Here is a 55515-nt window from a genome sequence, read left to right as displayed (position 1 = left end):
CGAGTTCTCCGATGAGGAGTGCCCGATCCGCACCGCCCTGGTCACCGCGCGTTCGGCTCCGGCCCACGAACGGGTGATCCGCACCTTGCGCGAATGGGACATTCGTCTGGACGAATCGCTGTTCCTCGGAGGCCTGACCAAATCGGCGTTCCTCGAAGCCTTCGCCGCCGACGTGTTTTTCGACGATCAGGCCGGCCACTGCGAGCTGGCCCGGGAAGTCGTGGCGACCGGTCACGTGCCTCACGGCATCAGCAACGAGCCGGCGGTCTGAAGCCCACGTGGTTCAAGACGTTGCGTCGCACGTCGTACTCGCCAAGGCACTGCTAAGCTGAATCAAATCTCCGCCATGTTGGAGCGCAAGGAGGTCATATGATTCGTTCGATGCTGTATGCCACTGACCTCGGTCTGTACGCACCGTTAGTGATGCAGCATGCCCTGGCGATGGCGCGAACGTTCAATGCCGATCTGTACGTGGTGCACGCGGTGGAACCCATGGGGCTGTTTGCCGAATCGGTGTTGCAGAGCTATCTCGACGAACAGGCGTTGAACGAATTTCACAGTCAGGGTCTGAAAACCGTCATCGCCAATATCGAGCAACGGGTGCTCGACAGTTTTCGTGAAGAACTGGGGGACGAGGGCGAGCAGGACCTGCAGCGGATACGCGCGGTGCGGGTGCTGCAGGGTGATCCGTCCCAGGTGATTCTCGATCAGGTACAGAAACTCTCTGTCGATTTGCTGATCGTAGGAAGTCACAGCCACGGGGTCGGGGCGGAAACACCTCTGGGGCGAACGGCGGCCCGGCTGCTGCAATTGTCCAAGGTGCCGGTTTATCTGGTGCCGCTGGTGGAGCGCCGGCGTCGGGAGGATCGCTGAAGCAGGAATAATGGCACTTTGATAAAAAAGTTCTAGATTTATTCTTCAAACCATTAATATAGTTATATACCGTCGCTGATGCCCGTGGCGTCTACCTGCTTTGAGGGATTCATATGAAGCTTCAACAATTGCGCTACATCTGGGAAGTGGCGCACCACGACCTCAACGTTTCCGCTACAGCCCAAAGCCTCTACACCTCGCAACCGGGCATCAGTAAACAAATCCGTCTGCTGGAAGACGAACTGGGCGTCGAAGTGTTCGCCCGTAGCGGCAAGCACCTGACCCGCGTCACTCCGGCCGGCGAGCGCATCATCACCACCGCCGGTGAGATTCTGCGCAAGGTCGAAAGCATCAAGCAGATCGCCCAGGAATTCTCCAACGAGAAGAAGGGCACCCTGTCGATCGCCACCACCCACACCCAGGCGCGTTATGCACTGCCGCCGGTGATCAGCAACTTCATCAAGCAATACCCGGACGTGGCGCTGCACATGCACCAGGGTTCGCCGATGCAGATCGCCGAGATGGCCGCTGACGGCACCGTCGATTTCGCCATCGCCACCGAAGCACTGGAGCTGTTCGGCGATCTGGTGATGATGCCGTGCTACCGCTGGAACCGTTGTGTGGTCGTACCTCAGGGCCACCCGCTGACCAAACTGCCGAAGCTGACCCTCGAAGCGCTGGCCGAATACCCGATCGTGACCTATGTATTCGGTTTCACCGGTCGTTCGAAACTCGATGAAGCTTTCAGTCATCGCGGCCTGACGCCGAAAGTGGTGTTCACCGCCGCCGACGCCGACGTGATCAAAACTTACGTGCGTCTGGGTCTGGGTGTCGGCATCGTGGCGAAAATGGCGGTCGACACCAAACTGGATAACGATCTGGTGGTGCTGGATGCCAGCGAGCTGTTCGAGTCGAGCATCACCAAAATCGGTTTCCGTCGCGGCACTTTCCTGCGCGGCTTCATGTGCGACTTCATCGAGAAGTTCGCCCCGCACCTGACCCGCGAAGTCATGGCCAAAGCCATCCAGTGCCACAACAAGCAGGAGCTGGAAGAGCTGTTCGACGGCGTCGAACTGCCGGTCCACTAAGACCCTGCCTCAGAGCACCTCGGTGACAGCAAACTGTTGCCGGGTGCCCGCCACCAGAATCTCCACCTCGTCACCCTCGAACTTGCCCAGCAGGCTTTTGCCCAGCGGCGAGCGCGGGGTGATGACGGTAATCGGCTGACCCACCACGTCGACTTTCAGGCCCGCCGCATCCGGCGCCAGAAACAGCCATTGCTCGCGACCCTTTTCGTCTTCCAGACCGAGCAGGGCGCCGATTTCAATCCCTCGCTGATCGTCATACGGGCGCAGCGTCAGGTTCTGGCACAGCGCCATTGACTGACGAATTTCCTCGACCCGTTTTGCTTGCCCGGCTGCCAGATAAGACGCCTCGAGTCCCAGGGTGTCGTACTTGTTTTCGGCGATGTTCTCTTCGTGGGTCGCGGTTTCGTAAGCGGTTTGCGCGGCGCGTTCGGCAATGTCGAGGTCGACGCGCAACTTGTCGAGAATCAGTTGGTGAACCGTCTGTTTATTCATGATCAATCGCAGAATTGCAGGACGTTGGCGCGGCTTTTTTCGCTCGGAGCCGTCTGATCCTGTTGCAGCCAGAACTGGCATTTGGGGTTCGACAGATTACGTGTGCTGCCACGAGCCTGATCCAGGCGCGCCTGCTGTTCGTTCTTGCGCAGGTTTTCTTCGTATTGCTCGAACAGGCGGTTTTGTGGCTCAGGTTCTGGCAGCGGCTGGGCGGCTACCGGAGGCTTGCTCAGTTGTTGCACCGCTTCCGCCACCGGCTGCAACTGACGGCTGAAGAGTAATGAGGCGAGCCAGCAAGTCAGCACGATGGCCAGAAAACCCAGCCACAGACCCAGCGCAATGCTGCCGGTCAATTGCAGCGCGCTAAGCTGAACAGGCAAGGGGCGACGCGGGTTGGGACGATAGGGCATGGCTGCCTCCTGGCGGATGAATGCGGGCGAGTGGCGATTGTCGCACGAAGATTAATTGCCGTCGGCTCTTCTGCAAGGAGACATTTATGCGGACAATCGGCGCTTTTGCCAACGGGAGTCTTGAATGCCGGAACTGAACACCCGCTGGGACATTTTTTGTACGGTCGTCGATAACTACGGCGACATCGGCGTGACATGGCGCCTGGCCCGGCAACTGGTGAGCGAGCATGGCCTGGCTGTGCGGTTGTGGGTCGATGATCTGCGCGCTTTCGAACGCATTTGCCCCGAAATCGACATTGCCCTTGATCAACAATGGCAGCAGGGCGTCGAAGTCCGGCACTGGCCGGCAGAATGGCAGGACGCGGAAGCGGCCGACGTGGTGATCGCCGCGTTCGCCTGCCAATTGCCGAGCACTTACATGGATGCCATGGCCGAGCGGGAAACGCCGCCATTGTGGATGAACCTCGATTATCTCAGCGCCGAAGACTGGGTGGTCGGTTGCCACGGTCTGCCTTCGGTGAAGTACAAGTCCGTGCAGAAGATCTTTTTCTTCCCGGGGTTCCAGGCAGGCACTGGCGGGTTATTGCGTGAAAGCGGATTGCTTGAGCGGCGTCAGCAGTTTCAGCAGAATCCCGAAGCGCAGAGACAATTCCTGCAGGGATTGGCGATCGTTCCTGCGCCCGGTGCGCAACTGATCTCGTTGTTTGCCTACGAAAACGCCGGACTGGCCAGTTGGCTGGATGTGCTCGCTGCTGATTCGACGCCGACGCATCTGCTGGTGCCGGATGGACGAATTCTCGGGGACGTCGCACGCTGGCTAGGCGTCGAGTCGCTGGCGGTCGGGGCATTGCATGTGCGCCGGTCCCTGACCGTGCAGGTGCTGCCGTTCGTCCGTCAGGATCAATACGATCAATTGCTCTGGTGCTGCGATTTCAACGCTGTGCGCGGTGAGGACTCGTTCGTCCGGGCACAGTGGGCAGGCCGGCCGATGCTGTGGCACATCTATCAGCAGGACGAGGACATCCATCTCGACAAGCTCGATGCCTTCCTTGCGCTCTACACAAAAGGCCTTTCGCCCGCCGCTGCCGAGGCGATGAACGGTCTCTGGCGAGCCTGGAGTGCTGGGCAGCCGATCGGCGACCACTGGCTTGAGGCCCGCAAACACTGGCCCGAACTGCAGGAAAATGCCCACGCGTGGTGTCTGGAACAGGCCTTGCAGGCGGATCTTGCGACGGCGCTGGTACAGTTTTACCGAAATTGGATATGATACGCGGCCTAGATTTTTGTAAATCCCATCCAAATTCGGATATTCGCAATGAAAACTGGTAAAGAACTCAAACCCGGTACAGTGATCCGTATCGACAACGATCCTTGGCTGGTTCAGAAAGCTGAATTCACCAAGTCGGGCCGTAACAGCGCGATCATGAAGACCAAGCTGAAGAACCTGCTGACCGGTTACAAGACCGAAACCGTTTACGGTGCGGACGACAAGCTGGACGACGTGATCCTCGACCGCAAAGAAGCGACCCTGTCCTTCATCAGCGGCGACACCTACACGTTCATGGACACCACCGACTACACCATGTACGAGCTGAACGCCGAAGACATCGAAAGCGTTCTGCCTTTCGTTGAAGAAGGCATGACCGACGTTTGCGAAGCCGTGTTCTTCGAAGAGCGTCTGGTTTCCGTAGAGCTGCCGACCACCATCGTGCGTCAGGTTGACTACACCGAAGGTTCCGCTCGCGGCGACACTTCCGGCAAGGTGATGAAGCCTGCCAAACTGAAGAACGGTACCGAGCTGTCGGTTGCTGACTTCATCGAAATCGGCGACATGATCGAGATCGATACCCGCGAAGGCGGTTCCTACAAAGGCCGTGCCAAATAAGCGCTGCTTTTTGCGGAAAGAAAAAGCCCGACCATCGAGTCGGGCTTTTTTGTGCCTGATGAAAATTATTTCTTCAGGTGCTGCTTCAGTTCTTCCGAGGCCTGCAGCATCGCCGAACGCACTGCCGGCACCTGGCTGACCACGTTGAGCAAACCGTAGTCATGGATCATGCCGTTGTAGCGCACCGAGGTCACCGGCACGCCGGCTTCGTCGAGTTTGCGGGCGTAGGCTTCACCTTCGTCACGCAGCACGTCAGCCCCCGCAGTCTGCACCAGCGCGGGTGGCAGACCTTTCAATTGCGCGGTGGTTGCCCGCAGTGGCGAGGCGTAGATCTCGTTCCGCTGGTTGGCGTCGGTGGTGTAGTTGTCCCAGAACCACTTCATCATGTTGCGGGTGAGGAAGTGCCCCTCGGCGTACTGGTTATACGAACCGGTGTCGAAATTGGCATCGGTCACCGGCCACAGCAGCACCTGGAATTTGATCGCCGGGGTGCCTTTGTCTTTGGCCATCAAGGCGACGACTGCCGCCATGTTGCCGCCAACGCTGTTGCCCGCCACCGCCAGACGCTTGCCGTCGACGTTGATCTCTTTGCCGTGTTCGGCCACCCATTTAGTCGCGGCGTAAGCCTGGTTGATCGCCACCGGGTAATGCGCTTCCGGCGAAGGGGTGTAGTTGACGAACACCGCCGCCGCACCCGAACCGACCACCAGATCCCGCACCAGACGTTCATGGGTCGGGAAATCCCCCAGCACCCAGCCGCCGCCGTGGAAGAACATGAACACCGGCAGCTCGCCCTTGACCCCGGCCGGCCGGACGATGGTCAGGCTCAACGGTTGGCCATCGACCTGGATGGTCTTCTCGCTGACGTCCGCTTTTGGCAGCGTCAGTTTGACCCCGGACTGCGCGCCCGTCAGCACGGCGCGGGCATCTTTGGGTGTCATCTGCTCCATCGGTTTACCGGTGCCGGCATTCAGCACATCGAGGAACGCCTGGGTGTTGTGTTCAACCTCCCCGGCGAATGCGCTGTGAACGGACAGGGCGAGAAGGGTACCGGTCAAGACTTTGCTGAAAGTGTTCATGTTCATTTCCTGTACGGGCCTGAGTGTCAGTAATTACACGGTGACGTGCAGACGCACATCGACGTTGCCGCGAGTGGCGTTGGAGTACGGGCAGACCTGGTGGGCTGCGTCGACCAGGCTTTGTGCGTCAGCCTGTTCCAGGCCCGGCAGGCTGATGTGCAGGTCGATGTCCAGACCGAAACCGCCAGGAATCTGACCGATGCCGACGTGAGCAGTGATCGATGCGTCGTCCGGGATTTTGCGTTTGGTCTGGCTGGCAACGAATTTCAGCGCGCCGATGAAGCAGGCCGAGTAGCCGGCGGCAAACAGTTGCTCAGGATTGGTAGCCGCGCCGCCGGCACCGCCGAGTTCTTTCGGGGTGGCCAGTTTGACGTCGAGGATGTTGTCGCTGGAGATCGCACGACCGTCACGGCCGCCGGTGGAAGTTGCGATTGCGGTGTAGAGAGTTTGCATGGTGTGAGCCTCATTAAGTGTGATTTGTTGCGCTAATTGCTTGCGCGCTAACTAGGTGCGAGGTAAATGTACTGCGCCAATATTTAGCGCGCAAGATAAATTTTTGAAAAGATCGGGAATCGGCACTTGGATCAGGGGGGGGTCGTGATCTCAAGTTTTTGATATATAAGATTTTTTTTAAATTAAACGAGAGGAAAAATTTTTTCGGGGGTAAGCCGGGAAGGGGCGATTCGCCTACAGGCGCAAGGCTGCACCCGTAGGGAAGGGAAGGTCTTAAGCGAGGCTGTCCTGCAAATGACCCCGTAAGGCCTGCAACTCGGCTTGCAGGTTTTGCAGACGCTCCAGCGTGAAGCCACTGGCACCAAGGATGCATTGTGGAACGGTCCGGGCCTTGTCTTTCAAGGCGCGTCCCTGGGCAGTCAGTTCAACGATCACTACCCGCTCATCCTCACGGCTTCGCGTACGGCTCAGCAAACCTTCACCCTCAAGACGCTTGAGCAGCGGGGTCAGCGAGCCCGGATCGGTCAGCAGGCGCGTACTGATTTCTCCGACAGTCAAACCATCCTTCTCCCACAAAACCATCATCGCCAGGTATTGCGGATAGGTCAGGCCAAGTGCTTGCAGCAGTGGCTTGTAGACCTTGGTCATCATCAGCGAAGTGGAATGCAGGGCGAAGCAGGCCTGATTATCGAGCAGCAGGTCTTCGCAGTGATCGGAGGTGTCGCGGTCGTTGGTCATGTCGGTGCCTTGAACGGTGATACCGATGAATCTAGCGCTCGAATCTTTAATGCGCCAGACAATTGTGCCCGGTGGCGAATCGGTCAGTGCCGGCCCAACTCTCGTTGCAGGGCCAGATCCCACGGCGGCACTGGGCTGAACCGGGTCTTGAGGTATTCCAGCAACAGGCGGCTGCGGGAGCTGGCCTGCTGTTGCAGCCGCAGCGCGTAAATGCCGGCGCTTTCCGGTGTTGGCAGGCCATTTTCACAGAACAGCGGCAGCAACTCGCCACGCAACAGGTATTCGCTGGCCAGCCAGGTCGGCAGATGCGCAATCCCAAGCCCCGCCAGTGCGCCGCAGACCAAAGCCTCGGCGTTGTTGGCGCTCATGCGCACCCGTGCCGGGCGGTGCAATTGCATCTGCCCGTTTTGCTCGAAGCGCCAGGCGAAAGGTGGGGCGAGGCCGTCCCAATCGAGGCCGTCATGCTCGCTCAATTGCGCGGGCTCGCCCGGCACGCCCCGACGCTTCAGGTAGTCGGGGCTGGCGCAGGCAATGCGCACGATGCTCGCCAATGGCGTGGCCACCAGGCGGGTGTCGGCCATCTGTCCGGCACGCAGCACCAGATCGACCTTGCCCAGGTTCGATCCGTCCATGTCGACGAAGCTGTCTATCAGGTGCAGTTGCACGTCGAGTCCCGGATACAGCACCAGAAAATCGGCAATCACCGGTGCGAGATGCCGCCGCCCGAAGGCTGCCGGCGCATCCACCCGAATCAAGCCTTCGGGTGCGCTGCTCAGGGACACCGCTTCGGCGCGGGCCAGCTGCAGCTCGGCAACGATTCGCCGCGCCCGTTCGGCAAATGCAAGGCCGGCCGGCGTGGCGCGCACCGCATGAGTGCTACGGATAAACAACTGGCTGCCGACAGCGCTTTCCAGACTGTCGATGCGCCGGGCAACGGCCGAGGGCGTCAGCGGATGTCGGCGCGAAGCAGCAGAAAAACTGCCGCTCTCCAGCACATCGAGGAACAGTCCGAGTTGTTCGGTCAATTGATTGGGGTTCATTGATCAGCTCAGCGCCTATGCGAATTTGGCAAAGCCATTGTGCGTTGCTATGCGTTTCCGTGCCAGCACCGACTGCGTACGATGCGCTGACTGACGTATGAGGAATGCCGCTGTGATCGATTTTATGCTGTACCTGGTATTTGGCGCCGCCCTCGGCACTTTGGGCGGGATATTCGGCATCGGTGGCGGCTTGATCGCCATTCCGCTGCTGGGCGTGTGGTTCGGGCTCGATCAGCAGATCGCCCAAGGCACGGCGCTGGTGATGGTGGTGCCGAACGTGATGCTGGCGCTGTGGCGTTATCACCAACGCAATCGCATCGAACTCCGCCATGCGTTGCCTCTGGCGGTGATGGGATTCTGCTTTGCGTGGATCGGCTCGATCTGGGCCGTGGGCATCGATGCGCAAACCATGCGCATCGGCTTTGTCGCATTCCTCGTGGCGTTGTCGGCCTATAACCTGTTGCGCATGTTTGGCGCGCGCCCGGCGGCGACTTCCGAGATGCGTTATTCGTGGCCATGGCTGGGCGTGCTCGGCGCAGCGTCGGGCGCCATGGGCGGTTTGTTCGGTGTCGGCGGGGCGGTGGTGGCGACGCCGGTATTGACCAGCCTGTTCGGCACCACTCAGGTGGTCGCTCAGGGACTGTCGCTGGCATTGGCGTTGCCGAGCACCGGCGTTACGCTGGTGACGTACGCCGTGCACCACGAAGTGGACTGGATGATCGGTCTGCCGCTGGCCATCGGCGGTCTGGCCAGCATCAGCTGGGGCGTGAAAGTAGCCCACGCGATGCCGGAAAAACTCCTGCGTGGGCTGTTCTGCGGGTTCCTGGTGCTGTCAGCGGTGATGCTCGCCTTTAAAGTTTGAAGCCCTCGACGATGTGCTCGGCCAGGCATTCGGTAATCGGCGACGGATTGTTGAGGTTGCGGATCAGCATGATGCTGGCCTCGGGCAACAGCGGCAGATCTTCGGCGGCCCCGAGAATGCGCAGGTCCGGGGTGATCAGGCTTTCCAGTTGCGCGGTAATCGCCAGACCCGCGCTCACCACCGCCATCAACGCCGACAGGCTGGTGCTGTTGTAGGCGATCCGGTATTCGCGGCCCATGGCGTCCAGCGCGTTGCAGGCCCACAGGCGGCAGAAGCAATCACTGTTGAACATCGCCAGCGGCAACGGCGTCTGCTCGTGGGCGCTGAAGTTCTGCGCCTCGGCCCAGACGAAACGCTCCTTGCGCAGCAGTTGGCCAATCTCGTTGCCCGGCTCGCGGGTGACGATCGACAAATCCAGGTCCGTGCGTTGCAGCAACTGTTTGGTCGACTCGCAATGCACTTCGATCTGGATCAGCGGATAGAACTGGGCGAAGCGCGACAGGATCCCCGGCAGAAACCGCATCACATAATCATCCGGCGTACCGATCCGCACCGTGCCGACCATATGCGGCTCGCGCAGGGTGTTGAACACTTCACTGTGCAACTTCAGGATGCGCCGCGCGTAGCCGAGCAACACCTGCCCTTCGGCGGTGAGGCGCACCTGACGCCCGTCGCGTTCGAACAACTGGCGCTGCAACACGTCCTCTTCCAGACGCTTCATCTGCATGCTCACCGCCGACTGGGTGCGGTTGACCATTTCGCCGGCGCGGGTAAAACCGCCCTGATCGGCAATCGCGACGAAGGTGCGCAGGACATCGGTATCGATACTGGGGTAGGCCGACAATTCATCAATCTCCGAGATGGCAATCATCAGAAACATTCGTTGGATTGATCGTAGCCTCAGGCAGAGACTTGAGCCATCCCTAACGGAGGGCAACACGATGAAAGGTCAGAAAGAGTATGTAACCGAAGCCGGGCATTCGATCCACGTGGTATCCGATCTGCTGCACAAGTTTAGCCGCTGGTACGAACTTCACCGCGAACGCGAGTTGCTCGCCAGTCTGAGCGACGAAGCGTTGAAGGACATCGGGGTCAGCCGGGCCGATGTCGAACATGAGTCGGTGCGGCCGTTCTGGGATGATCCGATGCATAAATGATGAGGCTATCGCTACACAAACCACTTTCAGGTGAGGTAGGTTGCGAGCAGACATGGAGGAACACATGCCCGCGACATTGTCCTTTTCCCTTAAACAGGCTCGACGTCTGGCACTGGCTGCCCAAGGGTTTCACGGGCGCCAGCCGCCGGCTGTCAAGGCGATGCACGTCAACCGGCTGATCGAACGCCTCGGCCTGTTGCAGATCGACTCCGTCAACGCCGTGGTGCGCTCGCACTACCTGCCGCTGTTCTCCCGTCTCGGTTCCTATTCTGCTGACTTGCTCGACCAGGCTGCCTGGAGTTCGGGGCGACGTCGTTCGCTGTTCGAATACTGGGGCCATGAAGCGTCGTTATTGCCGCTGTCGATGTACCCGTTGATGGGCTGGCGCATGCAGCGGGCCAAACGCGGTGAAGACATTTATCAGCAACTGGCGCGATTCGGCCGCGAGCAACAGGACACCATTCGCCGAGTGCTGGCGTCGGTCGAGGAGCAGGGCGCATTGGGCGCCGGCAGCCTGTCAACCCGCGAGGAAAAGGCCGGACCGTGGTGGGACTGGAGCGCGGAAAAACATGCGCTGGAATGGTTGTTCGCCGCTGGCGAAGTCACTGTGGCCGGGCGCCGTGGTTTCGAGCGATTGTATGACTTGCCGGAGCGGGTGATTCCGGCTTCCGTGCTGCAACAGCCATTGCCCGATGAAGCCGAGGCGCAACGCGGTTTGCTGCTGCATGCAGCGCAGGCGCTGGGTGTTGGCACGGAAAAAGACCTGCGTGATTACTTCCGACTGAATCCTTCCGATGCCCGCCCGCGTCTGGCCGAACTGGTCGAGGACGGACAACTGCTGACCTGCGAAGTCGCTGGTTGGCGCCAGATCGCTTATTGCCTGCCCGAGCCGAAAATCCCGCGCAAGGTTGAGGCCAGTGCATTGCTGTCACCGTTTGATTCACTGATCTGGGAGCGCAGTCGCACCGAGCGGCTGTTCGACTTCCGCTATCGGCTGGAGATTTACACGCCGCAGGACAAGCGGGTCTACGGCTATTACGTGCTGCCGTTCCTGCACAACGAGCGGATTGCTGCGCGGGTTGATCTGCGCGCCGAACGGGCGGCGGGGCGGTTGGCAGTGCATGCGGTGCACGAGGAAGAAACGGGGCTGGATGACGCGGGGATGCTGGCGCTGGCGCTGAACTTGCGGCGCATGGCGGACTGGTTGGGGCTTGAGCAGGTGCAGCTCAATTGTCAGCGGAAAAGTGCAGGGCGGCTTCGGGTGGCATTGGCCGAAGTTTGCGGCGGCTGAGCGGACGTCATCGCGGGCAAGCCCGGCTCCCACAAGTAACGCGTCGTATACATAAATTGCGTACGACACAAACTCTGTGGGAGCGGGCTTGCCCGCGAATAGGCCAATTCAGACGCTAGAGGTATCGAACCTTAGCGACGAACCTGCTTCAGCGTTTCGGCGATCAAAAACGCCAGTTCCAGCGACTGATCGGCATTCATCCGCGGGTCGCAGTGGGTGTGATAGCGATCCGACAAACCATCTTCAGTGATCGGCCGCGCGCCACCGATGCACTCGGTGACGTTCTGCCCGGTCATCTCGATGTGGATGCCGCCAGCGTAGCTGCCTTCAGCCTCGTGAACCTGGAAGAACTGCTTCACCTCGCCAAGGATCTGCGCGAAGTCGCGAGTCTTGTAGCCGCTGCTGGCCTTGATGGTGTTGCCGTGCATCGGGTCGGAGCTCCACAGCACCTGCTTGCCTTCGCGCTGCACCGCGCGGATCAGCGCCGGCAGGTGATCGCCGACTTTGTTCGCGCCCATCCGTGCGATCAGGTTGAGGCGGCCCGGATCGTTGTCCGGGTTGAGCACGTCGATCAGGCGGATCAGGTCGTCGGGGTTCATGCTCGGGCCGACTTTGACGCCGATCGGATTGTTCACCCCGCGCAGGAATTCGACGTGGGCGCCGTCGAGCTGACGGGTGCGGTCGCCGATCCACAGCATGTGCGCCGAGCAATCGTAGTAATCGTTGGTCAGGCTGTCGCGGCGCACGAAGGCTTCTTCGTAGTTCAGCAGCAGGGCTTCGTGGGCGGTGAAGAAACTGGTTTCGCGCAGTTGCGGCGAGCTGTCCATGCCGCAGGCGCGCATGAACGCCAGGGTTTCATCGATGCGGTCGGCGAGGTGGCTGTACTTCTCGGCTAGCGCCGAGTTGGCGATGAAGTCCAGGTTCCACTTGTGCACCTGATGCAGGTCGGCAAAACCGCCCTGGGCGAAGGCGCGCAGCAGGTTGAGGGTGGCGGTGGATTGGTGATAGGACTGCAGCAGACGCTCCGGGTCCGGTACGCGGCTGGCCGAGTCGAAGCCGATGCCGTTGACGATGTCGCCCCGGTAGGCCGGCAGGGTCACGCCGTCGATGGTCTCGTCATTGGCCGAGCGCGGCTTGGCGAATTGACCAGCCATGCGCCCGACCTTTACCACCGGGCAACCGGCGGCGAAGGTCATGACGATCGCCATTTGCAGCAACACTTTAAAGGTGTCGCGAATCTTGGCGGCGGAGAATTCGGCAAAGCTTTCCGCGCAGTCGCCGCCCTGCAGCAGGAACGCCCGGCCCTGAGTGACTTCGGCAAACTGGCGACGCAGCTCGCGCGCTTCGCCGGCAAACACCAGCGGCGGATAGCTGGCCAGCGTCTGCTCGACCTGGCGCAGATGCGCGGCGTCGGGGTATTGGGGTTGTTGCTGGATCGGCAGGGCGCGCCAGCTGTCAGGGCTCCAGGGTTGGCTCATCACGGTCTCTAAGGTTCTACGCACGGACGGCCATGTTAGCAGCAATTTAGTGCGTGACCTGTTCCCGTCGCTTCGCCGACAATCGCCGCTTTGCCACGGCACAACAGCGGTGCCATCGCGTCACCGCGCCCGGTGACCACCAGGAGACGAAATGACTGAGGAGCGCGTCGAGCTGTTGCTCGCCGAGGTACAGGATGAGTTCGGCGTGATTCGCGTGCTGGAAGTGGCCGACTACCGCTTTCTGGAGTTCGGCGATGCGATCGAGCAAAGCTGCGTGTTTACCGCCGACCCGAGCTGGCTGGAATACGACTACACCCGGGCGATGCTGATTGGCGCGTTGTGCCATGAGCAACCGGAGAGCGCGCTGTTTCTCGGTTTGGGCGCGGGAACGCTGACCCAGGCCTGCCTCAAGTTCCTGCCGCTGGAAGATGTCGAAGCTATCGAACTGCGCCCGGACGTACCGCGTCTGGCTATCGAATACCTCGGGCTGGATGACGATCCTCGGCTGTACATCCGCGTCGGTGATGCCCTTGAACTGCTGCCGACCGCCGAGCCGGCTGACCTGATCTTCGTCGACCTTTACACCGATGTCGGCCCCGGCGCCGGACACCTTGCGTGGAATTTCCTTGGCGATTGTCAGAAACGTCTGAATCCCGGTGGCTGGCTGGTGATCAACCAATGGGCCACCGATGACGGCAAACCCTTGGGCGCGGCGCTGCTGCGCGGGCTCTATCACCGGCATTACTGGGAACTGCCGGTGAAGGAGGGCAACGTGATTCTGATCGTGCCGGCGGATCTTGATCAGGCGCTGGACATGCAGGCGCTTACTGCCCGGGCTGAAGCGCTGGCGCCGAAGCTGGGCTACTCGTTGCAGACGTTGATCAAGGCTATTCGTCCGGCGACTTGAGTTGTCAGTGATGGCCTCTTCGTCGGATCGCCGCCCGGACCAAGCCCGCTCCCACACTGATCGTGTCGTTCACACATTTCTTGTCCGATGCTTGTCCTGTGGGAGCGGGCTTGCCCGCGAAGGCGGCGCTATGACCACTACCCATTTCAGATCCCTTTGAAGACACCGGGTCGCCGCTCCACCAGCGAGCGCACACCTTCCTTGGCGTCTTCAGTGGCCAGCAACTTCTTCACCAGCGGCGGCAAGCTTTTAGCCGCCGCAGTCTCGCCTTCATAGCGCGCCTGACGCGCCGACATCAGCGTCGCCTGCACGCCAAGCGGCGCCTGCCGGGCAATCCGTTCGGCCAGTTCGATGGCGCGCGGCAGCAGATCCTCGCTGGCCATGACTTCCTGCACCAATCCCAGGCGCAAGGCGTCATGGGCATCGAATTCGTCACCGGTCAGCAGCCAGCGCATCGCGTTGCCCCAACCTGCAATCTGATGGAAGCGCAACGTCGCGCCGCCGAACGGAAAGATCCCACGCTGCACTTCCATCTGGGCGAAGCGGGTGTTGCTGGCGCACAGATTGATGTCAGCGGCGAGCATCAGCTCGATACCGATGGTCAGGCAATAACCCTGCGCAGCGACGATCACCGGTTTGCTGACCCGAGGCCCGACGAACACACCCCAGGGATCGCAACCACCGGGCGGCACCTGCCAGCCTTGGGCGAGGGCGGAACTGGCGTTGACCAGATCGAGCCCGGCGGTGAAATGCTCGCCATGCCCGAACACCACCGCCACCCGTGCGTCACTGTCGGCCTCGAATTCGCCGTAGGCCAGGGCCAGGTCGTTGAGCAGGTCTAGGTCGAAGGCATTGCGCTTGGCGGCGCGGTCCAGGCCGATCAAATGCACGTGACCGTGACGCGCACGGCTAACGCGGCCGGGGCAGGGCTGATTCATGGGTGTTTCCTCGCAGGGGAAGAAAGGGTGCAGCGACCAGATGCCGCACGTCGGTGAATCGTTTAAGCGCCATCGCCCGCAGGGCCGGGGTCTTTGAAAAGTAGACCTTTGCCCGATTATCCGCAAAACCCCGTTACACAGCGGTGACAACTGTATTTCACCGATAAAAAAAGCTCCCTTTTCGGGCAAATTCCGGTATAGTGCGCGCCGGCCTTTAACCGGGCCGCGTTTAGGTAGCGCAATTCCCCGAAGTCAGCTTCGGCTGCACGTCCGCACTGCGGGCTCTTCCTTGACGATTCTTTTTCATTCATTCGTTTTCGCAAATCCCCGCCGACAAAGCTGCCAGGGCGACTCTTGAGTCTCAACACGGCATGTGCAGCTTTGGAGCATGGGTCTTTGCGGATGCACTTAGAGGCAGACCCATGACCCAGGAAATCGGCGGCTTCGCCGCTCTTGAACTTCATCCCAATATTGTCGCTGCAGTAGTCGCTACCGGCTATGAAGAGCCTTCGGCCATTCAGCAGCAGTCGATCCCGATCATCCTCGCCGGTCACGATATGATTGGTCAGGCGCAAACCGGTACCGGTAAAACCGCTGCCTTTGCCCTGCCTATCCTGCACCGCATTGATCCGTCCAAGCGCGAGCCGCAAGCTCTGATCCTGGCCCCAACTCGTGAGTTGGCGCTGCAAGTTGCAACCGCTTTCGAAACCTACGCCAAGCAAATGCCGGGCGTGACTGTTGTGGCTGTCTACGGCGGCGCGCCGATGGGCCCACAATTGAAAGCAATCCGTAATGGCGCACAGATCGTTGTCGCCACTCCGGGCCGTCTGTGCGACCACCTGCGTCGCGACGAAAAAGTACTGCAGACCGTGAATCACCTGGTTCTCGACGAAGCAGACGAAATGCTCAAACTGGGCTTCATGGACGACCTCGAAGTCATCTTCAAGGCCATGCCGGAAACCCGTCAGACCGTATTGTTCTCGGCGACCCTGCCGCAATCGATCCGTGCCATCGCCGAGCGTCACCTGCGCGATCCAAAGCACGTGAAGATCCAGAGCAAGACCCAGACCGTTACCGCGATCGAACAGGCTCACCTGTTGGTTCACGCTGACCAGAAGACTTCTGCCGTTCTCAGCTTGCTGGAAGTGGAAGATTTCGACGCTCTGATCATGTTCGTACGCACCAAGCAAGCGACCCTGGATCTGGCCAGCGCCCTCGACGCCAAAGGCTACAAAGCCGCTGCGTTGAACGGCGACATCGCCCAGAACCAGCGTGAGCGCGTGATCGACTCGCTGAAAGATGGCCGTCTGGACATCGTTGTAGCGACCGACGTTGCCGCCCGTGGTCTGGACGTTCCGCGTATCACCCACGTATTCAACGTGGACATGCCGTACGATCCGGAATCCTACGTGCACCGTATCGGCCGTACCGGCCGTGCCGGTCGCGAAGGCCGCGCGCTGCTGTTGGTGACCCCGCGTGAGCGCCGCATGCTGCAGGTAATCGAGCGTGTGACCGGTCAGAAAGTTGCCGAAGTGCGTCTGCCGGACGCTCAGGCCGTTCTCGATGCCCGCATCAAGAAACTGACCAACAGCCTGTCGCCGCTGGTGGCTGACGCCGAATCGACTCACGGTGATCTGCTGGATCGCCTGACCGCCGACATCGGTTGCACCCCGCGTGCCCTGGCTGCCGCTCTGCTGCGCAAGGCCACCAATGGTCAGGCGCTGAACCTGGCAGCGATCGAGAAGGAACGTCCACTGGTGCCAAACAGCGCGCCACGTGGCGACCGTCCTGAGCGTTCCGGTGACCGTCCGGACCGTGGTGATCGCGAGCGTCGTGCTCCGATGCCGCTGGGCGAAGGCCGTGCCCGTTGCCGTACCGCGCTGGGCGCGCGTGACGGTATCGCGGCGAAAAACCTGCTGGGCGCCATCCTCAACGAAGGTGGTCTGGCACGTGAAGCCATCGGTCGCATCCAGGTGCGTGACAGCTTCAGCCTCGTCGAGCTGCCGGAAGATGGTCTGGACAAACTCCTGACCAAGCTGAAGGACACTCGCGTTGCCGGCAAGCAGCTGAAACTGCGTCGCTACCGCGAAGATTGATCCGCCCTTGGGCTGATTGATCGAACATAAAAAATCCCCGACTGGTTCGGGGATTTTTTTTGCCTGCGATTTGGGCATCAGCCGAAGCGGTAGATGTCCATGCCCAGCGCACCCATGGTGAAGCCTTGATGGGCGATGCTGAAATCACCGCCGGCGCCTCGGGCGAAGTACAGTGGTAACAAGTGTTCGTCACTTGGATGGTTGCGCACGGCGTTCGGTGCTTGCTGGCGGTAATCGTGCAAGGCGGCTTCGTCATTGGCAGCCAGCTTGTCGACTATCCAGTCGCGGAAGTCCCGGGCCCACGGCTCGACGCTTTCCGGGCCGGCGTGCCAGTCCAGTTCCCGCAGGTTGTGGGTGATGCTGCCGGAGCCAATCAACAAAATGCCTTGATCGCGCAGACTGGCGAGCGCCTGGCCGACTCGGTTCTGCAGCGCCGGGCCGCCACGGCTGGGCAGGGAAACCTGAACCACCGGGATGTCGGCCTGTGGGTACATCAGCGACAGTGGCACCCAAACGCCGTGATCGAACGGTCGTTGCGGATCGAGGCGTGCCGGCAGGTTGTTGGCGGTCAGCAGGTCGGCGACCTCGCTAGCCAGTTGCGGATTGCCCGGTGCGGGATACTGCACTTCAAACAGCGCGCGGGGGAAACCCCCGAAGTCGTGCCAGGTTTCCGGTTGCGCATGGCCGCTGACCAGCAGTTCATGACTTTCCCAATGAGCGGAAACGATGACAATGGCTTTCGGGCGTGGCAGTTCGGCTGCCAGTCGCGCCAGCGCCGGGCCGCTTGCGCCGGGCTCCAGCGCCAGCATGGGCGAGCCGTGAGAGATAAACAGGCTGGGAAACATGGAAGGGTTCCTGAGCGTTAAGATGGCTCATCTTCAGTCAGTTCATTGATCTAATTCCAATATAAGTTTTAACGCCTTTTGATCGAATTCTTGGGAGGATGCATGCAGCCGGAGTTTTGGCACAAGAAGTGGGAATCCAATCAGATCGGCTTTCACCAGCCTGAGGTGAACCCGTATTTGCAGCGGCACTGGCCCGATCTTGCGATCCCGGCGCAGGCGCGTGTGCTGGTGCCGTTGTGCGGGAAAAGCCTGGATCTGCTGTGGTTGGCCGGGCGTGGGCATCGGGTGCTCGGCGTCGAGCTGTCGGAGAAAGCCGTGGAAGACTTTTTCCTTGAGCAGCAATTGCAGCCGCAGGTGAGCGAGCAGGGCGACTTCAAGGCATATAGCGCCGGAGCGATCGAATTGTGGTGCGGGGATTTCTTCTCGCTGACGGCGGCTGACGTGGCGGGTTGCACCGCGTTGTATGACCGGGCGGCGGTGATTGCCTTGCCGCCAGCGATGCGCGAGCGTTATGCGGCGCACTTGCAGGGTCTTTTGCCGAAATGCCGCGGGCTGTTGGTGACGCTGGATTACGATCAGTCGCAGATGCCCGGGCCGCCATTTTCCGTAGACGATGCCGAAGTGCAGCGATTGTTGGGCAGTGCATGGCGTGTCGAGATGCTGGAAGAACAGGACGTACTCGGTGATAGCTGGAAGTTCGTGCAGGCCGGTGTTACGCGGCTGGAGGAGCGTGTGTACCGGATTGTCGGGGAGTAATCGACAGGCAAAAAAAGGCCCGCATCACTGCGGGCCTTCTCATGGATGCGCCGGTTTGATCAACCGCGACGACGCAGTGCGTCGATACGCTCTTCCAGCGGCGGGTGGCTCATGAACATGCGGGCGAACCCTTGTTTGATGCCACCGTTGATGCCGAAGGCGTTCAGGGTGTCAGGCATGTGTACCGGCAGGCCCTGTTCGGCGCGCAGGCGTTGCAAGGCGTTGATCATCGCGCCCGTACCGGCCAGGCGGGCGCCCGCATCGTCGGCGCGGAACTCGCGTTTGCGCGAGAACCACATCACGATTGCGCTGGCCAGGATGCCCAGCACCAGTTCGGCGAAGATGGTCGCGATGTAATACGCCATGCCTTGGCCTTCTTCGTTCTTGAAGATCACCTTGTCGACGAAGTTGCCGATGATCCGTGCGAAGAACATCACGAAGGTGTTTACCACGCCCTGGATCAGCGCCAGGGTGACCATGTCGCCGTTGGCCACGTGGCCGATCTCGTGGGCCAGCACGGCCCGCACTTCATCTTCCTTGAAGCGCTCGAGCAAGCCCTGGCTGACCGCGACCAGCGCGTCGTTCTTGTTCCAGCCGGTGGCGAAGGCGTTCGCTTCGTAAGCCGGGAAAATCCCGACTTCGGGCATCTTGATCCCGGCTTCCCGGGACAGTTGCTCGACGGTTTGCAGCAGCCATTGTTCGTGGCGGGTGCGCGGCTGGGTAATGATCTGGGTGCTGGTGCTCATCTTCGCCATCCACTTGGAGATGAACAGCGAGACCAGGGAACCGGCAAAACCAAAGACTGCACAGAAAACCAGCAGCTGACTGAGGTTGAGATCAACCCCGTTGGCCGCCATGAACCCGTTGAAGCCGAAAAGGCTCAGGGTGATGCTGGCTATCAGCACGACCGCCAGGTTAGTGGCCAAAAACAGCAGGATGCGCATCATGGTTGTAGAAATCTCCTCAAGCTAAAGATGTAGCGTTCTGCGGGGTATATAAGGTGCGGCACCGGGTGATTCAACCGAGTGACTATTTCAAACTGTGTCCTACGCCGGATTCGCCTGGATATCGGATATTTCCCACCCCTTCAATCGACAGGGATGACAGGCATATGCCACCCACAGCCGTTGCATCAGGCGTGCATGATCCGTATGAATCGCAAGTGTAGAAGGTACTGGAGGAGGGGCTGAGCAGAAGTGTTGCTGAATCAGACAGTGCGCAACGTTCGGGGCCGTTGCGCACTGAGCGCCGGTTACTGGCGGTAGGACTTGAGGAAGTTGCCGATACGACCGATGGCCATGTCCAGGTCATCGACCCGCGGCAGGGTGACCACGCGGAAGTGGTCAGGCCACGGCCAGTTGAACGCCGTGCCTTGCACCACCAGCAGCTTCTCGGAAAGCAGCAGGTCGAGCACGAATTTTTCGTCGTTGTGGATCGGGCAGACCTTCGGATCAATCTTCGGGAAAGCGTAAAGCGCGCCCATCGGCTTGACGCAGCTCACGCCGGGAATATCGTTAAGCAACTCCCAGGTGCGGTTGCGCTGTTCCAGCAGGCGACCTTGCGGCAGCACCAGATCGTTGATGCTCTGATAGCCGCCGAGAGCGGTCTGGATAGCGTGCTGGCTCGGTACGTTGGCGCACAGACGCATATTGGCCAGCATGTCGATGCCTTCGATGTAGCTGTGGGCGTTGTGTTTCGGCCCGGAAATGGCGATCCAGCCGGAACGGAAACCCGCCACGCGATATGACTTGGACAGACCGTTGAAGGTCAGGCACAACAGATCCGGGGCCAGCGAGGCGGTGCAGATGTGCACGGCATCGTCGTAGAGAATCTTGTCGTAGATTTCATCGGAGAACACTACCAGATTGTGCTGGCGAGCCAGTTCGAGCATGCCCAGCAGCACTTCCTTCGAATACACCGCGCCGGTCGGGTTGTTCGGGTTGATGATCACCATCGCCTTGGTGTTCGGGGTGATCTTGGCCTTGATGTCGGCCAGGTCCGGGAACCAGTCGGCGCCCTCGTCGCACAGGTAGTGCACCGCGTTACCGCCGGCCAGGCTCACGGCCGCAGTCCACAGCGGATAGTCCGGCGCCGGTACCAGCACTTCATCGCCGTTGTTGAGCAGTGCCTGCAACGACATCACGATCAGCTCGGACACGCCGTTGCCCAGGTAGATGTCTTCGATACCGACACCTTCGACCTGCTTCTGCTGGTAGTACTGCATCACCGCCTTGCGGGCGCTGAACAGGCCTTTGGAGTCGCTGTAGCCCTGGGCAGTGGGCAGGTTGCGGATCACATCCTGGAGAATTTCGTCCGGCGCTTCGAAACCAAAAGGCGCCGGGTTGCCGATGTTCAGCTTGAGGATGCGATGGCCTTCCTCTTCCAGGCGTTTGGCGTGCTTGAGCACCGGGCCGCGAATGTCGTAGCAGACGTTGGCGAGCTTGTTCGATTTGCTGAACTGCATGGCGATGTGATCCCGAAAATGAACGATCCAGGCGGCGGGTGGACAACCGTGCTGGGAATCCTGCGTCTTCACACAGGCAAGCGTCTTGAGCGGCGGTTTCCAACAATCCGTTTGAATGCGCAGGAACCCGCTGCCAGACTGGCGTGTGACGAGGCGCAATCATACGTGCCGCCCGATCCGTGGAAAAGGTACAGATCGGGCTTTTTCAGCCGCTGAGGTGTGAAGATGGAAAAGATTGAAAAGACCCTGGAAGAATGGCGGGCGATGCTCGACCCCGAGCAATACAACGTGTGCCGTCTCAGTGCTACCGAGCGACCGTTTTCCGGTAAATACAACGGCACCAAAACCGATGGCGTTTACCACTGCGTCTGCTGCAACGAGCCGCTGTTTGATTCCAAGACCAAATTCGACTCCGGCTGCGGCTGGCCAAGCTTCTACGCGCCGATCGGCGAGAGCGCCATGACCGAAATCCGTGACACCAGCCACGGCATGATCCGCACCGAAGTGAAATGCGCCAGGTGCGATGCGCACCTGGGCCACGTATTCCCCGACGGCCCGCCGCCGACCGGCCTGCGTTACTGCATCAACTCGGTGTGCCTGGACCTGGTGCCACGCGAGTAAACGATACGGGCGATCCACGGGTCGCCTTTCGAGCAATTAAATTGCACACAATTCAATTGCTCGCTATTTTTGCCGTCTATCCATTTTCAAGAGTGCGCACCATGAGCGATAACCTGCTGAACATTCCGTGCACCACCATCAAAGGCGAGCAGAAGACCCTCGCCGATTTCGCTGGCAAGGCGGTGCTGGTGGTCAATACCGCCAGCAAATGCGGTTTCACGCCGCAGTACAAAGGCCTTGAGGAGCTGTGGCAGACCTATAAGGATCAGGGGCTGGTGGTGCTGGGCTTCCCGTGCAATCAGTTCGGCAAGCAGGAGCCGGGCAACGAGGGTGCCATCAGCGAGTTCTGCGAGCTGAACTACGGCGTCAGCTTCCCGCTGTTCAAGAAGATCGAAGTCAACGGTACCGGCGCCCATCCGCTGTTCGTGCAGTTGAAGAAACGCGCACCGGGCGTGCTGGGCTCCCAGGGTATCAAGTGGAATTTCACCAAGTTCCTGATCGGCAAGGACGGCCAGTTGGTCAAGCGCTTCGCCCCGGCCACCAAGCCGCAGGATCTGAGCCGCGAGATCGAAGCCCTGCTCAAATGAACAACCTGTCCGCCGATTCGCTGAAGCTCGACAGTCAGCTGTGCTTCAAGTTGTATGCCGCATCGCGGGCGGTGATCCGTGCCTACAAGCCGATGCTCGATCGGCTCGGCCTGACCTACCCGCAATACCTGGCGATGCTGGTGTTGTGGGAATGGCAGCAAACCGTGCCGGAGCAACCGACGGTCAAGGCGCTGGGTGAGCGGTTGGCACTGGATTCCGGCACGCTGACGCCGCTGCTCAAGCGTCTGGAACAATTGCAACTGGTGCAACGCCAGAGATCGGCCCGGGACGAGCGTGAGGTTCATCTGAGCCTCACGCCGCAGGGGCAGGCGCTGCGTGAACAGGTCGGGCCGTTGAAGGCGCGGCTGTTGTGCGACAGCGGGGTGGATCTGGACCGGCTCAATGAACTTCGTGTGGGGCTCGATCACTTGCTGGGGCAGATCAAAGCGCTGTCGTAGTGGGAATCCACTGGTCCAGCAGGGCCGCCAGCTCTTCTCGACGAAACGGTTTGGCCAGATAGTCGCTCATGCCCGCCGCCCTGCAGCGTTCGCGTTCTTCGGACATGGCGTTGGCGGTCAGGGCGACGATCGGCAGGTTCGGCCAGCGACCGCTCTGGCGGATCTGGCGACTGGCCTCGTAACCGTCCATCACGGGCATGTTGCAGTCCATCAGTACCAGATCGAATTCGGCGTGCTCCAGCTGATCCAGTGCTTCGGCTCCATGAGAGGCGACCACCACTTCGCAGCCGAGTTTGGCTAGCATGCCTTTGGCCACCAATTGATTGACCGGATTGTCCTCCACCAGCAGCACCCGTCCGCGGCGTTGAGAAGGCACGCTCTCGAGGCGTGTACTGTCGATGGTGATGACGTCTGGCTGCAGTGTTCTGCGCAGGTTCTGATACAGCGCGTTACGCGCCAGCGGACGTGCCTGTTGTTGCAGCGGGGCGAGGGCCGCCGCTTCTTCCCCCGGCATGAAACTGCCGTAGGCGGTCACCAGCAGGATCGGCGCGGTCATGGCCGGGCGCAGGCCGAACAGGCATTCAGGGCAATCGGTGATGATGACATCCGGAGTCAGGCCGAGCAGTGAATCGTCGAGCGTACGTTGCTGGTACGTCAGCCCCCAGACCGGAACCAGACTTTCCAGCAACTCCGCCAGACCGCTGACCGCAGAGGTGATGGCCAGCACGTTGCCGCGCAGCGGTGGCGGAATCACCGCGCGGGTATGGCAGGGCAGAGGCAGATCGGCGCAGAACTGACTGCCGAAACCCACTTCCGAGCTGATCGTAAGCCGTCCCTGCATGGCTTCGCACAGGTTGTACGTCAATGCCAGGCCCAACCCGGTGCCGCCATATTGCCGGGTGATGCCGGCGCCAGCCTGGGTGAACGGCTGGAAGATCTTTACCTGTGCTTCCCGCGCGATGCCTATTCCGGTGTCGCAGACTTCAATGCGAACCCCGTCCTTCCAGGTGGACAACCGCACATCGACCCGACCGAAGCGGGTGAATTTCAGCGCATTGGATAACAGGTTGCTGACGATCTGCCTGACCCGGGTCGGATCGCCGAGCACCAGCGCCGGGAAGTACGGATCGATCAGGCAGGTCAGTTCGACGCTCGGCGCTGCGTTCTGCGACAGCAGGTTGGCGGTGTCTTCGATCAGCGAGCCGAGATCGAACGGAATGTGTTCGAGTTCCAGTTGCCCGGCATCGAATTTCGACAGGTCGAGAATATCGTTGAGCAACTCCACCAACACCTTGCCCGAGTCGTGGGCGATGGACAGTTGTTGCTGTTGTTCGGCGTTGAGCGGGCCGTCGAGCGACAGGGCGATCATCCCCAGCAGGCCGTTGAGCGGGGTGCGGATCTCGTGGCTCATGTTGGCCAGGAATGCCGAACGTGCCTCGGCCATGTCCAGCGCAGTGCTGCGGGCCACTTCCAGTTCCTGGTTGGACTGACTGAGGCGCGCGTTGATCGCCTTGAGCTCGGCAGTACGTGCGGACACGATGTCTTCAAGTTGCGCGAGGTAGTCGGTGAGGCGGTTTTCCGCATTGCGCCGCTGCTGTATTTCGGTGGCGATGTTTTCGAACTGCTGGTTGGCAACCTTGACCAGCACGCCGATCTCGTCATTGGCGTGCCCGCCCGGACATTCCAGGGTGGTCGGCTCGGCGCTGCGCGGGTCGCGGCCGCTCAGTTCGCGGATCACCCGCACCAGCGGCTTGGTCAGCATTACGTAGAACAGCGCGAGCAGAATCCCGGTGAGAATCAGGCTGCGGGCGAAACCGTTGAGCAGCGTGACCTCGGCCCGGCGCAGGAAGCGGCTGCCGAAGGCGTAGGTGTCGACTTCCAGGCTCAGGGTGCCGAGGGATTCGTTGGGCAAGTGATCGAGATAGAGGCGGTCTTCGAACTGGCGTTTGGCGCCGAACAGGAAATCGCTGATCATCCGGTAACCGCTTTGCAGCTCGGGACGTTTGACGTTGGCCAGCACCGTCTGATTGTTGTCGGTCAGTTGTGCGGAAATGATCGCCGGCGAACGCAACAGCCCCAGGGTCAGTTCCTGCGCCAGTTCGGCATCGATGTTATAGGCGATGCGTGACGCTGGATTGTGGCTGATTTCCAGCAAGGACAGGATTTCACGGTTGATGGACGCGTCTTCACTGGCATAATCGATGCCGATTTGCAGCAGGCTGAGCAGCGTGCCCAGAATGAACCCGACCAGCACGGTAAGCCGGGCCTGTTTGTACGACAGCCGGTGGGTGAATTTGATATCCATGGGGTGTTGAACCACTTCCGTTTCCCTTCGCTGCTCAAGCATAGTCGATCATGCACGGATTCCGGAGTTCCCGAATCGCCTTGTAACAAGGGTCGGGACAGGATTCGAACGCTGTCTGTCGTCGCTGTACCGCCATCATTACTGTGAACGAGCCCGAGGAGAAGACGTGGATTCCCGATTGAATGCTTTTCTTGAACGCGCCGAGTCGGTTCTGGCGCGGATCGAGCCGTTGTTGCCGGCACCGCGCCCGGTCATCGACTGGAATACCTGTCTCGCCGCCCGTTGGCAGCGTGACGGTCGCAGCGGTTATCTGCTGCCGCTGGAAGTCAGCCTCGACATGCGCTTGTCAGACCTGATCGGTGTCGACCGGCAGCTGGAGCAACTGGGCCGCAACACTCAGCAATTTCTCGACGGCATGCCGGCCAACCATGCGTTGCTGTGGGGGTCGCGTGGCACCGGTAAATCGTCGCTGGTGCGCGCGCTGCTGGCAGAGCACGCCAAGGCCGGTTTGCGTCTGATCGAAATCGAGCGCGATCACCTGGCGGATCTGCCACGGGTGGTGGAGCAGATCGCCAAGCTGCCGCAGCGCTTTGTGCTGTTTTGCGACGACCTGTCGTTCGAGTCCGGCGAAGGCGATTATCGCGTGTTGAAAAGCGTGCTGGACGGCTCGCTCGAACAGGCGCCGGACAACGTGTTGTTGTACGCCACCTCCAACCGTCGCCATCTGGTGCCAGAAAAGGAAAGTGACAACGAAAACTGGAAGCGCGTCGATGGCGAACTGCATCCGAGCGAGGCGGTGGAAGACAAAATCGCGCTGTCGGATCGCTTTGGCCTGTGGCTGTCGTTCTATCCGTTTACCCAGGAACATTTCCTCAACGTCGTCGAACACTGGATCGGCCAGTTGGCCGCCAAGGCCGGCCTGAGCTGGCAGCGCGACGAACAGCTGGACATTCTCGCCGTGCGCTGGGCGACCGGCCGTGGCAACCGCAACGGACGTTGCGCGTACCAATTCGCCCGTTACTGGGTGGGACTGAAATTGTTGGAGCACAAGGCATGATTGATTTGCAACAGAGCGGCCAGGGCCTCGAAGGCTATGGCATGTTGGCCGCGCAACTGGAGTCGTTGCTGGCGGACGAACGCGATTTCATCGCCAACGCCGCACAGTTTTCGGCGTTCCTGTTCAACCAGCTCGATGACTTGAACTGGGCCGGTTTCTACCTCAATCGCAACGAAGAGCTGGTGCTCGGCCCGTTTCAGGGCCAGATCGCCTGCGTGCGCATTCCGTTCGGTCGCGGTGTGTGCGGCGCGGCGGCTGCCAGCCTGCAGACGCAACGGGTTGAAGACGTTCACGCGTTTCCGGGCCATATCGCTTGCGACAGCGCGTCGAACAGCGAGCTGGTCGTGCCGTTGGTCAAGGATGGTCGCCTGATCGGCGTGCTCGACCTCGACAGCCCGAAGCTCGCGCGTTTCGGTGCCGACGATCAGGCCGGGATCGAACAACTGGCGGCGATCTTCCTGCGACTGACCGACTGCTGATCACTCTGCCAGACCTGCCTTGAGCAGTACGGCCGCCGGGTCCACGGCATCGATCTGCCGTGGATCGAGAAAACGCGTGGCGTACTGCAGATACACGCCATCGCGGATGAACAGGCCGAACAGCTCGGCGTCAATGTGCGCCTCACGACACATGGTCGACATGATTCCCAAGGCTTCGCTCAGGGTCTTGGCCTTCTTGTACGGGCGGTCGGCGGCGGTCAGCGCTTCGAAAATGTCGGCAATCGCCATCATCCGCGCCGGCAGGCTCATGTCTTCGCGCTTCAGACGCTTGGGATAACCGGTGCCGTCCATTTTTTCATGATGCCCACCGGCAATTTCCGCGATGCTTTTCAGGTGTTCGGGGAAGGGCAGATGACTGAGCATCAGGATCGTCTGCACAATGTGATGGTTGATGATGTAGCGCTCCTCCCGTGTGAGGGTGCCGCGAGGGATGCTGAGGTTGTACAGTTCGCCGCGATTGTATTTGTAGTGCGGAACGTCAAGCTTGAAACCCCATGGATTGTCTTCGGGAATCAGCTCCCCATCGGCGCGTTCGAGCAGATGTTCGGGCTTGTCGGCCAGCAGCGGTTCGCTGACCGGCAAGGTCGGTGCCGGAGTCTTTGCCTGACGCCGGTTCTCTTCCCAAGACAGACCCAGTCGATTATCCAGTGTGCGCACCCAGGTGCGCTGCGCGATGCCTTGCAGACGTTCCAGGTCCGCCTCTGCCATCGCTTCTGAGCCCAGATTGCAGCGAGCGACAAACGCGAAGTCATCGTCCAGGGCTATGAGCGTCGCGTCGCGCAGGTCGGCAAGTTGGACCTCGTCACCGCCCATCGCCACGGCTTGCCAGTAGTTGATCCAGGCGTCGCGTTTGAGCACCTCGAAGCGGGTGCGGATTTCGTGGAGACGATCGTTCAGGGTTTCCAGTTTGGTGGCCTTGTCGACCACATATTCCGGTGTCGTGACCTTGCCGCAATCGTGCAGCCACGCAGCGATGTGCAAGGCCTCCCATTCGTCCTCGTTCGGCTGGTAATCGCGAAAAGCCGGGGCCTGGCTGGCCGCCGCCGCATGGGCGAGCATCAGGGCCAGCTCCGGCACTCGTTGGCAATGCCCGCCGGTGTAGGGGCTTTTGGCGTCGATGGCGCCGGCCAGGAGTTGAATGAATGCATCCATCAGTTGTTTCTGTCGGGCTTGCAGACGCTGGCTTTCGATGCTCACGGCTGCCGCGCCGGACACCGCCTGCAGGAACGCGATGCGATCCGGGCGGAGTTTTTCCAGGTCGGCCACAGTACCGCTGTCATTGATGAGCAATACCAGCAAGCCGACGGTCTCGTTGTGACGGTTATGCAGGCGTATACCGATCAAATGCACCCGTGGCGAGTCCAGTGCCAGCAGCACTTTCTGTAAATCGCCGGCCTGTTCGAAGCCGAGATTGCTCACGACGGTGTCGGCATTTTCCAGTTTCCGGAACCATTCAGGATTCTGTGAGACATCGATACCGCGATCCTGAATTTCAAACGCGGTCAGCGTTTGTGATGTTCCATCGATTACCAGCCCACAGGGCTCCATGCGATTGCCATCGTTCTCGCGCAAATAGATCAGCCCTGCCTGGGCCTGCGCGATCTGCACCGTTTCGAACAGTACCCGATGCAGCAGCGGCGCGAAGCGGGTTTCGGCGGTCAGGCTATCAGTGATGCGGAAAAAACTGGCGAGGGTATCTTTCATACGGGCCATCGAAAGACTCAGTTGGTCCACCTCGAGCACCAGGGATCGACGGGTCACCGGGAAGTTGAAGTCGAAACTGCGGATCGCATCGGCTTCCTTGACCAGAGCATGCAGTGGTTTGACCAGAACTCGCGAGATCAGCCAGCCCAACGGCAGGCAAAGCAGCAGGGTGGCCAGCGTAATCAGCGCACCTTGCCAGCGTATGCGATAGGCGTCGGCCAGCAACTCGTCCTCCGGCACCAGCAACGCCATCTGCAAACCCTTTGGTCCGCCTTCCTGCAAGTGGCTGCGGGCGACGATCCATTGTCGACCTTCGGCTTTGAGGCGGTTGCCCTGATGGCCGGACAACAATGCGTGCAGACCGGGGCTCAGGTCGGCGGCCTTGGCCAGACGTGCCGTTCGGTCATCGACGATCAGCCGGCGACTGTCGGGATAGGCGACGGCGTTGCCATCGGCATCGAACAGGACGATTTCCGTGGCCGGCGTCACTACGTGTTTGATCAGCGTCGCCGATAGCGTGTCGAGGGTCAGGTCGGCGGCGATGACGGCGTTTTCGCCGCTGCGACGGGCCAGGGTCGTGCCGACATTGTGCGTGGAGAAAAAAATATAAGGTTCGGTGGTGATCTGCTCGTTTTGTTGACGTGCATTTATATACCAGGCCCGGCCGCGTGGGTCGTAAGAATCGTCAGGGTTGTCCTGGCGGCCGACCGGGGACAGTGCCTGATCGAAGAACAGCGACTGTGAATGCGCCTGGCCGCTGGCATCATGCTCAATGCTCCAGACCTGATACGCCGCCGCTTCCGGCGCCTTGAGCAAGGTTTTCAGTGCCGTTGTGCGCAAGGGGCGCACCATGAAAAAATCGCCATTGCCATAGCCCAGGTACAGCGAGGCCAGATCCGGGTTGTCCGTCAGGGACTGGCTGAACGGCTCGAGCAGCACCAGACGCTGTTCAAGGCGGGAAGCACGAGTGGCCGGGTTGTGTGTCAGCAGGCCAAGCAAATGCCGAATTGGTGCGTAGGTAGATTGCAGATCCAGACGTACATCCTGCTCGATGCGGTTGAACAACTTTTCGCTGCTTGAAAGGATGATCTGTGTGGTCTGCCGGTAGTTGAACAAGCCCAGCACTACCCCGGTGAGCAACAACAGAAAGGTAAACATGACGCTGATGTGCACATGCAGCGGAAACCGGCGTTGATCCGGGCGCAGTGGGCTGGGCATTGCGGACTCTCCGTTCAGGTAGGCACACCGCTCAGCGTCAAAGCATAGTTAAGCCCCGGTCATTTTGCTTTGGTCGCTCTGCGCGAGTTGCTGTTCCAGTGCTTGCTCCAGTTCAATGATGGCGAGATTGCTGGCTCTGCAGCGACGTTCGATTTCATCCTCCGGCAACGCTTTCAAACAGGCCTGCTCAAGCGCTTCGCAACTGTCGATCAGGCGCGAAGCCTGGGCAATACGTGCCGCACCGATGATCTTGTGAGCGATCCCTGCCAGTGCAGAGTGATCGCGCAGGCGTGAAAGGGTCTGCAATTCCTGTCGGTCAGAACGACTGCTGTTGAGCAGTTCGGCCAGCAGGCGCCGAGCCTGGGCAGGGTTCCCTCCGGTCAGTAGCGTCAGTCCCTGCAGGTTGAAAGCCGGCGTGCGGAACAGCGGTTGGACGCTATCGATCCATCGACTCAATATGCTCAGGCTCAGGGGTTTGAACAGGCACTCGTTCATGCCCGACTGTTTGCAGCGCAGGATTTCCTCCGGCTGAGCATTGGCGGTGAACCCCAATACAGTGCAGGCCGGGCGACGGATGAGTTTTTCATGTTGGCGAATCGCGCGGGTCAGCTCGTAGCCGTTCATAAGGGGCATGTTGCAATCGGCAATGACCAGATCGAACGCGCCGTTTTTCCATTGTTCGAGTCCCTGCCGGCCATCTTCGGCGATGCAGAACCGATGCCCGAGATATTCCAGTTGCTGGCACATCAGAAGGCGATTGGCCGGATGATCGTCTACCACCAGTACCATCAGCGGGTTCAGCGAAGTCTGAATTTGCGGTTCGTTTTCAGCTAGCGCCACTTGTGCGGGCATGATGGCCAGCGGTAGCGAGACACTGACCTGTGTGCCGATGCCGGAAAGGCTACTCAGTCGTAGTTTTCCTCCCATCATTTCGCACAGGTTGCGACTGATGACCAGCCCCAGCCCCGCGCCACTGACCGTTCGCTGCCCACCGTTGCCGGCCTGGGCGAATGGTTCAAACAGGCGTAGCTGATCCTGTGTGGTGATGCCTATCCCGCTGTCCTGTACGGTCAATTGCACCAGCGAGCATTCGGGATCATCCGTTGGCTGAACATCGAGCGCGATCCTGATGTGTCCCGCGTCGGTAAATTTGATGGCGTTGCTGATGAGGTTTGACAGCACCTGTTTAAAGCGCAAAGGGTCAAGGTGCACGTCGATGTTCAGTTCGGGCGGAGAGACAGTCACTGCCAGTGAAAGGCTCTTCTGCCGGGCCAGACCTTCGAATATTCTGACCACCGAGCCAACGGTGTCGACAAGATTGACCCGTTCGGGACTCAAGCTCAATCGCCCGGACTCGATTCTCGCGATATCCAGTATGTCACCGATCAGGCCAAGCAAATCTTTGGCCGAATTGTAGGCCGTTTCTATGCCGGAACGATCCGGATGGGCGTGATCCATACGCTTGAGCGTCAGTTCGAGCATGCCGATCACCGCGTTCATCGGCGTGCGTATTTCGTGACTCATGGTTGCCAGAAAAGTGCTCTTGGCCCGGTTGGCCTCGTCCGCCCGCTCCTTGGCAGCGTGAAGTTCGTCGAACAGCTCCCGGCGTTCGCTGATGTCGATCCAGCCGCCGATGATTCCGCGTACTTCGCCGCTGGAATCCCGGTATGGCAGGATCCAGTGATAGATCGTCAGTCGCCGGTTGCCGATATGCAACGGCCGGTCAAGCACGAGCGGTTTTCCTTCTGCCACTACCCGCTGATAGTCGGCCTGATACGTCCGTGCCTCGAAAGCGTTGTTCAGCGCACCTTGCATGACGCTTTTGCCAATGACGTCTTCGCGTCTTGCATTGAATACCTCCAGGTAACTGTCATTGCAGCTTTGCAGCAGACCCTGTTGGTCGCGCACATAAATGGGATGGGGCGTGCCGTTGACCAGTGATCGCATGAATTCCAGTTGGTCGTTCAACGCCCGCTCGGCCGATTTGCGCTGTTTGATCTGGCGGCGCATGTAGGCATTCCAGAGCAACGACAACAGCAAAAGAAGACAAGCTCCTCCGATCAGTTGATAGAAAAAGCGTTGATATTGACGCCAGGCTCCTTGCGACACGCTTGAATAGCCCCGCCAGCGACCATTGATAATGCCCAGCTCTTCAGGCGTGATGCTCATCAGCGTCTTGTCGATGATCGAACCCAGTTCCGCGTTGTCCCGGGCAGTCGCCAGAGAAAAGGCCGCTTGTCGGGTGCCAATAGTGGTGGTGATCTGCAACGGGTGTTCGAAGATTTTCGATGAAATGAAGTAGTTCGCGATGACCAGTGAGTTCACGGCGCCCTCGACCTGGCCTTCGTCGAGTAGCGCCACCGCACTGAATGTGTCCGGTGTTTCGACCAGTTGGATACGTGGAAACTCGCTCCGCAAATAATCGATCATGGGATTGCCCTGAGCGATCGCCAGCCGCTTGCGTTTCAGCTGACCCAGGTGCGTCGGGCTGTCAGCGGCCTTTCTGGTCAACAGGACGTAAGAGTTTTCCAGGTAGGGGCGGCTGAAAGTAAGGGTTTCCTGGCGTTGGGCGGTAGGGAGGAGAGCTGCGATCAGGTCAGCCTGGTTGTTTTCAATTTGCTTGATCATCTCTGCATCACTGCGGCTGCGGCGGATGTCGAAGCGCAGGCCGGTACGCAAGCGAATGAGTTCGAGCAGATCGGCGCTGATGCCGTGAAAGTTGCCGTCACTGTCGAAGAATGTCAAAGGCGCGAAAGCCTCGTTGACCACCACGCTCACCACTGGATGTTTTTTCAGCCACTGCTCTTCGCGTCGGGTCAGTTGCAACTTCTGATCGGTCAGCAGTGTGTCGCTGCCAGCGCTCCAGCGTTTGGCGATGTTGTCGCGTTCGCTTCCCGGAATAGCCTGCAGGACGGTGTTGATTATGGCGAGCAACTGCGGATCATTGCGATGCACGGCGAAGCTGAAACCATGGGATTCGTGCTTGCCGAAGTTCGCCATGCGGATGTTGTTCAGATAACCTTTGCTGATCATGTAATGAGTGGAAATGGTGTCACCGAGAAACACGTCCGCCTGATCAAACGCTACCGCGTTGATTGCATTCTGGTAGGAAGGATAGGAGGTGATAAGGGCTTTGGGATACATCGCCTTGACCTCGTCCAGCGGCAAGTAGTGGTACAGCATGCTCAGTCGCAGGCCTGCCAGACCTTCAGTCAGTGAGCGGGTTTCGCCTTCGCGTGCCACGAGTACTGGTTGATCTATGGCGTAAGGCCTGGACAGTAAAATGTTGGCGTTTTCCGCTTCGAAACCATTGGCTGTGCCGAGCATGTCGATGTCGCCTTCGATCAAAGCCCTTATGGCCACTTCTCGTGAGGCAAAGCGCTTGACTCTGATCGGCAGTCCCACCGCTTTGCCGATGAGTACGGCGTAATCCGCTGTGAAGCCTTCGTAGTCATGCCCGCTGGTTGTCATGTCGAAGGGTGGGTAGTCGGGAGCGGATGTCCCCAGAATCAATTCATTGCGAGTGCCCAGCCATGCCGTTTGCGACGGGTCAAACACGACTGGCACTGACCTGTCTGCCGAGCGACCGAACACGGAAAAGTCTTGCGAGACGGGGGATGCGACCGTTGCGGAGGTGCAAAAAACCACACATGCACTCAATGCAATCAAAAAACTCATTAAACGGCTGGGCATATGGACTCTCACACGAGTGCGTTGCGTTTGGCCATTTCGATAAGTTCTACAAGAGACTTGGCTTTTAGTTTTTGCATCAGACGTTTTTTGTAAGTGCTGACGGTTTTGTTGCTGAGGAACATGCCTTTGGCAATTTCCTTGTTTGTACGGCCTTGGGCGAATAACTGCAGCACCATCAACTCCCGATCATTGACGGATTTGAAAAGTTCCAGCTCCGCATAGCGTATGTCATCGTGGCGGACAGGGTTCAAGGCCTGGCTGGGGAAATAGTTGTAACCGGAAAGTACGGCTTTGATTGCACTGACCAGTTCGCTCAGATCTTCCTGTTTACACACATAACCCGATGCGCCGGATTGCATGCAGCGAATGCCGAACAGAGTGGGGCATTGTGCGGTCAGCACCAGAGTCTTGAACGGCGAACTCATGGCGTTGAAACGGGCGAGGACCTCCAGGCCATCAAGCTTGGGAATGCTGATATCGAGAATGATCAGATCGGGCATGCATTCTCGAACCATCTGCATGGCATCGACACCGTTATCGGTTTCTCCAACGACTTTATAACCTTCATGTTCCAGCAACATTCGAACGGCAAGACGAATGACCGGGTGATCGTCGACAATAAAAACGGAGTTCATAATCAAGTCCCATACGAGCACAAATAAAGGGCGCACATTAGCTCAGATGAATGTGTACTCGCATGAACTGACTGGGGTTCAGTTGCAATATAGGATAAGTCCTACAAGTAATGAGGAATCAGGCTACGTATGAACTAGGTTTGGCGTAGGTAGGTGAGTGAGAAGTTAGAAGGGTTTTGTTTCATGGGTTTTATTTGTAGACGGAAAAATTGCCTGTTTAAAAGGTTTCAAGGGGAGGTGAATGGGTTGTTTCAAGTTGTATCGTGTGTCTCCCCCATGAATATGAATAAAAGTTCGAATTTCTGTTGCCAGAGCATATACCCGACCGATCCAAGGCAAATCGGTCGGGTAGCGGATTTCATTGGCTGGAACGTCCCGTCATTTCCAGTGCCATGTCACTGGCGTAGCTGTCGGTCATGCCAGCGATGAAGTCGATCATGCGCAGGAATGATGTGTGCAGGGGACCGTGCGGATCCGGCGCATTGTTCCCCAGCAAATCCAGGATCCGTCGACTCTTGAACGAGGGTGTGCGGCCATTGTGTTGTTCCAGGGCGGCACCACAAAAGGCGTTCAGCAGGATCTCCAGCGTCGTGTAGGCACCGATCTCATGCAGGGTTTTGCGCTTGTCCTGGAAGATCTTCTTGCGGGCGATGTCCTTGGCGTTCAGCACGCAGCGTTTGGCCGGGCCGTGCATGTGTTCCACCAGATCCCCAGACAATGTACCGGCCAGCAGTGCGTCCTGTTGTTCGACGAAGGCCCGGGCGGCAGCGTTGGTCAGGTGCTCGATGGCCTTGCCGCGCAGGATCGCCAGCTTGCGCCGACGTGAGTCCTGCGGGCCGAGCTGGCGATAGGTTTCCGGCAGGTCATCGCCGACCAGACCGAGCAGCAGCGACTCGACCTCGGCGTACTCCAGCAACTCCATCTCCAGGCCATCTTCCAGATCGATCAAGGCGTAGCAGATGTCGTCCGCCGCTTCCATCAGATACACCAGCGGATGGCGCGCCCAGCGCTGTTCTTCGAGTTGCGGCAGCCCCAGTTTGTGGGCGATCTGTTCGAGCAAGGGCAGTTCGCTCTGGTAGCAACCGAACTTGTGCTTTTTGTAACCGAGGGAGTCGGCGTGACGGGCGGTCCACGGGTACTTCAGGTAAGTCCCGAGGGTGGCGTAGGTCAGCCGGGTGCCGCCGTCGAACTGGTGATACTCCAGTTGCGTGAGCACCCGGAAGCCCTGCGCATTGCCTTCGAAGTTCAGGAAATCACCGCGTTCGGCGTCGCTCATCGCATCCAGCCAGCCGCGCCCGGCCGCTTGCTGGAACCAATGGCGAATCGCATCTTCGCCAGAGTGGCCGAACGGCGGATTGCCGATGTCGTGCGCCAGACAGGCTGACTGGACCACCATGCCCAGATCGCTTGGCTCGCACCATTCGGGCAGCGCACGGCGCAAGGTTTCACCGACACGCATGCCCAGCGAGCGGCCGACACAGCTGACTTCCAGTGAGTGGGTCAGGCGCGTGTGGATATGGTCGTTGCTCGACACCGGGTGCACCTGGGTCTTGCGCCCCAGGCGGCGGAAGGCGCCGGAGAAGATGATGCGGTCGTGGTCTTTGTGAAAGGGACTGCGGCCAAGTTCCTGCGGGCTGTGCAGCGGTTTGCCGAGACGTTCGCGGTTGAGCAGGGAATGCCAATCCAAGGCTGATTCTCTCCGTCTGATGACTGATTCCCTAGCTTCCCGGTTCAGGCTGGCATCTGCAAGCGCAACTACAAGCCCGCCGCATCGATGTCGATCAGCAGCAGGCGCTCGCCGTTATCGAAAAACTGTCCGGCGGTCAGGCAATACTGGTTGCTGGTGGCGTCGCGATAGGTGTTGGAAAGGGTCAGGCGCCGTTCTTCCCAGCCCTCGGCCAGCAGGTGATAGAAGTACGGGCGCCATGACCAGTTGTGACCCAGGTATCGATTGTCGGCGACCCAGCCGCTGGGGCGCCATTCCAGGTTTGGTGTCAGTTGGGTGCCGTGACGGTCGCACTGATAAAAGCGCAGCAGCCAGGGAAACGCGTCGAGTTTCGGCAGAGCGCTGAGTGGGGCACGGGTCTGGGCCCAGGTTTGCAGGATGACCATGAGTTCGCTGAGTTGCTGGCGCATGGACATCCATCTGCCACGCTCAGCCAGTTTTTGATCCACATAGGACTGGCGCAGACCGGCGAAGCGCTGGACGAAGGCATCCGTGGAGTAAAAGGCTTCTTGCGCCCGGGCGAACAGAAAACCCTGTACATAACGCGATCCACATTCCAGTGCAAAATGTAGCTGCGCGGCGGTTTCCACACCTTCAGCGATGATCCAGCAGCCGGTTTTTTCGGCCATCTGTGCCAGTGCCTTGACCACATCGGTACTCGGACCGCCAAGGGCGGCAGCCTGGAACAGGCGCATGTCGAGCTTGAGAATGTCCGGTTGCAACGCCAGTACACGATCGAGTTGTGAGTATCCGGCACCGAAATCATCGATGGCGATCCGGGCTCCGGCATCGCGGTAGCGCGCCACGACCTCAGCCAGACGTTGGCTGTTACCGCCCAGTTCGGTGATTTCGAAAACAATTCGTTGCGGATCGACGCCATGACGTGCGAGCTGTTTCAGACTCGGCAGCGCCTGATCGGCACGCAAGCGACTGATCCATCGCGGTGACATGTTCAGGCTGAGAAACCAGTCCCCTGGCGCCTCATGCACGCGGCTCAGTGCGTTGTCCCGAATTTGCCGGTCAAGTCGCCGTAACGCCATGGCCGGCGTGCGCGGGTCGGCGAACAATGGTCCCACCGATGCAAGTTGTCCATCGGCTTGACGCAAGCGGCCCAGTGCCTCGACGCCTGCAATGCGCCCTGTGGCGGTATCGATGAACGGTTGAAAGCAGGCGAGCGGTTGCCCGTCGATCACGGGGCCTCCTTGGTTATTCTTGTTCTGGTTGAATTTTGCCCGCCGGATAGGCGAGCGGGATTGAACCTCTGGATAAGGAGTTCAATCCCGCCGGTGCTGCAAGAATGCAGCCAGATGCGAAGGATCAGCGCTTGCTGTAACTCTGCATGACCAGCTTGATCAACGGAGCGAGGCTGGTGCCCAGACGGATCAGTCGGCTCAAGCCGCCAACGCCGCCGCTTTTCGCACCTTTACCGGTGATAAAACCCAACAACGTCACGGCAGCCACGCCCCACAACGGCGCGTGCTTGATGCCGAAGCCGTCGTGCAGGTTTTGAGTCATGCCGCGCATGCGTTGCAAGGGCTGCATGACCTGACCGGTTTCGTGGCGGATTTCCTGACGATGCATTTCCATGCGCAAACGGATCAGTGCCTTGCGCATTTCCCGGCGTGAGCTGTTGTGCGGAAGTTCAGGCAGGCTCATGGCAGCAGGCGCTCCCGGTCATTGGCCAATTCTTCCAGCGTGCCGTGGAAGGGCGAGGATTCATCGAAGATCGCGGCCTTGAGACGCAGCGCGCAAAAGATTGCCGCCAAGGTGTAGAACACGCACAGACCAATGATCGCGGCCAGGCGATACGTGTCCCAGAACACGATCAGTACGAGGGTCGACAGGCCGACCAGCAACAGCAGCGCAAACACCAGCGCCAGGCCGGCGAACAGCAACAGGCTGACGGTGCGTGCTTTCTGTTCCTGCAGTTCGATGCCGAACAGTTCGACGTGGCTGTGCAGCAGACCGAGAACGGCAGCACCCAGACGACGCGTGGAGGTGGCGGTGCCCGAGTCCGGGCCGGATTTACCGATCGACATGATCAGCGCCGCGTGGCCAGCAGGCCGATCAGGAAGCCGACGCCGGCGGCGATGCCCACGGATTGCCAAGGGTTGGCCGATACATATTCCTCGGTGGCGGTGACCGCAGCCTGACCGCGCTCGCGCAGGGTGTCCTCGGTCAGCTTCAGGGTTTCCCGTGCGCGCAGCAGGCTTTCGTGGATCTGTTCGCGTAGCTCGTCAGCCTGATCACCGGCCAGCGTGGCGGTGTGTTCCAGCAACCGTTCAGTGTCGCTGACCAGAGTCTGGAAGTCGTTCATCAGGATTTCTTGAGCAGTCTTTGCCTTGATGCTGGCCATGGGGGATCTCCGTAAGTGGCGTTCTGAAGCGGTGTTCTGAAGCGTTCGAGTATGAGCCAAGTGTGAAGGTTCAGTGCAAATGGCTGGTACAACTTTTGCTGTGTCGTGGTGCGTCGATCGGTGGCAGTGCGCTGTTGCCGGGCGCGAAACCGGGCAGAGCAAGGCCCGGATGATGAGGGTTCATGTCAGCCCATCGACCTTGTGCGCCAAAGCGGTTCACCGGACCACCGGATCAGTGACCGCACAGTCGCAACTTGGTGCATGAAATGTGCGCATGAACCGCTTTGGTGCCTTTTTCAGCCTTGGGTCTGCCTCCTCATGGAAAATCTGCAAAGCGCTGTGGACACGCTGGTTCACAGTTCCAACACGTTGTTCATTTTGATCGGCGCGGTCATGGTGCTGGCCATGCACGCCGGGTTCGCGTTTCTGGAGGTCGGAACGGTTCGTCAGAAAAACCAGGTCAACGCGCTGTCGAAAATTCTCAGCGACTTTGCGGTGTCGACCCTGGCCTACTTCTTTATAGGCTACTGGCTTTCGTACGGGGTGACCTTCCTGCAACCGGCGGCGATGCTCAGTGCCGATCATGGTTATGGACTGGTGAAGTTTTTCTTCCTGCTGACCTTTGCAGCGGCGATCCCGGCGATCATCTCCGGCGGCATTGCCGAGCGGGCGCGGTTTGTGCCGCAACTGTGCGCCACGGCGCTGATCGTAGCGTTCATCTACCCGTTTTTCGAAGGCATGATCTGGAACGGCAATTACGGTCTGCAAGCCTGGCTGACCGTGCAGTTCGGTGCCCCTTTTCATGACTTTGCCGGTTCGGTGGTGGTGCATGCCATGGGCGGCTGGCTGGCGCTGGCGGCGGTGTTGCTGCTCGGGCCGCGTAACGGGCGCTATCGCGATGGCAAGCTGGTGGCGTTCGCGCCGTCGAGCATTCCTTTTCTGGCGTTGGGTTCGTGGATCCTGATCGTCGGCTGGTTTGGCTTCAACGTGATGAGCGCGCAGACCCTGCAAGGGGTCAGCGGACTGGTGGCGGTCAACTCGCTGATGGCGATGGTCGGCGGCACGGTGGCGGCGTTGATCGTCGGGCGCAACGACCCGGGCTTTTTGCACAATGGCCCGCTTGCCGGGCTGGTGGCGGTGTGTGCCGGTTCCGACCTGATGCATCCGGTCGGCGCACTGGTGACCGGCGCAATTGCCGGCGCCCTGTTTGTCTGGTGCTTCACGGCGGCGCAGGTCAAATGGCGCATCGATGACGTGCTCGGTGTGTGGCCGTTGCATGGTTTGTGTGGCGTGTGGGGCGGCATTGCTTGCGGGATTTTCGGATCGACCGCGTTGGGCGGGCTTGGTGGCGTCAGCCTGATCAGCCAGTTGCTCGGCACCGCCCTCGGTGTGGCGGTGGCGCTGATCGGCGGTTTCGCCGTTTACGGTTCGATCAAGGCGCTGCATGGTCTGCGCCTGAGCCAGGAACAGGAGTATTACGGCGCTGACCTGTCGCTGCACAAGATCGGCGCGGTGAGCCAGGACTAGGCCTCCTCATCGTCGGCTCCGGGGTAAAAGCCGTGAAGCAGGCGATAGCGATCGATGCGCACCTGATCGACTTTCTCCTGCACCCGGTGCGCAGGAAACCCCAGCAGGATCAGGGCATGGGAACCGAGCATCAGGCTCGACTCCAGCAGTTCCGGCACCACTTCGCTGGCACCGGCTGCCTTCAACTCGGCCGACTGGCTGTCGTCCCGGGTGCGCACCAGGATCGGCACTGTCGGGTTGAGGCGCCGGGCCTCCTTGAGAACCCGCAAGGCCACGTCGGCTTGATCCACGGCAATCACCAGCAGCCTGGCGCGTAGCAAGCCGACGGCGGTCAACAGATCGCCGCGGGTTGAATCGCCGTAGTGGACGTCGCGTTCGGCGGTGGCGGCTTCCTGAATTCGTACCGGATCGTTGTCCAGCGCGACGTAGGATTGCCCGGCATTGCGCATGAAGCGTCCGATCGACTGACCGACACGGCCGTAGCCACAGATCACCACATGCCCGTCGAACCCGGCATTGAGGGCGCTGATTTCCTCGATCTGCGCCTCCTGATTGGGCTTGCGGTGCAGGGCGGCGGCGATGCGCGGTGCGGCGCGTAATAGCAGGGGCGTCAGCAGCATTGAGCAGAAGGTGGCGGCGAGCAGCAGGGCGCCGAGCTCGGCGGGGAGCAGCCGGGTTTGCTGCATCTGTGCCATCAGGGCGAAGCAGAATTCACCGCCCTGGGCGAGGGCGAGACCGCTGCGCCACGCCGTTTCACTGTCGCTGCCGCGCCATTTCACCAATAGCGCCACCACCAGGCCTTTGATCACCAGTAAACCCAGGGTCATCCCGATAATCAGCAGGCTGTGGCTGGCGAACAGTTGCAGGTCGATCAGCATGCCGATGCTGACGAAAAACAGTCCCAGCAGAATGTCGCGAAACGGCCGGATATCGGCCTCGATCTGATGCCGGTAATGACTTTCGCCCAACAGCATGCCCGCGAGGAACGCGCCGAGGGCCGGAGAAAGACCCAGCAGGTGGGTCAGCCAGGCCGTCAGCAGCACAATGACCAGTGCCAGCAGCACGAACAATTCTGCCGATCGGGACGCCGCGACTTCCTGAAACAGGCGGGGCAGCAGCCAGCGGCTGGCCAGCAACAAACCGAAGAACAGCAATACGGTCTTCAACAAGGTCAGGGGCAGCGCCCAGTACCAGACCTGATCACTGCTGCCGGCGAACACCGGCACCAGCGTCAGCAGCAACACGGCCACCACGTCCTGGAACAGCAGGACACCCACCGCGTTCTGGCCATGGCTGCTGAAGATTTCGCCGAGACTGCCCAGTTCCTTGGTTACAATCGCCGTGGATGACAGCGACAGGCCGGCGCCAAGCAGCAAGGCCGGTGTAGCGGGCATGCCCAACAACATCAGCACGCCTCCCAGCAGGAATGTGGTGATCAGCACTTGCTGGCTGCCCAGACGGAAAACCACCTGGCGCAGGGCAATCATTTTCGACAGGGAAAACTCCAGCCCCAGGGAAAACAGCAGAAACACTACGCCCAGTTCGGCAAGATCCGGTAGATGTTCACTTTCATTGATCCAGTCGAATGCCTTCGGCCCGACCATCAAACCCACGCACAGATAGCCCAGCACAGGCGGCAGGCGCAGGCGTCGGAACAGAGCAATCATCACCAGGGACGACGCCAGAATGATCAGCAGATTGGCAAACACAAGGCACTCCGGGACAGGTCAGGCTCTTCAAGCGTAGAGGTAAAAAACAACGGAGCATCGCGTAAATGGCGATTTTGTGGGCTGATTTACATCAGGGTTTTACGAAGGTCGGATTCGAACCCGGCGTGTGGGTCGACGGGCTTTGCGGGCAGGCCTAGAATGATCACTCGATTTTTGGGGTTGAGCGCACATGCTTCCTGAATGCCAGTTGTTCGGCACCCTGGGGTGCCATTTGTGTGAAGTCGCGGAGGCCGAACTGATGCCTTTTGTCGAGCATGGTCTGCTGGTGGAACTGGTGGATATTGCTGACGACGAATCGTGGTTCGAGGCCTACAGCCTGCGGATCCCTGTCCTGCGCAGAGTCGATACTGGCGCGGAACTGGGGTGGCCGTTCAGCGCCGATCAGGTGGTGGCATTCCTGCGTTAATCGTCTTTTCCCTTCTGCGTTGATGGCGCTCGTCACCTTCGCTCAATCACGTCTTGGCACTTTTCGGGTTATTCGGTTACTGTATGCGTATACAGTAATTGGGTTGGCCTGCCATGCCGTTTCCGGGTATTAGTCAGGGCAAGCCGGATGTCAGAGGGAGCCACCGTGGTCAATGTCGAACAGTTGAAAAGCAGCGTGAACGGGATGTCGGTTGACGTGGTGCGCGAGGCCGTCCACGAATTGCGCCTGGACGGTCTGGTCACCGAAGGCAAGACCCCCTTCAACAAGCTGCATTTCAATACGTGCTTTGCCGAGATCGAGGCCTTGTTTCAGCGTGCCGGCTATCACAAGCAACTGGATGTGGTCGGTTATCAGGGATTGTTGTACGCCTTGTACGATCCGGGCCGTTGGGATGCCGTGGACGTGTTGCGCTGGCTCAAGGAATTCACCGAGGCGGCGGCGCTCAAATCGATTCCCGCCTGATTTCGCGCTAGGTCTGCTGCGCCCGGTGTTGGATAATGCCGCTCTGCTTTGAAGGTTAGAGTTTTCGTATGTCCAGCACATCAACGTTTTCCGCCGCACAGAATCAGGCCAGCACGCTGTATCTGCCCCCCGGTAGCTGGCGGACAGTGTTCGATTGCCTGTGTGAGCATTTCAGTGCCATCGGCCGCGATCAATGGCTGGATCGAATCGCCCGGGGCCGGGTGCTGGATGGCCAGGGTCAGCCGATCGCGCTGGACTTGCCCTACAAGGAAGGGCTGCGCATTCACTATTTTCGTGAAGTGCCGGATGAAAAACCGATCCCGGTGGTCGAGTCGATCCTGTATGCGGACGACCATCTGGTGGTGGCGGACAAGCCGCATTTCCTTCCTGTGACCCCGGCAGGCGAGTATGTCGAACAGACGTTGCTTCGCCGATTGATCCGGCGCCTGGACAATCCCCATCTGGTGCCGCTGCACCGGATTGACCGGCACACGGCCGGGCTGGTGATTTTCTCTGCCAACCCACAGACGCGGTCGGCGTATCAGTCGCTGTTTCCGACACGGCAGATCGAAAAACGCTATGAAGCCATTGCGGCCGCGCTGCCCGGGCTGGACTTCCCGTTGGTGCACATGAGCCGCATGATCGACGGTGAACCGTTTTTCCGCATGCAGGAAGGGCCGGGTGTAAGTAATACCGAAACGGCGGTGGAGGTTCGTGAAAAGAACGGCGAACTCTGGCGCTACGGCCTGTACCCGGTGACCGGCAAGAAGCATCAGCTCAGGGTGCATATGACGGCGCTGGGGGCGAGCATCTGCAATGATCCGTTTTACCCCGAAGTGCTCAAAGACGTTGAAGATGACTACGCCAATCCGCTCAAACTGCTGGCGCAGGGGTTGCGATTCATCGACCCGGTCACGGGGCAGGTGCGCGAATTTGAAAGCCGGATCACGCTGGACTGGTGATCCCGGGTATCGACCCTTTTCTGCCAGACACGAAAAAGCCCGCATATTGCGGGCTTTTCTGTATCCGCTGTCGAACTGAAGACTTACAGCTCTTTGACAGTGCGGATCTGATCCTTGTTGATGCGGGTGTGCTTGCCGTCCAGTTGTTCGAACTCGTAGAAGCCCGAATCTTCATCATACTTAGGGGCGTCGACAGCCTGGATTTCGCGACCGTCATTCAAGGTGATCACTGTTGGCGAAGCGCAACCAGCGAGGGTGGCGAGGCCCAGTGCGAGCATGAAAGTGGCGAGGGTCCGTTGAGTCATGAGTGTGTCTCCGAAGGGAAATTCTTTTGGTTACTGAGCTTGAGACGTATACAAGGCGTGCAAGTTCCTTGAATGCTGTCAGTCTGACACAGTGTTGTGCGAACTCAACAGTTCAGGGGTGTTGAGGTTGGCCAGGCGTGGGTCGTTGTCGGGGCAAACCAGGGCCTGGGCATCGAGACTGCGCATGAGCCGGCCTGGGCTGCGTTCCCCAGCCTTCCACGCATCCTCGAAAGCGGGCAGGAGCGCCACCGGAATCACGCAAAGTAGCGGTTCCCAATGATTGTCATGCCGCAACATTAAAGGTTTTTCAGAATGCAGACTTGCCGTCTCGCGCATGCTTTGCAGCAGTGGGAAGTCGATACGTGGAACATCGCAGGGCAAAACCAACAGATGGGTGTGGCGCGCAGCTTTCAGTCCGGCGCGAATGCCGGCCAATGGTCCAGGAAAATCTTCTTCGTCGTCTGTCACTAACTGATCAGCGTAGGGCGCGTAACGCTCATGATTACGGTTGCAGGAGATGATCAGGTCGTCCGTCAGAAGACGAGTCTTGCGCTGCGCATGCGCGATCAATGGTTCACCCTGCCATTCCACGAGTCCCTTGTCCTGACCACCCATGCGTTGGCCACGCCCACCCGCCAGCAACAAGATCGAGCAAGGTGGCAGTGGAGTATTCGAAGTCATGGCAACTCTGCACAGGGGCGGCAAAAAAATGGGGTGCTGTGATATAACACCGGGCTGTTTCTCCTACAACTGGACGAGCCTATGAAAGCCAAGGCTGATGTACCTTTCGCACCGCTCAACATCGCTGTTCTGACGGTTAGCGACACCCGAACTCTGGAAACCGATACCTCTGGCCAGGTTTTCGTCGATCGATTGACGGCTGCCGGCCACAATCTGGCGCAGCGGGTGCTACTCAAAGATGACCTGTACAAAATCCGTGCGCAAGTCGCCCACTGGATTGCCGAAGATGTGGTGCAAGTAGTGCTGATCACTGGAGGCACCGGTTTTACCGGTCGCGACAGTACCCCCGAAGCCGTCACCTGCCTGCTCGATAAACAAGTCGATGGTTTTGGTGAGTTGTTTCGTCAGATATCGGTGGCCGACATCGGCACCTCGACGGTGCAGTCCCGTGCGTTGGCGGGATTGGCCAATGGGACGCTGGTCTGCTGTCTGCCGGGTTCGACCAATGCGGTGCGCACCGGTTGGGACGGTATCCTCGCCGAGCAACTGGACTCTCGTCACCGGCCCTGCAATTTCGTCGCTCATTTGAAACAGGCGGCGCCTTGTGAATCCCGTGGGTAAGCCTGGCAAGACCGCTAGTCTGATGCCCGTCGAGGAGGCATTGGCGCGTCTGCTGGAAATGGCCGACGCGTCACGCATTGCCGAACGTGAACATTTGCCGTTGGCGCAGGTTCAAGGGCGAGTTCTGGCAGAGAATCTGATATCGACGCTGGATTTGCCGCCATGGCCCAACAGTGCAATGGACGGCTATGCGCTGAGTTCTTCCGACTGGACCGGTGAGCCAATGCCGGTCAGTCAAAAAGTCTTCGCCGGGCAAGCGCCAGAGCCATTGACGCCGGGCACCTGCGCCCGAATCTTCACGGGGGCGCCTGTACCTCCGGGCGCAGACGTTGTCGAGATGCAGGAAAATGTCGAGGTTCACGCCGATGAGCGAGTGAGTTTCATCGAGCCGATGACAATCGGGCAGAACATTCGCCCGCAAGGCCAGGAAACCACGGTAGGTGAGCTGATCTTATCCGCCGGAACTCGACTTGGTCCGATAGAGCAGGGGCTGGCCGCATCGTTGGGGTGTGCCGCTCTCGATGTCATTCGCAAGGTACGCGTAGCGGTTCTGTCCACCGGCGACGAGTTGGTCGAGCCGGGAACGCAATTGGGCCCGGGGCAGATCTACAACAGCAACCGGGTATTGTTGTGCAGCTGGTTGCAGCGGTTGGGGTGTGAAGTAGTTGATGCCGGGATTCTTCCTGATGATTTACCCGCTACCCGTGCGCGTCTTGGTGAGCTGCAAGATGTAGATCTGATTCTTTCGACCGGTGGCGTGTCGGTCGGGGAAGCGGACTTCCTTGGCATCGCGTTGAGGGAAGAGGGCGAACTGACGCTCTGGAAGCTCGCCATCAAGCCTGGAAAACCTCTGACAGTGGGGCATTTTCGCGGTGTGCCGGTGATCGGTTTGCCGGGCAATCCTGCGTCGACGCTGGTGACCTTCGCCTTGCTGGCCCGGCCTTACCTGCTGCGCCGGATGGGCGTGCCGGATGCCGAACCATTGAAATTTTCGGTGCCGGCGGGGTTTGCCTGGCCACAGGCCGGCAATCGTCGTGAGTATTTGCGCGGGCGTTTGGAGCAGGGAAAAGCGACTATCTACCGCAACCAGAGCTCGGGCGTGCTGCGCAGCGCCGCGTGGGCCGATGGGTTGGTGGAGGTACGAGAAGGGCGAACGCTTGTCGAAGGATACAGTGTGCCTTTCATTCCACTGAGTGAGCTTTTGGGTTGACTCAAGACGATGATATGCAGGCTCGGCAAATGACCGATGCCTGCATCCCGTTCAACGGCTGATCAAGGTAACAAGCTGATCGAACCGGCTATTTGCGACCCAGCCAAGCAGTCCGAGTACCACTGTTGTCGCGCCTGCCGAGTACGCAAGGCGGTGCTTGATGGCTTTGACGTCTCCTCTGATTTCATCCATGTCGCGGCGGATGTACTTGAGATGGGTTTCCAGCTCGCTGACACGAGGCTCCATATCGGTTTCTCCGGGTTTCCTGACGCTGCTTTCGAATTCGGTTTTATGACTGGCGCGACTTTCCGGGAGGGGGATAACCGGAATGACAGGCACTCTTGCATCATGGCTTTGCATCGAAACGCCCACCCGCTGCTTTGAGTGCCGATTGGAACGTACCGGTATGCAACCTTTCGAAACTTCTTGAGCCGTTTTCACTCATTTAATGCACATCCTTGTGTTTTCGGATTGAAGATCGTTGACACCCCACACGTTCTATCAATGGGCGTGTCCAGTCAATTGAGCCGATTCCTTACATTCTGTACGAAAAAGTACTTCATGCTGGAAGAGCATTCCTGTTGCTGGAATAAGTCACGGCAACTGCGACTTTTTTGCGGGTGTTGAGGGTCAAGATGTCTCGTAGTGATTCAATTCCGGGAGTGGTGAAAATGAGTGAACGCAGGGCATTGATGATTTTGCATGGCAAGCAGGCACTCAACGAGGATGTTCGTGCTGCTGTCGAGGCCAAGCGCAAGCAAGGCTGGGAACTGGCGGTGCGCCTGACCTGGGAGGCAGGTGATGCTCAGCGGCTGGTGGAGGAGGCGCTGGCGGCCGGATTCAGTCAGATCGTCGCTGGCGGAGGGGACGGCACCCTGCGCGACATCGCCGAGGCGCTGGCGGCGCAGCCGGGCAAGGCCAGTCTGACGCTGTTGCCACTGGGAACCGCCAACGATTTTTCGCGTGCAGCAGGTATTCCTTTGGAGCCAGCCGAAGCATTGGAGTTGCTTGATGCTCCCTCACATGCCATCGATCTGGGTGAAGTGGGCGGGCAGATCTTCTTGAACATGGCCACCGGTGGATTCGGTAGCCAGGTCACGGCCAATACCTCGGAGGATCTGAAAAAAGTTCTGGGAGGTGCGGCCTACCTGTTCACCGGTCTCTCGCGATTCAGTGAACTGCATGCCGCCTATGGCGAATTGCAGGGGCCGGACTTTCACTGGAGCGGTGAATTATTGGCTTTGGGTATCGGCAATGGCCGTCAGGCCGGCGGGGGGCATGTGTTGTGTCCAGAAGCGCTGGTGGATGACGGTCTTCTGGATATCAGTATCTTGCCGGCGCCGCAGGAGCTGGTCGGCACGCTGAAAACCCTGCTCAGCGACGGTTTCGGCATCGATAACATGTTCGTACGGACCCGCTTGCCGTGGGTCGAGATCAAGGTTGCCGAAGGGCTCTGCATCAATCTCGACGGTGAGCCACTGGAGGGCGACAGTCTGCGGTTTGCGGCGCGCTCCGGAGCCTTGCGTGTGCATTTGCCCAAGGACTCGCCGCTGTTGAGCACAACGACCCGGCTCAGTCGTCCAGACTGATGATCTGTTCCCGCACGGCAAACAGCACCAGGCCCGCCACATCGTAGATCTGCAGGCGTTTCATGATCTGCGAGCGGTGAGTTTCGACCGTCTTGATGCTCAAGCCCAGACCATTGGCGATTTCCCGTGTGGACTTGCCGCGTACGATCAGACGCAGGATTTCCAGTTGGCGTGCTGTCAGGTTGTGCGACTCGGTGACTTCCGGTTGCTGCTTGAGGTTGCGGGTCAGCGCCTGATTGATCACGGTGTGAGCGATGGCTGGGCTCAAGTAGCGCTCGTTGTTGCGCAGTGCTTCCAGTGCGTGTTCGAGCTCGGTGGCCGTGGTGTCCTTGAGCAGGTAACCGTGAGCGCCGGACTCCAGCGCCTGCATGATCAGCGCGGGGTCGGTGTGCATCGAGAGAATCAGCACTTTGGCGTGCGGGCGTACGCGTCTGAGCCGCTGGAGGGCTTCCAGTCCGCCGGTTTCTTTCATGGAAATGTCCAGCAATACGATATCGGGAGACAGCTGCTCGACCATCTCGAGCAGCTGCGAGCCGTCATTGGCCTCGCCGATCACCGCATAACCGGGAATATCAAGTACCAGGGCGCGTACGCCGGCCCTGATCAGCGAGTGGTCATCCACCAGAAGTAAGTTACAAGTCAACGCATAACCTTATTCGTACTGGCCCGCTCGAGTGCACGGGGCGCCCAGGGGAATAGTGCTTCGATTTGAGTACCTTTGCCCGGCTCGCTGGTCACGCTCAGTGTGCCGCCCAGTTGCTCGATCCGTTCGGCCATTCCGGCCATGCCCCGTTGTCCTTCGCGCCCCGGGTTCGCTGCCGGGGAAAAGCCCAGGCCATCATCGCTGATCAGCAAGGTCAGGCCCTGCGGCAGGCGTTGTACGCGGATCAACAGGTTTTTGGCCTGTGCATGGCGAAGTATGTTGGTGACCGCTTCCTGAGTGATGCGAAAGGCAGCGACCGCCATTTCTTCGGGGATCCCATTCAGGCGCTGCTGGCAATCAAGACTCCAGTGCACCGAAGTATTGGCCAATACCTTGAGCAAATGCGCCCGCAGGCTTGCTTCCAGGCCAAGGCTGGTCAACTGCCGCGGATTGAGAATGGCCGAGACGTCGCGAACCTTGTTGAGGGTTTCTTCCAGGGTCTCGCAAAGGACCGAGCAGTGTTCCTGCATATCTGCGGGCAGGCGGCGCTTGAGCCATTCGCTTTGCAGCTTGGCGGCGGTCAGCAGCTGGCCGATATCGTCATGCAGTTCACGACTCAGGCGATGGCGCTCGTTTTCCTGGACTTCCAGCAAACGGTCGGCCAGTTCCTGAGGCTGGAACTTGATGGATTTGCGCGACAGACGATGTTGGGTCCAGACGCAGCCGGCAGCCGCCACGTTGATCAGCAGCAGGCCGAGCGGCAACGGCGCAGAGAAGCCATAGCACAACAGGCTGCCCAAGGCCGAAGCCGTGCACAACAGGAGTGTGAACCTGCGGGCATTTTCTCGAGAGGGGGGCCATGTGGTGATTGACTTGAGGCTGGCGTACATAGCGGATGGAGCCAATGGATGTTCGCTGCGGGCAGACCGGTCAGAAGGGCTGGCGGTCTCTGTCTGGAAAACTGTCATTCAGGTTGTTGATTTCAAAGACGGTTCAGTGATCGATAATTGAGCGCCAACTTCGCTGGAGACCGATCATTGAAGTCACATTGCCATTAACTGAAACAACTAACGGGCGGCATAATACCACTTAACATACCGTTGGTCGCGTTTGCCCTATATGTCCAAAGAGTCAGGAAACAGGCCATGTTGGACGACGGTTCCATTATGGAAAAGTTGAAGTACCTGACTCGATAATTAGCGATGCAGCCGCAAGTTTTCTTTTACACAGGAAAACCCTGACATCCGTGGAGGATAGTCCGCATTCATCGCTCGTAATTATTTATTGGAAGAGGTCGCGGGCAGGTATGAATTATTCAATTGCGACATACGACTGCGAGAACTGACGGGCCTGAACAGCCCATGGTGTATCTCGTTACGCCTGGTGCTCCGACCAAGTGACGAGGGACATTGGCTTGCCATTGAGCGGCAATTGGAAGTGAGCCTGTCCGACCTGACAGGCAAAGGCTTCTATAAGCGATGCCTGTTCGCTTTCATCCAGTCCAAGCTGGCCGGTGCGTGGGTCAACCAGTTCCAGTTGCCAGGCCATCAGGGTGAAGCACTCTTTCAGTGCTTCCAGGGCCTGCGCATGCAAATCCACGTGATCCTGTACCTGGGTGAGCAAGCCATGCAGGTGCAGGGAAAATCCGGACACCGCCTCCAGTGACAGGGCATCGGCCTTGTTCGCAAGCTTCAGGAGGGTGCTGAGCATGCAATCGATGGCGTCCTTGTCATTGCTGATCAACTGCAAGTGACTGAGACATTCTTCGGACTTGGCCAGGAGCATTTCAGCCTCGACAAGAAATTCGGGGAAGCGCTGCGTCCAGTCATCACGGTCGTTCGGCATGCTTATCTCCACCACGTCATGTCTGATGAGGGAATGCCGTGTGTGTCGACGATCATGAACCGTCGCGAGACCGCGCCCCGGTGTGCATCCGCACGGACCTGGGGTTTCAAGAGGATGTGTTTCCACTGAACTGCGATCGCACACAATAGCCTGACTCCGTTCATGCAATGAGAATGGCGTCACATTAATGGCTATTGGATATCGCGAACATCAGGTTGGGCCTGATTGTTACTAGGGGATTCCCTTAGGCACGGGAACCTGTCGCGCAAACCGAGGTCGCGCCGAAGAGAATGTAGCAGATGATTTCACCGGGCCAGTAAAGCATGATGTTAATGTGACATCAATGCCTGTTCGTGGCATTTTGTTAGTGATTTGTGACGGAATCAAGATCCGTCAGATCCAGCCGATAACCCCCAATAGTGAATTCATCAGAACAAGCCCAGGAGTCATTGATGGCCGGCATTCTCGACACGGTAGACCAACGCACGCAACTGGTGGGTGAGAATCGCCTGGAAATTCTCATGTTTCGACTGGCCGGACGCCAATTGTTCGCGATCAACGTGTTCAAGGTTCAGGAAGTCCTGCAGTTGCCGAAACTGACCCTGATGCCCCAGCGTCACCCGTTTGTCTGCGGTGTGGTCAATCTGCGTGGGCAGACACTGCCAGTGATCGACCTGTCCCAGGCGATCGGCATGCGTCCGTTGGTGCCGGGCCCGAACAGCACGATCATCGTTACCGAATACAATCGTTCGGTGCAGGCGTTCCTCGTCGGTGGCGTGGACCGCATCGTCAACATGAACTGGGAAGCCATCCTGCCACCGCCGACCAGCGCCGGTCGCCAGCATTACCTGACGGCCATCAGCAAGGTCGACGATCAGTTGGTGGAAATCATCGACGTCGAGAAAGTCCTCGCCGAAATCGTGCCGTACAACGCCAAGGTATCCCGCGACAAACTGGACGATCCGGTGCTGGAACGAGCCCGTGGTCGCGAAGTGTTGCTAGTGGACGACTCCAACGTGGCGCTCTCGCAATTGCGCGACACCCTCGGCCAGTTGGGCGTGAAAATGCACATCGCCAGCGACGGCCTGAAAGCCCTGAACATGCTCAAGGCCTGGGCGGACACCGGGGTGAACATGACCGACAAACTGCTGATGGTGTTCACCGACGCCGAAATGCCGGAAATGGACGGCTATCGCCTGACCACCGAAATCCGCAACGATCCGCGCCTGCGTGGCCTGTATGTGGTGCTGCACACCTCGCTGTCCGGCAGCTTCAACGACTCGATGGTGAAGAAGGTCGGGTGCGACAACTTCCTCTCCAAGTTCCAGCCGGACAAACTGGTCGATGTGGTGCGCCAGCGTCTGATGCTCGACGAAGTGCCGGCCTGATCAACCTGTCGAGACTGACCCTGCGTCAGCCTTTGATTCGCTGACAAAGCTCGTATAGGGTGGCGTTTTTGACCCACCAGGGAGCTGGCCATGCTGCGTCTGAGCGCGCTTTATCGTTACCCGTTGAAATCCGCCAAGGGCGAGGTCCTGCAAGGGATCGGCCTGGACAAACTGGGGCTTGAGGGCGACCGACGCTGGATGCTGGTGGACGAGGCCAGCGGGCGGTTCCTGACCCAGCGTGCCGAAGCGAGGATGAGTCAGCTGTCAGCACTGTGGAATGCCGCTGGCGGTCTGACGCTCAGCGCGCCGGGGCATTCGGCAATCGATGTCGCCTTGCCCGGCAGCGACGACGACCTGCGTGGCGTAACCATCTGGCGCGATACCTTGCGCGTACCGGATGCCGGCGAGGAGGCGGCCCGCTGGGTCAGCGATTTCATCGGCAAGCCAACCCGACTGGTGCAAGTGCCGCTGGATCGCGCCCGTACGACTCAGGCCGGGTACGGTCACGATGACGACCAAGTGGCGTTTGCCGACGGCTTTCCACTGTTGCTGATTGGTGAGGCCTCGCTGCAACGCCTGTCGCAGGAAGTCGGGCGTCCGCTGGAAATGCTGCGGTTCCGGCCGAATCTGGTGATCGAAGGCAGTGACGCATACGCCGAGGATGGCTGGAAGCGGATTCGTATCGGCGATGTCGAGTTCCGCGTGGTCAAGTCCTGCTCGCGGTGCATTCTCACCACGATCGATCCGCAGACCGGTGAGCGCAGCGCTGACCGCGAACCACTGGCAACCCTGCAAAAGACCCGTGCTCAGGCCGATGGCGCGATGTTTGGCCAGAACCTGGTCAATGACAGCAATGGTCGACTTGAAGTCGGCATGCCGGTGGAAATCCTCGAATAACCCGCCCTGAAACGAAAAATGCCCGTGTCCTTGGACACGGGCATTTTTTATGACCGCCGAAAACCGTGGGTTCAGCCGCGGTATTCGCACAGGTAAGCGGTGTCGACGGCCACTTTCAGCTGGAACTTGCTGTTGGCGGGCACGTTGAACTGGCTGCCGGCGGCGAAGGTTTCCCAGTCGCTGCTGTCCGGCAGTTTGACGGTCAGTGCGCCCGAAACCACGTGCATGATTTCACGCTGGCTGGTGCCGAATTCGTATTCGCCCGGGGCCATGACGCCGATGGTCGCAGGACCTTCAGCGGTGCCAAAAGCGATCGACTTGACGGTGCCGTCGAAGTACTCGTTGACTTTAAACATGGGCGATTCCTCTCGAAAAGGGCTTAAAAGGGTTAAAAAGGGTCGGCCAGTATGCACAAGGCTTCTGGCGCCGTCACCTGCGCTAGAGCGGCAGCACCAATGGCAATAATCGGGCGGTATTGCGCGCATCTTCCAGCGCCCGGTGCTGTTGACCGGTGAATTGCATGCCCGCCAGTTGCAACGCGCCATTAAGCCCCAGAGGTCGTTCGAGACGGCGGGCCTTGGCAAAGCGCTGTTTGAGGTTCATGTGCGGCACCCGGCTCAGGGCGCTGTCGAGTTGCAGGCGCTGCCATTCCTGAAGCAATTGCTTGCGGTCGTAATCGCCCCAGCTGGCCCAGCCTTCAAGGCGTGTCTGGTGCTGACCGAGCCAACGCTCGAAGGCCGGCCACACTTCGCTCAACGGCTGCGCCGCGTCTATGTTGGCTTGGGTGATGTGCGTGAGTTCGCGGCAAAACGGCGTCAACAAGGGGCGCCGCGTCGGTTTGACGAAGCGCTGAAAGTGATCCTGCTCGCGACCGGCACGATCCACCAGGGTCGCGCCGATCTCGATGATCTCCATTTCCGTAACCGGCCAGCCACCCTCATCGGTGGTGGCTTCCAGATCTATGACCAGCCAATGGGGCATCGCAGGGTTCCTGATTTCCGCGTCCTGATTATTCAGAGCGTAGTCAAACCTTGCGGATGCGCGCGGCGACTACTCGACCTGCAACAGAACCTGACGATTTTTTACCTGATCGCCGACCTTGACCTGCACCCGCTTGAGCACGCCGTCGATGCCGGCTTTGAGCGGGTGCTCCATTTTCATCGCTTCCAGCACCACCAGCAGTTGGCCCTTGCTGACCGGGCTGCCTTCACTGACGAGCACGTCGATGATGGCGCCATCCATCGGGGCTTTCAACGTGCCGGAACTGACGCTGGTCTGACTGTCGATCACTGCGTGAGTTCGATCCACCAGATGCAGGCTGCCGGGGTGGGTGAACAGCCAGAGCTGGTCGTCGCGCAGGCGATAAGCATGGCGTTGGCGCAGGCCTTCGATTTCCAGAGTGATGCCCCCTGCAGAGTGCTCGATCAGTCTGAGTTCGATTACACGTTCCGCCACCCGCACTTCAAACGCGTTATTCGAACTGGCGCGCAGTTGCACGTTCCAGTCGCGGCCGTCGAGACCGATGCGATAGAGCAACGGCGCACCGGCGTTGTTGCGCCATCCTGACAACGGGGCGCGGTGTTGCTGCGCGGCGGATTGGTAAAACAGCAGCGCCGCGACGGCCAGCTCTTCGGCACTGGGCGAATAGGCGTACAGGCAGTCGTGATCTGAGAAGTGTTGAGGGATAAAGCCCGTGCCGAATTCCCCGCTGATGAACTGCGGATGCTGCAACAGGCTGGCGAGCAACCGCTGATTGCTCTGCACGCCCAGCAACACGCTGTCCTGCACCGCACACAGCAGTTTGCGCCGGGCCTCTTCGCGGGTTGCGCCGTGGGCGATCAGTTTGCCGAGCATCGGGTCGTAGAACGGTGAGATCGACTGCCCGTCGATCAGGCCGTGATCAATCCGCGCCCCGCGATCCAGTGCCGGCGCCCAGGCTTCGACCCGCCCGGTTTGCGGAAGAAAACCCTGGGCCGGATCTTCGGCGTAGAGGCGCACTTCCATGGCGTGGCCATTGAGTTTGACCTGCGCTTGCGACAGCGGCAGCGGCTGACCTTCGGCGACCGACAGTTGCCATGCCACCAGATCCAGCCCGGTGATCAACTCAGTCACCGGGTGCTCGACCTGCAACCGGGTATTCATCTCCAGAAAGTAAAACCGGCCATCGGCATCAAGCAAAAATTCCACCGTGCCAGCACCGACATAGCCCACCGCACGCCCGGCCTTGAGCGCCGCTTCGCCCATCGCCTGGCGAAGTTCTTCGTTCATCACCGGGCAGGGTGCTTCTTCGATGACTTTCTGGTGGCGGCGCTGAATCGAGCAGTCGCGCTCGCCGAGGTAGATCAGGTTGCCATGCGTGTCGCCGAACAACTGCACTTCGACATGGCGCGGTTCGATCAACGCCTGTTCGAGGATCAGTTCGTCGCTGCCGAAACCGTTCAAGGCTTCGGAGCGTGCTGTGCGTAATTGCGCTGCCAGTTCAGATGCGTGGTGCACCAGGCGCATGCCGCGCCCGCCACCACCGGCGCTGGCCTTGATCATCAACGGGTAACCGATGCGCTCGGCTTCACGGGTCAGGGTTGCGTCGTCCTGCTCCGCGCCTTGATAGCCAGCGATGCACGGCACACCGGCGGCGAGCATGGCGATTTTCGATTGTCGTTTGCTGCCCATCAGTTCGATGGCTTCGACGCTGGGGCCGATGAAGGTCAGGCCGGCCTGTTCGCAAGCCCGGGCGAATTCGGCATTTTCCGAGAGGAAACCGTAGCCGGGATGGATTGCATCGGCACCACTGCGCCGGGCGGCGTCGAGGATGGCCGGGACGTTCAGGTAGGACTGCTGCACCGGCGCCGGGCCGATATTCACCGATTGATCGGCCATCTGCACGTGCAGTGCGTCGGCGTCGGCGTCGCTGAAAACGGCGACCGTGCGATAACCAAGGGCCTGGGCGGTGCGCTGGATGCGGCAGGCGATTTCACCGCGGTTGGCGATCAGGATTTTGTGGAGGGCGGGCATGGTGGTTTTCCTGAATGTTGGCGGTGAATTGAAGGGCCTCATCGCGGGCAAGCCCGCTCCCACAGGAGTCAGTGGAGCTCACAAAAACTGTGGGAGCGGGCTTGCCCGCGATGTTTTTTAAGAGGCCCACCTCGGTTTGCGCTTTTGCACAAACGCCATCGTGCCTTCGATGCCTTCGGCACCGATCACCGCTGCGCTGAACCACTGCGCGGCTTCGTCCAGCAATTCTTTCGACGGCTGGCCGGCACTGGCCAGCAGCAGTTTTTTCGTCACCGCATTCGCCTCCGGGGCGCAACACAAGACGTGGTCGAGCACTTCATCCAGTCGCTCGGCGAGCGCCTGCGGATCCTGCTCGACAAAATGCACCAGCCCCAGGCGTCGGGCCTGATGGCCGTCGAAGCGGGCGGCGGTCAGGGCCAAACGTCGGGTTTCAGTCAGACCGATGCGTTGCACCACAAATGGCGCGATCTGCGCCGGTAACAAGCCGAGGCTGGTTTCCGGCAA

The 55515-nt window shown here is 59.7% G+C and carries 56 protein-coding genes and 2 pseudogenes (2 of these 58 only partly in view); 25 read left to right on the top strand and 33 right to left on the bottom strand.

Annotation, left to right across the window (positions count from 1 at the left end):
- The 3 genes from CAF63_RS03555 to cysB form a co-directional block, all read left to right on the top strand.
- Positions 1-271 carry the 3' portion of a 5'-nucleotidase gene (locus CAF63_RS03555; RefSeq protein WP_007955682.1) on the top strand. The gene continues 635 nt to the left of window position 1, outside the view, so the window shows 271 of its 906 coding nt (coding positions 636-906); its start codon lies beyond the left edge, outside the window; its stop codon occupies positions 269-271.
- Between the two features lie 98 nt (positions 272-369).
- The gene (locus CAF63_RS03550; RefSeq protein WP_007955683.1) at positions 370-873 is read left to right on the top strand and encodes a universal stress protein; all 504 of its coding nucleotides are present in this window, start codon (positions 370-372) and stop codon (positions 871-873) included.
- A 113-nt stretch (positions 874-986) separates the two neighbouring features.
- Entirely contained in the window at positions 987-1961 is a 975-nt protein-coding gene (gene cysB / locus CAF63_RS03545) for an HTH-type transcriptional regulator CysB (RefSeq protein WP_007908591.1), read from the top strand.
- A gap of 9 nt (positions 1962-1970) precedes the next feature.
- On the opposite strand, the gene CAF63_RS03540 is transcribed toward cysB, so the two are convergent.
- Together CAF63_RS03540 and CAF63_RS03535 are read right to left on the bottom strand one after the other, a co-directional pair.
- Positions 1971-2453, bottom strand: coding sequence for a GreA/GreB family elongation factor (locus CAF63_RS03540; protein ID WP_085683434.1), 483 nt, complete (start codon positions 2451-2453; stop codon positions 1971-1973).
- Between the two features lie 2 nt (positions 2454-2455).
- Positions 2456-2863 (bottom strand): hypothetical protein, encoded by a 408-nt coding sequence (locus tag CAF63_RS03535; RefSeq protein ID WP_085683433.1) that lies wholly within the window; start codon positions 2861-2863, stop codon positions 2456-2458.
- A 124-nt stretch (positions 2864-2987) separates the two neighbouring features.
- Here CAF63_RS03535 and earP point away from each other — a divergent pair, with 124 nt between their 5' ends.
- Positions 2988-4130, top strand: coding sequence for an elongation factor P maturation arginine rhamnosyltransferase EarP (gene earP / locus CAF63_RS03530; RefSeq protein ID WP_085683432.1), 1143 nt, complete (start codon positions 2988-2990; stop codon positions 4128-4130).
- 48 nt (positions 4131-4178) lie between these two features.
- A complete protein-coding gene (locus tag CAF63_RS03525; RefSeq protein ID WP_003226785.1) occupies positions 4179-4748 on the top strand; it encodes an elongation factor P in 570 nt (189 codons plus the stop codon).
- 65 nt (positions 4749-4813) lie between these two features.
- On the opposite strand, the gene CAF63_RS03520 is transcribed toward CAF63_RS03525, so the two are convergent.
- From CAF63_RS03520 to CAF63_RS03505, 4 genes are all read right to left on the bottom strand, one after another.
- A complete protein-coding gene (locus CAF63_RS03520; RefSeq protein WP_085683431.1) occupies positions 4814-5827 on the bottom strand; it encodes an alpha/beta hydrolase in 1014 nt (337 codons plus the stop codon).
- A 33-nt stretch (positions 5828-5860) separates the two neighbouring features.
- Positions 5861-6280 carry an organic hydroperoxide resistance protein gene (locus CAF63_RS03515; RefSeq protein ID WP_034155242.1) on the bottom strand — a complete coding sequence of 140 codons (420 nt, stop codon included), beginning with the start codon at positions 6278-6280 and terminating at the stop codon, positions 5861-5863.
- A 273-nt stretch (positions 6281-6553) separates the two neighbouring features.
- Complete coding sequence (locus tag CAF63_RS03510) at positions 6554-7018, bottom strand: MarR family winged helix-turn-helix transcriptional regulator (protein WP_085683430.1); 465 nt, start codon at positions 7016-7018, stop codon at positions 6554-6556.
- 83 nt (positions 7019-7101) lie between these two features.
- Positions 7102-8058: a LysR family transcriptional regulator gene (locus tag CAF63_RS03505; RefSeq protein WP_085683429.1), complete on the bottom strand. Its 957-nt coding sequence runs from the start codon at positions 8056-8058 to the stop codon at positions 7102-7104.
- 97 nt (positions 8059-8155) lie between these two features.
- Between CAF63_RS03505 and CAF63_RS03500 the strand changes: the two genes are divergently transcribed.
- Positions 8156-8920 carry a sulfite exporter TauE/SafE family protein gene (locus tag CAF63_RS03500; RefSeq protein WP_371807388.1) on the top strand — a complete coding sequence of 255 codons (765 nt, stop codon included), beginning with the start codon at positions 8156-8158 and terminating at the stop codon, positions 8918-8920.
- Here the strand turns inward: CAF63_RS03500 and CAF63_RS03495 are convergent.
- Positions 8910-9764, bottom strand: coding sequence for a LysR substrate-binding domain-containing protein (locus CAF63_RS03495; RefSeq protein ID WP_007955701.1), 855 nt, complete (start codon positions 9762-9764; stop codon positions 8910-8912). The two genes, CAF63_RS03500 and CAF63_RS03495, sit on opposite strands and share 11 nt — an antisense overlap.
- A 97-nt stretch (positions 9765-9861) precedes the next feature.
- On the opposite strand from CAF63_RS03495, the gene CAF63_RS03490 reads away from it, so the two are divergent.
- On the top strand, positions 9862-10077 hold the full coding sequence (locus CAF63_RS03490; RefSeq protein WP_085683426.1) for a DUF1127 domain-containing protein: 216 nt from the start codon (positions 9862-9864) through the stop codon (positions 10075-10077).
- 64 nt (positions 10078-10141) lie between these two features.
- Positions 10142-11368, top strand: coding sequence for a winged helix-turn-helix domain-containing protein (locus CAF63_RS03485; RefSeq protein WP_085683425.1), 1227 nt, complete (start codon positions 10142-10144; stop codon positions 11366-11368).
- Positions 11369-11499: 131 nt separating this feature from the next.
- Here CAF63_RS03485 and CAF63_RS03480 read toward each other — a convergent pair whose 3' ends face one another.
- On the bottom strand, positions 11500-12846 hold the full coding sequence (locus tag CAF63_RS03480; protein ID WP_064383296.1) for a class II 3-deoxy-7-phosphoheptulonate synthase: 1347 nt from the start codon (positions 12844-12846) through the stop codon (positions 11500-11502).
- A gap of 151 nt (positions 12847-12997) precedes the next feature.
- Between CAF63_RS03480 and CAF63_RS03475 the strand changes: the two genes are divergently transcribed.
- Positions 12998-13753: a spermidine synthase gene (locus CAF63_RS03475; protein WP_085683424.1), complete on the top strand. Its 756-nt coding sequence runs from the start codon at positions 12998-13000 to the stop codon at positions 13751-13753.
- Between the two features lie 146 nt (positions 13754-13899).
- On the opposite strand, the gene CAF63_RS03470 is transcribed toward CAF63_RS03475, so the two are convergent.
- Positions 13900-14691, bottom strand: a complete 792-nt coding sequence (locus tag CAF63_RS03470; protein WP_085683423.1) for a crotonase/enoyl-CoA hydratase family protein — start codon at positions 14689-14691, stop codon at positions 13900-13902.
- A 422-nt stretch (positions 14692-15113) separates the two neighbouring features.
- Between CAF63_RS03470 and CAF63_RS03460 the strand changes: the two genes are divergently transcribed.
- Complete coding sequence (locus CAF63_RS03460) at positions 15114-16787, top strand: DEAD/DEAH box helicase (protein ID WP_007955707.1); 1674 nt, start codon at positions 15114-15116, stop codon at positions 16785-16787.
- Between the two features lie 77 nt (positions 16788-16864).
- On the opposite strand, the gene CAF63_RS03455 is transcribed toward CAF63_RS03460, so the two are convergent.
- Positions 16865-17632 carry a class III extradiol ring-cleavage dioxygenase gene (locus CAF63_RS03455; RefSeq protein ID WP_085683422.1) on the bottom strand — a complete coding sequence of 256 codons (768 nt, stop codon included), beginning with the start codon at positions 17630-17632 and terminating at the stop codon, positions 16865-16867.
- 102 nt (positions 17633-17734) lie between these two features.
- Between CAF63_RS03455 and CAF63_RS03450 the strand changes: the two genes are divergently transcribed.
- Complete coding sequence (locus tag CAF63_RS03450) at positions 17735-18388, top strand: thiopurine S-methyltransferase (RefSeq protein WP_085683421.1); 654 nt, start codon at positions 17735-17737, stop codon at positions 18386-18388.
- Positions 18389-18447: 59 nt separating this feature from the next.
- Here the strand turns inward: CAF63_RS03450 and htpX are convergent, their stop codons facing one another.
- Positions 18448-19335 (bottom strand): protease HtpX, encoded by an 888-nt coding sequence (htpX, locus tag CAF63_RS03445; RefSeq protein ID WP_085683420.1) that lies wholly within the window; start codon positions 19333-19335, stop codon positions 18448-18450.
- Positions 19336-19640: 305 nt separating this feature from the next.
- Positions 19641-20852, bottom strand: coding sequence for a pyridoxal phosphate-dependent aminotransferase (locus tag CAF63_RS03440; protein ID WP_007955711.1), 1212 nt, complete (start codon positions 20850-20852; stop codon positions 19641-19643).
- A gap of 225 nt (positions 20853-21077) precedes the next feature.
- On the opposite strand from CAF63_RS03440, the gene msrB reads away from it, so the two are divergent.
- The 3 genes from msrB (at position 21078) to CAF63_RS03425 (ending at position 22518) form a co-directional block, all read left to right on the top strand.
- Positions 21078-21473, top strand: coding sequence for a peptide-methionine (R)-S-oxide reductase MsrB (msrB, locus tag CAF63_RS03435; protein ID WP_085683419.1), 396 nt, complete (start codon positions 21078-21080; stop codon positions 21471-21473).
- Between the two features lie 101 nt (positions 21474-21574).
- Entirely contained in the window at positions 21575-22060 is a 486-nt protein-coding gene (locus CAF63_RS03430) for a glutathione peroxidase (protein WP_011335290.1), read from the top strand.
- Positions 22057-22518 (top strand): MarR family winged helix-turn-helix transcriptional regulator, encoded by a 462-nt coding sequence (locus CAF63_RS03425; RefSeq protein ID WP_085683418.1) that lies wholly within the window; start codon positions 22057-22059, stop codon positions 22516-22518. Before CAF63_RS03430 ends, CAF63_RS03425 begins: the two co-directional genes overlap by 4 nt.
- On the opposite strand, the gene CAF63_RS03420 is transcribed toward CAF63_RS03425, so the two are convergent.
- On the bottom strand, positions 22502-24823 hold the full coding sequence (locus CAF63_RS03420) for a response regulator (RefSeq protein WP_085683417.1): 2322 nt from the start codon (positions 24821-24823) through the stop codon (positions 22502-22504). The two genes, CAF63_RS03425 and CAF63_RS03420, sit on opposite strands and share 17 nt — an antisense overlap.
- A gap of 166 nt (positions 24824-24989) precedes the next feature.
- Between CAF63_RS03420 and CAF63_RS03415 the strand changes: the two genes are divergently transcribed.
- Together CAF63_RS03415 and CAF63_RS03410 are read left to right on the top strand one after the other, a co-directional pair.
- The gene (locus CAF63_RS03415) at positions 24990-25880 is read left to right on the top strand and encodes an ATP-binding protein (RefSeq protein ID WP_085683416.1); all 891 of its coding nucleotides are present in this window, start codon (positions 24990-24992) and stop codon (positions 25878-25880) included.
- Complete coding sequence (locus CAF63_RS03410; protein WP_011335287.1) at positions 25877-26359, top strand: GAF domain-containing protein; 483 nt, start codon at positions 25877-25879, stop codon at positions 26357-26359. Before CAF63_RS03415 ends, CAF63_RS03410 begins: the two co-directional genes overlap by 4 nt.
- Here the strand turns inward: CAF63_RS03410 and CAF63_RS03405 are convergent, their stop codons facing one another.
- The 8 genes from CAF63_RS03405 to CAF63_RS03370 form a co-directional block, all read right to left on the bottom strand.
- Positions 26360-29302, bottom strand: coding sequence for an HD domain-containing phosphohydrolase (locus tag CAF63_RS03405; RefSeq protein ID WP_085683415.1), 2943 nt, complete (start codon positions 29300-29302; stop codon positions 26360-26362).
- Between the two features lie 48 nt (positions 29303-29350).
- Positions 29351-32995 (bottom strand): transporter substrate-binding domain-containing protein, encoded by a 3645-nt coding sequence (locus CAF63_RS03400; RefSeq protein ID WP_085683414.1) that lies wholly within the window; start codon positions 32993-32995, stop codon positions 29351-29353.
- A gap of 8 nt (positions 32996-33003) precedes the next feature.
- Positions 33004-33630, bottom strand: a complete 627-nt coding sequence (locus CAF63_RS03395; RefSeq protein ID WP_085683413.1) for a response regulator transcription factor — start codon at positions 33628-33630, stop codon at positions 33004-33006.
- A 358-nt stretch (positions 33631-33988) separates the two neighbouring features.
- Positions 33989-35317, bottom strand: a complete 1329-nt coding sequence (locus CAF63_RS03390; protein ID WP_085683412.1) for a deoxyguanosinetriphosphate triphosphohydrolase — start codon at positions 35315-35317, stop codon at positions 33989-33991.
- A 68-nt stretch (positions 35318-35385) separates the two neighbouring features.
- Positions 35386-36549 (bottom strand): EAL domain-containing protein, encoded by a 1164-nt coding sequence (locus CAF63_RS03385; RefSeq protein WP_085683411.1) that lies wholly within the window; start codon positions 36547-36549, stop codon positions 35386-35388.
- Between the two features lie 124 nt (positions 36550-36673).
- The gene (locus CAF63_RS03380; protein ID WP_085683410.1) at positions 36674-37012 is read right to left on the bottom strand and encodes a hypothetical protein; all 339 of its coding nucleotides are present in this window, start codon (positions 37010-37012) and stop codon (positions 36674-36676) included.
- Positions 37009-37395: a phage holin family protein gene (locus CAF63_RS03375; RefSeq protein WP_085683409.1), complete on the bottom strand. Its 387-nt coding sequence runs from the start codon at positions 37393-37395 to the stop codon at positions 37009-37011. The genes CAF63_RS03380 and CAF63_RS03375 overlap by 4 nt, the downstream gene beginning before the upstream one ends.
- A 2-nt stretch (positions 37396-37397) precedes the next feature.
- Positions 37398-37712, bottom strand: a complete 315-nt coding sequence (locus CAF63_RS03370; protein WP_007955729.1) for a YqjD family protein — start codon at positions 37710-37712, stop codon at positions 37398-37400.
- 318 nt (positions 37713-38030) lie between these two features.
- Between CAF63_RS03370 and CAF63_RS03365 the strand changes: the two genes are divergently transcribed.
- A complete protein-coding gene (locus tag CAF63_RS03365; RefSeq protein ID WP_085683408.1) occupies positions 38031-39239 on the top strand; it encodes an ammonium transporter in 1209 nt (402 codons plus the stop codon).
- Here CAF63_RS03365 and CAF63_RS03360 read toward each other — a convergent pair.
- On the bottom strand, positions 39236-40948 hold the full coding sequence (locus CAF63_RS03360; protein ID WP_085683407.1) for a monovalent cation:proton antiporter-2 (CPA2) family protein: 1713 nt from the start codon (positions 40946-40948) through the stop codon (positions 39236-39238). The two genes, CAF63_RS03365 and CAF63_RS03360, sit on opposite strands and share 4 nt — an antisense overlap.
- Before the next feature lie 190 nt (positions 40949-41138).
- Between CAF63_RS03360 and CAF63_RS03355 the strand changes: the two genes are divergently transcribed.
- The 3 genes from CAF63_RS03355 (at position 41139) to CAF63_RS03345 (ending at position 42820) form a co-directional block, all read left to right on the top strand.
- On the top strand, positions 41139-41375 hold the full coding sequence (locus CAF63_RS03355; protein WP_007955734.1) for a glutaredoxin family protein: 237 nt from the start codon (positions 41139-41141) through the stop codon (positions 41373-41375).
- Positions 41376-41540: 165 nt separating this feature from the next.
- Complete coding sequence (locus CAF63_RS03350) at positions 41541-41858, top strand: hypothetical protein (protein ID WP_007955735.1); 318 nt, start codon at positions 41541-41543, stop codon at positions 41856-41858.
- A 68-nt stretch (positions 41859-41926) separates the two neighbouring features.
- Positions 41927-42820 (top strand): pseudouridine synthase, encoded by an 894-nt coding sequence (locus tag CAF63_RS03345; protein ID WP_085683406.1) that lies wholly within the window; start codon positions 41927-41929, stop codon positions 42818-42820.
- 83 nt (positions 42821-42903) lie between these two features.
- Here CAF63_RS03345 and CAF63_RS03340 read toward each other — a convergent pair whose 3' ends face one another.
- Positions 42904-43125, bottom strand: a complete 222-nt coding sequence (locus tag CAF63_RS03340) for a YgdI/YgdR family lipoprotein (RefSeq protein WP_007955739.1) — start codon at positions 43123-43125, stop codon at positions 42904-42906.
- 78 nt (positions 43126-43203) lie between these two features.
- Positions 43204-43806, bottom strand: a complete 603-nt coding sequence (gene mobA, locus CAF63_RS03335; protein ID WP_085683405.1) for a molybdenum cofactor guanylyltransferase MobA — start codon at positions 43804-43806, stop codon at positions 43204-43206.
- Positions 43807-43887: 81 nt separating this feature from the next.
- On the opposite strand from mobA, the gene moaB reads away from it, so the two are divergent.
- Together moaB and glp are read left to right on the top strand one after the other, a co-directional pair.
- The gene (moaB, locus tag CAF63_RS03330) at positions 43888-44427 is read left to right on the top strand and encodes a molybdenum cofactor biosynthesis protein B (RefSeq protein ID WP_085683404.1); all 540 of its coding nucleotides are present in this window, start codon (positions 43888-43890) and stop codon (positions 44425-44427) included.
- Positions 44411-45637, top strand: a complete 1227-nt coding sequence (gene glp / locus CAF63_RS03325) for a gephyrin-like molybdotransferase Glp (RefSeq protein ID WP_085683403.1) — start codon at positions 44411-44413, stop codon at positions 45635-45637. The genes moaB and glp overlap by 17 nt, the downstream gene beginning before the upstream one ends.
- A 51-nt stretch (positions 45638-45688) precedes the next feature.
- Here the strand turns inward: glp and CAF63_RS03320 are convergent, their stop codons facing one another.
- Positions 45689-45997, bottom strand: coding sequence for a hypothetical protein (locus CAF63_RS03320; RefSeq protein ID WP_085683402.1), 309 nt, complete (start codon positions 45995-45997; stop codon positions 45689-45691).
- 311 nt (positions 45998-46308) lie between these two features.
- Here CAF63_RS03320 and yegS point away from each other — a divergent pair, with 311 nt between their 5' ends.
- The gene (gene yegS, locus CAF63_RS03315) at positions 46309-47226 is read left to right on the top strand and encodes a lipid kinase YegS (protein WP_085683401.1); all 918 of its coding nucleotides are present in this window, start codon (positions 46309-46311) and stop codon (positions 47224-47226) included.
- Here yegS and CAF63_RS03310 read toward each other — a convergent pair.
- From CAF63_RS03310 to CAF63_RS03300, 3 genes are all read right to left on the bottom strand, one after another.
- Complete coding sequence (locus tag CAF63_RS03310; RefSeq protein WP_085683400.1) at positions 47210-47869, bottom strand: response regulator transcription factor; 660 nt, start codon at positions 47867-47869, stop codon at positions 47210-47212. The two genes, yegS and CAF63_RS03310, sit on opposite strands and share 17 nt — an antisense overlap.
- Positions 47866-48759, bottom strand: a complete 894-nt coding sequence (locus CAF63_RS03305; protein WP_085683399.1) for a sensor histidine kinase — start codon at positions 48757-48759, stop codon at positions 47866-47868. Before CAF63_RS03305 ends, CAF63_RS03310 begins: the two co-directional genes overlap by 4 nt.
- 484 nt (positions 48760-49243) lie before the next feature.
- On the bottom strand, positions 49244-49714 hold the full coding sequence (locus tag CAF63_RS03300) for a hypothetical protein (protein ID WP_085683398.1): 471 nt from the start codon (positions 49712-49714) through the stop codon (positions 49244-49246).
- Positions 49715-50166: 452 nt separating this feature from the next.
- Between CAF63_RS03300 and CAF63_RS03295 the strand changes: the two genes are divergently transcribed.
- The gene (locus tag CAF63_RS03295) at positions 50167-51102 is read left to right on the top strand and encodes a chemotaxis protein CheV (protein WP_003226705.1); all 936 of its coding nucleotides are present in this window, start codon (positions 50167-50169) and stop codon (positions 51100-51102) included.
- A 90-nt stretch (positions 51103-51192) separates the two neighbouring features.
- Positions 51193-51999, top strand: coding sequence for an MOSC domain-containing protein (locus CAF63_RS03290; RefSeq protein WP_085683397.1), 807 nt, complete (start codon positions 51193-51195; stop codon positions 51997-51999).
- 71 nt (positions 52000-52070) lie between these two features.
- On the opposite strand, the gene CAF63_RS03285 is transcribed toward CAF63_RS03290, so the two are convergent.
- From CAF63_RS03285 to CAF63_RS03270, 5 genes and pseudogenes are all read right to left on the bottom strand, one after another.
- Complete coding sequence (locus CAF63_RS03285; RefSeq protein ID WP_007940055.1) at positions 52071-52355, bottom strand: pyrimidine/purine nucleoside phosphorylase; 285 nt, start codon at positions 52353-52355, stop codon at positions 52071-52073.
- 82 nt (positions 52356-52437) lie between these two features.
- Entirely contained in the window at positions 52438-52980 is a 543-nt protein-coding gene (locus tag CAF63_RS03280) for an exonuclease domain-containing protein (RefSeq protein ID WP_011335265.1), read from the bottom strand.
- Positions 52981-53049: 69 nt separating this feature from the next.
- Positions 53050-53400: pseudogene (locus CAF63_RS29135) on the bottom strand (acetyl-CoA carboxylase biotin carboxyl carrier protein subunit); the annotation flags it as partial.
- Between the two features lie 128 nt (positions 53401-53528).
- Positions 53529-55011 (bottom strand): annotated as a pseudogene (locus CAF63_RS03275) (acetyl/propionyl/methylcrotonyl-CoA carboxylase subunit alpha); the annotation flags it as partial.
- 117 nt (positions 55012-55128) lie between these two features.
- A protein-coding gene (locus CAF63_RS03270; protein WP_085683395.1) for an enoyl-CoA hydratase/isomerase family protein crosses the window boundary here: on the bottom strand, positions 55129-55515 show its end. Its footprint extends 411 nt past the window's final position; the window shows 387 of its 798 coding nt (coding positions 412-798); the start codon falls outside the window, past its right edge; its stop codon occupies positions 55129-55131.

The organism is Pseudomonas sp. B20(2017), assembly GCF_002113125.1.
Lineage (GTDB): Bacteria > Pseudomonadota > Gammaproteobacteria > Pseudomonadales > Pseudomonadaceae > Aquipseudomonas.
This window is presented reverse-complemented; position numbering and strand designations above follow the sequence as displayed.

Excerpts from the sequence above, each read along its gene's own strand:
- CAF63_RS03405 (WP_085683415.1), bottom strand. The coding sequence starts at position 29,302 with ATGCCCAGCCCACTGCGCCCGGATCAACGCCGGTTTCCGCTGCATGTG.
- CAF63_RS03525 (WP_003226785.1), top strand. The coding sequence starts at position 4,179 with ATGAAAACTGGTAAAGAACTCAAACCCGGTACAGTGATCCGTATCGAC.
- CAF63_RS03540 (WP_085683434.1), bottom strand. The coding sequence starts at position 2,453 with ATGAATAAACAGACGGTTCACCAACTGATTCTCGACAAGTTGCGCGTC.
- CAF63_RS03535 (WP_085683433.1), bottom strand. The coding sequence starts at position 2,863 with ATGCCCTATCGTCCCAACCCGCGTCGCCCCTTGCCTGTTCAGCTTAGC.
- CAF63_RS03425 (WP_085683418.1), top strand. The coding sequence starts at position 22,057 with ATGAACAACCTGTCCGCCGATTCGCTGAAGCTCGACAGTCAGCTGTGC.
- CAF63_RS03455 (WP_085683422.1), bottom strand. The coding sequence starts at position 17,632 with ATGTTTCCCAGCCTGTTTATCTCTCACGGCTCGCCCATGCTGGCGCTG.
- CAF63_RS03305 (WP_085683399.1), bottom strand. The coding sequence starts at position 48,759 with ATGTACGCCAGCCTCAAGTCAATCACCACATGGCCCCCCTCTCGAGAA.
- CAF63_RS03370 (WP_007955729.1), bottom strand. The coding sequence starts at position 37,712 with ATGGCCAGCATCAAGGCAAAGACTGCTCAAGAAATCCTGATGAACGAC.
- CAF63_RS03505 (WP_085683429.1), bottom strand. The coding sequence starts at position 8,058 with ATGAACCCCAATCAATTGACCGAACAACTCGGACTGTTCCTCGATGTG.
- msrB (WP_085683419.1), top strand. The coding sequence starts at position 21,078 with ATGGAAAAGATTGAAAAGACCCTGGAAGAATGGCGGGCGATGCTCGAC.
- CAF63_RS03550 (WP_007955683.1), top strand. The coding sequence starts at position 370 with ATGATTCGTTCGATGCTGTATGCCACTGACCTCGGTCTGTACGCACCG.
- mobA (WP_085683405.1), bottom strand. The coding sequence starts at position 43,806 with ATGACTTCGAATACTCCACTGCCACCTTGCTCGATCTTGTTGCTGGCG.
- CAF63_RS03290 (WP_085683397.1), top strand. The coding sequence starts at position 51,193 with ATGCTGCGTCTGAGCGCGCTTTATCGTTACCCGTTGAAATCCGCCAAG.
- CAF63_RS03295 (WP_003226705.1), top strand. The coding sequence starts at position 50,167 with ATGGCCGGCATTCTCGACACGGTAGACCAACGCACGCAACTGGTGGGT.
- CAF63_RS03320 (WP_085683402.1), bottom strand. The coding sequence starts at position 45,997 with ATGCAAAGCCATGATGCAAGAGTGCCTGTCATTCCGGTTATCCCCCTC.
- CAF63_RS03400 (WP_085683414.1), bottom strand. The coding sequence starts at position 32,995 with ATGCCCAGCCGTTTAATGAGTTTTTTGATTGCATTGAGTGCATGTGTG.
- CAF63_RS03510 (WP_085683430.1), bottom strand. The coding sequence starts at position 7,018 with ATGACCAACGACCGCGACACCTCCGATCACTGCGAAGACCTGCTGCTC.
- earP (WP_085683432.1), top strand. The coding sequence starts at position 2,988 with ATGCCGGAACTGAACACCCGCTGGGACATTTTTTGTACGGTCGTCGAT.
- CAF63_RS03340 (WP_007955739.1), bottom strand. The coding sequence starts at position 43,125 with ATGACTCAACGGACCCTCGCCACTTTCATGCTCGCACTGGGCCTCGCC.
- CAF63_RS03450 (WP_085683421.1), top strand. The coding sequence starts at position 17,735 with ATGCAGCCGGAGTTTTGGCACAAGAAGTGGGAATCCAATCAGATCGGC.
- CAF63_RS03380 (WP_085683410.1), bottom strand. The coding sequence starts at position 37,012 with ATGAGCCTGCCTGAACTTCCGCACAACAGCTCACGCCGGGAAATGCGC.
- CAF63_RS03515 (WP_034155242.1), bottom strand. The coding sequence starts at position 6,280 with ATGCAAACTCTCTACACCGCAATCGCAACTTCCACCGGCGGCCGTGAC.
- CAF63_RS03355 (WP_007955734.1), top strand. The coding sequence starts at position 41,139 with ATGCTTCCTGAATGCCAGTTGTTCGGCACCCTGGGGTGCCATTTGTGT.
- CAF63_RS03430 (WP_011335290.1), top strand. The coding sequence starts at position 21,575 with ATGAGCGATAACCTGCTGAACATTCCGTGCACCACCATCAAAGGCGAG.
- CAF63_RS03280 (WP_011335265.1), bottom strand. The coding sequence starts at position 52,980 with ATGCCCCATTGGCTGGTCATAGATCTGGAAGCCACCACCGATGAGGGT.
- CAF63_RS03440 (WP_007955711.1), bottom strand. The coding sequence starts at position 20,852 with ATGCAGTTCAGCAAATCGAACAAGCTCGCCAACGTCTGCTACGACATT.
- yegS (WP_085683401.1), top strand. The coding sequence starts at position 46,309 with ATGAGTGAACGCAGGGCATTGATGATTTTGCATGGCAAGCAGGCACTC.
- CAF63_RS03375 (WP_085683409.1), bottom strand. The coding sequence starts at position 37,395 with ATGTCGATCGGTAAATCCGGCCCGGACTCGGGCACCGCCACCTCCACG.
- CAF63_RS03300 (WP_085683398.1), bottom strand. The coding sequence starts at position 49,714 with ATGCCGAACGACCGTGATGACTGGACGCAGCGCTTCCCCGAATTTCTT.
- cysB (WP_007908591.1), top strand. The coding sequence starts at position 987 with ATGAAGCTTCAACAATTGCGCTACATCTGGGAAGTGGCGCACCACGAC.
- CAF63_RS03460 (WP_007955707.1), top strand. The coding sequence starts at position 15,114 with ATGACCCAGGAAATCGGCGGCTTCGCCGCTCTTGAACTTCATCCCAAT.
- CAF63_RS03345 (WP_085683406.1), top strand. The coding sequence starts at position 41,927 with ATGTCCAGCACATCAACGTTTTCCGCCGCACAGAATCAGGCCAGCACG.
- CAF63_RS03500 (WP_371807388.1), top strand. The coding sequence starts at position 8,156 with ATGAGGAATGCCGCTGTGATCGATTTTATGCTGTACCTGGTATTTGGC.
- moaB (WP_085683404.1), top strand. The coding sequence starts at position 43,888 with ATGAAAGCCAAGGCTGATGTACCTTTCGCACCGCTCAACATCGCTGTT.
- CAF63_RS03420 (WP_085683417.1), bottom strand. The coding sequence starts at position 24,823 with ATGGATATCAAATTCACCCACCGGCTGTCGTACAAACAGGCCCGGCTT.
- CAF63_RS03520 (WP_085683431.1), bottom strand. The coding sequence starts at position 5,827 with ATGAACACTTTCAGCAAAGTCTTGACCGGTACCCTTCTCGCCCTGTCC.
- CAF63_RS03410 (WP_011335287.1), top strand. The coding sequence starts at position 25,877 with ATGATTGATTTGCAACAGAGCGGCCAGGGCCTCGAAGGCTATGGCATG.
- CAF63_RS03395 (WP_085683413.1), bottom strand. The coding sequence starts at position 33,630 with ATGAACTCCGTTTTTATTGTCGACGATCACCCGGTCATTCGTCTTGCC.
- CAF63_RS03480 (WP_064383296.1), bottom strand. The coding sequence starts at position 12,846 with ATGAGCCAACCCTGGAGCCCTGACAGCTGGCGCGCCCTGCCGATCCAG.
- CAF63_RS03485 (WP_085683425.1), top strand. The coding sequence starts at position 10,142 with ATGCCCGCGACATTGTCCTTTTCCCTTAAACAGGCTCGACGTCTGGCA.
- CAF63_RS03470 (WP_085683423.1), bottom strand. The coding sequence starts at position 14,691 with ATGAATCAGCCCTGCCCCGGCCGCGTTAGCCGTGCGCGTCACGGTCAC.
- CAF63_RS03475 (WP_085683424.1), top strand. The coding sequence starts at position 12,998 with ATGACTGAGGAGCGCGTCGAGCTGTTGCTCGCCGAGGTACAGGATGAG.
- CAF63_RS03490 (WP_085683426.1), top strand. The coding sequence starts at position 9,862 with ATGAAAGGTCAGAAAGAGTATGTAACCGAAGCCGGGCATTCGATCCAC.
- CAF63_RS03365 (WP_085683408.1), top strand. The coding sequence starts at position 38,031 with ATGGAAAATCTGCAAAGCGCTGTGGACACGCTGGTTCACAGTTCCAAC.
- htpX (WP_085683420.1), bottom strand. The coding sequence starts at position 19,335 with ATGATGCGCATCCTGCTGTTTTTGGCCACTAACCTGGCGGTCGTGCTG.
- CAF63_RS03285 (WP_007940055.1), bottom strand. The coding sequence starts at position 52,355 with ATGTTTAAAGTCAACGAGTACTTCGACGGCACCGTCAAGTCGATCGCT.